This is a genomic window from Pseudomonas sp. X10 (assembly GCF_054889225.1).
In genome coordinates this window covers 4,937,638-4,995,308 of the sequence record NZ_CM142677.1, presented here as the reverse complement: position 1 = coordinate 4,995,308, position 57,671 = coordinate 4,937,638, and the positions used below count along the sequence as shown (strand labels likewise).

The following is a 57,671-nucleotide window of genomic DNA, read 5'->3' as shown; positions in this document are numbered from 1 at the left end:
TGCGCGGAAGATGTAACGGGGCTCAAACCATGCACCGAAGCTACGGGTATCACTTAGGTGATGCGGTAGAGGAGCGTTCTGTAAGCCTGTGAAGGTGAGTTGAGAAGCTTGCTGGAGGTATCAGAAGTGCGAATGCTGACATGAGTAACGACAATGGGTGTGAAAAACACCCACGCCGAAAGACCAAGGTTTCCTGCGCAACGTTAATCGACGCAGGGTTAGTCGGTCCCTAAGGCGAGGCTGAAAAGCGTAGTCGATGGAAAACAGGTTAATATTCCTGTACTTCCGGTTATTGCGATGGAGGGACGGAGAAGGCTAGGCCAGCTTGGCGTTGGTTGTCCAAGTTTAAGGTGGTAGGCCGAGATCTTAGGTAAATCCGGGATCTCAAGGCCGAGAGCTGATGACGAGTTGCCTTTAGGCGACGAAGTGGTTGATGCCATGCTTCCAAGAAAAGCTTCTAAGCTTCAGATAACCGGGAACCGTACCCCAAACCGACACAGGTGGTTGGGTAGAGAATACCAAGGCGCTTGAGAGAACTCGGGTGAAGGAACTAGGCAAAATGGCACCGTAACTTCGGGAGAAGGTGCGCCGGTGAGGGTGAAGGACTTGCTCCGTAAGCCCATGCCGGTCGAAGATACCAGGCCGCTGCGACTGTTTATTAAAAACACAGCACTCTGCAAACACGAAAGTGGACGTATAGGGTGTGACGCCTGCCCGGTGCCGGAAGGTTAATTGATGGGGTTAGCTAACGCGAAGCTCTTGATCGAAGCCCCGGTAAACGGCGGCCGTAACTATAACGGTCCTAAGGTAGCGAAATTCCTTGTCGGGTAAGTTCCGACCTGCACGAATGGCGTAACGATGGCGGCGCTGTCTCCACCCGAGACTCAGTGAAATTGAAATCGCTGTGAAGATGCAGTGTATCCGCGGCTAGACGGAAAGACCCCGTGAACCTTTACTATAGCTTTGCACTGGACTTTGAATTTGCTTGTGTAGGATAGGTGGGAGGCTTTGAAGCGTGGACGCCAGTTCGCGTGGAGCCATCCTTGAAATACCACCCTGGCAACTTTGAGGTTCTAACTCAGGTCCGTCATCCGGATCGAGGACAGTGTATGGTGGGTAGTTTGACTGGGGCGGTCTCCTCCCAAAGAGTAACGGAGGAGTACGAAGGTGCGCTCAGACCGGTCGGAAATCGGTCGCAGAGTATAAAGGCAAAAGCGCGCTTGACTGCGAGACAGACACGTCGAGCAGGTACGAAAGTAGGTCTTAGTGATCCGGTGGTTCTGTATGGAAGGGCCATCGCTCAACGGATAAAAGGTACTCCGGGGATAACAGGCTGATACCGCCCAAGAGTTCATATCGACGGCGGTGTTTGGCACCTCGATGTCGGCTCATCACATCCTGGGGCTGAAGCCGGTCCCAAGGGTATGGCTGTTCGCCATTTAAAGTGGTACGCGAGCTGGGTTTAGAACGTCGTGAGACAGTTCGGTCCCTATCTGCCGTGGACGTTTGAGATTTGAGAGGGGCTGCTCCTAGTACGAGAGGACCGGAGTGGACGAACCTCTGGTGTTCCGGTTGTCACGCCAGTGGCATTGCCGGGTAGCTATGTTCGGAAGAGATAACCGCTGAAAGCATCTAAGCGGGAAACTTGCCTCAAGATGAGATCTCACTGGAGCCTTGAGCTCCCTGAAGGGCCGTCGAAGACTACGACGTTGATAGGTCGGGTGTGTAAGCGCTGTGAGGCGTTGAGCTAACCGATACTAATTGCCCGTGAGGCTTGACCATATAACACCCAAGCAATTTGCTGACGCAGATGGCGGTGGTGAAGACGCAACAGCCGAAGATTCGCAAAACCACAAATGCACATATCCGAATTGACTGGAGTGTCCAACAGGACGTTCTGGTAACAGAATTTCTTGACGACCATAGAGCATTGGAACCACCTGATCCCATCCCGAACTCAGCAGTGAAACGATGCATCGCCGATGGTAGTGTGGGGTTTCCCCATGTGAGAGTAGGTCATCGTCAAGATTCATTTCGCAAAACCCCTATCTGCGCGAGCAGGTAGGGGTTTTGTCTTTTCCGGGGTTTGAAGGGCAGGGCTGCACCCATAGGTGCCGAGCTGGTCTGCCTCTGTGGGAGCGGCCTTGTGTCGCGATGGGCCGCGCAGCGGGCCCCCTAGCGGGACATAAAAAGCCTCAACCCCGAGCCTGCACATCCACGAAAACCCCGCCACCCCATGATATGGTTCCCTCCTGAACCACCCGCCTCGTTCCAAGGGACGCTCCATGCCGAATACCACCTCACTGCACCCTGGCTTCATGGTTGTCCACAGTAATAGGCTGGATGACTTGCGCAGCTTGGTGGTGAGCTGGATGCGTCGCTACCCGTTGGCACCGCTGGAAAACGAGATCGCTCTGGTGCAAAGCAACGGCATCGCCCAATGGCTCAAGCTGGCCCTGGCCGAAGATCCCTTGGAGGATGACCAGGGAGGCTGTGGTATCGCTGCGGCCATCGATGTTCAGCTACCGGGTAGTTTCATGTGGCAGTTGTACCGTCGCGTTCTGGGGCGCGACGAGATCCCTGAGGTCTCGCTGCTCGACAAGGCGCCACTGACCTGGCGCCTCATGCGCCTGTTGCCGGAGTTGATCGAGCGTCCACACTTCGAGCCCCTGCGGCGTTTCTTGACCGACGACAGTGACTTGCGCAAGCGCTACCAGCTCGCCGAGCGCCTGGCCGACCTCTTCGACCAGTACCAGGTCTATCGTGCCGACTGGCTCAAGGACTGGGCGGCCGGCGAGCATGTGCTTAACACCGCCCGAGGCGGGCGCAAGCCGCTGTCCGCCGGCAACTGCTGGCAGGCCGAATTGTGGCGGGCCTTGCTCCTCGATGTCGGCGAACAAGGCATGGCGCAGAGCCGGGCCGGAGTGCACCAACGCTTCATCGAGCGTATCAACAGTGTGGAGCAGCCACCACCTGGCCTACCTGCGCGGGTGATCGTGTTCGGCATCTCGTCGCTACCTGCCCAGGCATTGGAAGCCTTGGCCGGTCTGGCACGCTTCAGCCAGGTATTGCTGTGTGTGCATAACCCTTGCCGTCACCACTGGGCTGATATCGTCGCCGACAAGGACCTGCTGCGGCACCAGTACAAGCGCCAGCAGCGCAAGCAGGGCATGCCCCTGCAGTTGGATGACCAGTCCCTGCACCAACACGCCCATCCTTTGCTGGCCGCCTGGGGCAAGCAGGGCCGCGATTACATCAATCTGCTCGACAGCTACGACGACCCCAGCAGCTACCGTGGCGTGTTCAGCGAAGGGCGCATCGATCTGTTCAGCGATGGCGAGCCCACCAGCCTGCTCAAGCAACTCCAGGACGACATCCTCGAGCTACGCCCCTTGGCCGAGACCCGCAGTCTCTGGGCTCCGGTCGACCCGACCAAGGACCGTTCGGTGCGTTTCCAGGTGGCGCACAGCCCGCAGCGTGAAGTGGAGATCCTCCATGACCAACTGCTGGCCCGCTTCAGCGCCGACCCCGGCTTACGTCCGCGTGACGTGATCGTCATGCTGCCGGACATCAACACCTATGCCCCACATATCCGTGCCGTGTTCGGCCAACTGGATCGCAACGACCCGCGCTATATTCCCTTCACCCTGGCCGACCAGGGCCAGCGCGGCCGTGATCCCTTGCTGATCGCCCTGGAGCACCTGCTCAAGTTGCCGGACAGCCGCTTCGCCGTCAGCGAGGTGCTCGACCTCTTGGACGTGCCGGCGCTGCGCGCCCGTTTCGCCATTCGGGAAACTGATCTGCCGACACTGCACCGATGGATCGAAGGCGCCGGCATCCGTTGGGGGCTGAACGCCGACCAGCGTGCCTCGCTGGGATTGCCCGCAGGCCTGGAGCAGAACAGCTGGCGGTTCGGCTTGCGGCGCATGCTCCTCGGCTACGCAGTGGGCATTGGTGAAAGCTGCGACGGTATCGAGCCCTATGACGAGATCGGCGGCCTCGACGCTGCCCTGATCGGTCCGCTGGTCGCCTTGCTCGATGCGTTGGAAGTTGCTTGCCAGGTCCTGTCGCAGCCGGCGACGGCGGTGGAGTGGGGGGAGCGTCTGCATGCCTTGCTGCAGGTGTTCTTCCTCGCTGAAACCGAGCATGACGACTACCTGCTGGTGCAGTTGCAGACCCTGCGTGAAACCTGGTTGCAGACCTGTGAATCGGTTGGCCTGGAAGACCTGCTGCCGTTGACCGTGGTCCGCGAAGCCTGGCTGTCGGGCCTGGACCAGGGCAAGCTGTCCCAGCGCTTCCTTGCCGGTTCGGTGAACTTCTGCACCTTGATGCCCATGCGTGCCATTCCCTTCAGGGTGGTCTGCCTGCTCGGTATGAACGACGGCGACTATCCACGCGCGCAACCGCCTCTGGATTTCGACCTGATGGCCAGCGACTACCGTCCTGGCGACCGTTCCCGACGAGAGGACGACCGCTACCTGCTGCTCGAGGCACTGCTTTCCGCCCGCGACCAGCTCTATGTCAGTTGGGTCGGCCGCAGTATCCGTGACAACAACGAACGCCCGGCCTCGGTGCTGATCGGCCAACTGCGTGATCACCTGGCGGCTGGTTGGCGATTGGCCGGGGCCGAAGAGGGCGGCAAGCACGACCCTGGCGAGCAACTGCTGCATGCCTTGACCCAGGAGCATCCGCTGCAGCCGTTCAGCCAGCGCTACTTCCAGAAGGGCAGTCCCTTGTTCAGCTATGCCCAGGAGTGGCAAGCCTTGCACGAGTTTGCAAACGAGGCGAGCTCAAGCGGAGAAGACTTGCCGCCCTACAGCAGCGACGAACCCTTGAGCCTGACGTTGCTGCAGGACTTCCTGCGCCATCCCGTACGGCATTTCTTCAGTCAACGCCTGAAGGTCTTTTTCGAAGCGCTGGACGCGCCGGTGGCCGATGAAGAGCCCTTCGTTCTCGATGCTCTGCAACGCTACAGCCTCAGCGAGAGCCTGTTGGCCGCCGCGCTCGCCGATCCACAGGATAGCGAGCGCGCCTTGCAGGCCCAGGCCCGGCGGTTGCAGGCTTGCGGCCTGTTACCATTGGCTGGCTTCGGTGAGAGCCTGCAGGGCGAACTGATTCAGCCCTTGCCGGGGCTGTTGCAACGTCATCAGCAGTTGTTGCAACGCTGGCCGCAGAGGGTCGACAGCGCCTTGCCCATCCACTTCGAGCGAGGCCCACACCGTCTTGAAGGCTGGCTTGGCCAGGTTCATCAGGCGCACGACAGCAGCCTGCTGAGCATCACCACCGTGCCCAACACCATCAGCAGCGGGCGCAGCAATCTCAAATGGCATCGCCTGATTCCGACCTGGGTCCTGCACCTGGCCGCTTGCGCCGTGGGGCATCCCCTGCACAGCGCTTTGGTTGCCAGTGATGTGACCTTGTTGCTTGCGCCGCTACCCCAGGAGCGGGCCGCCGAACTGCTTGGCGATTTGCTCGTGGCGCGGCAGGCTGCCATGAATTCGCCGCTGCCGGTGGCGGCGAAGACCGCCTTTGCCTGGCTTGCCCAGAACGATCCAGACAAGGCCCGGCTCGCCGCCGTCCGTGCCTATGAAGGCGATGGCCAGAACAGCTTTGGCGAGCGTAGCGAAAGCGCTGCCTTGGCCCGGCAGTTCCGCGACTTCGCCGCGCTGAGCGCCGATGAAACCTTCGAGGGTTGGTGCGAGGCCTTGTACCGCCCGTTGTTTGAAGCGCCCTGGCAGACCCTGGGCAACCAGGAGAACGCCGCATGACCCAGGCCCGTCCTTTGGCGCTGAGTTTCCCCCTGCATGGCAGTCAACTGATCGAAGCTAGTGCGGGCACCGGCAAGACCTTCACCATCTCCGCCCTGTATCTGCGCTTGATCCTTGGCCACGGCGGCGAGCAGGGCTTCGCCCGCGAGTTGCTGCCACCCCAGATCCTCGTGGTGACCTTCACCGACGCCGCGACCAAAGAGTTGCGTGAGCGCATCCGCACCCGTCTGGCCGAAGCGGCGCGCTTCTTCCGTGAGGAGCTGCACGACGCGGACCCGCTGCTGCGGCAATTGCGCGACGAGTATCCCCAGGAACACTGGGCACGCTGCGCCAGTCGCCTGGAGATTGCCGTGCAATGGATGGACGAGGCGGCGGTCTCGACCATCCACGGCTGGTGCCAGCGCATGCTGCGCGAGCATGCTTTCGACAGCGGCAGCCTGTTCACCCAGAGCCTGGAAACCGATCACAGCGAGCTGCTTGGCCAGGTCATGCGCGACTACTGGCGGCGCTTCTGCTATGGCATGCAAGGCGACGCCCTGGCCTGGGTACGCAGCAATTGGGTCAGCCCTGACGCCTTGCTGCCCCGGGTGCGGCCGTTGTTCGGCCGCCAGCGTGTCGAGAACACCGAGGACGAACCCCAGGCGCTGATCGACGCTGTGCTGCAGCAGCGTGCCGCACAGTTGGCCCAGCTCAAGGCACCCTGGGCACAGTGGTCTGATGAACTGCTGCAGATCTGCCGCGATGCCCTGGCGGCCAAGCAGGTCGATGGCCGAAAGATGCAAGCCCGTTACTTCGAGCCCTGGTTCGACAAGCTCAAGACTTGGGCCGCAGATGAACAGGCCCTGGAGTTGGACCTGGGCACCGGTTTTACCCGCCTGACCCCAGCTGGCATGGCCGAGGCCTGGAAGGTTGGCGAGCCACCGAGCCACCCGGCATTGCAGGCAATGGAAAACCTGCGCCAGCAGTTGCAGGGCCTGCCGAGCCCGGATGCCTGTCTGCTGGAGCATGCTGCGGCCTGGGTGTCCGCGCGTTTCGAGTTGGAAAAGCGCCGTCGTGCCGAAATGGGCTTCGACGATATGCTCCTGCGCCTGGAGCAGGCGCTCAACAGCGAGGCTGGCGAACGCCTGGCCGAGTTGATCCGCGAGCAGTTTCCGGTGGCCCTGATCGACGAGTTCCAGGACACTGACCCCGTCCAGTACGGCATCTTCGAGCGCATCTACCGTATCAGCGAGAACCGCCCGGAAACCGGCCTGTTCATGATCGGCGACCCCAAGCAGGCGATCTATGCCTTTCGTGGCGCCGACATTTTCACCTACCTGAGCGCCCGTCGGGCCACGGCTGGCCGCTTGCACAGCCTGGACACCAACTACCGTTCCAGCCAGGCGATGGTCAGCGCCGTGAACCAGGTCTTCCTGCAGGCCGAGCAGCGCAGCGAAGGTCGAGGCGCCTTCCTGTTCCGCGAAAACGGGGACAACCCACTGCCTTTCGTCGAGGTCCGGGCCAAGGGGCGGGGCGAACAACTGCAGGTCGACGGTCAGGCCACGCCGGCATTGCACCTGTGGCGGCTGGAGAGCGATGAACCTGTCTCCAGCACTACCTACCGGCAGCAGCTGGCAGCCAGTTGCGCCAGCCATGTCGTCGCCTTGCTCAATGGCGGGCGGGAGGGCCGCACGGGGTTTCGCAGTGCTGACGGCACGTTGAAGCCTTGCCAGCCTTCGGATATCGCCATTCTTGTGCGCGACGGTCGTGAGGCCCAGTTGATCCGGGCTGAGCTGGCCGCCCGTGATGTGCGCAGCGTGTACCTTTCCGACAAAGACTCGGTGTTCGCCGCCCAGGAGGCCCATGACTTGTTGGCCTGGCTCAAGGCCTGCGCCGAGCCGGACTCCGAGCGCCTGCTCAAGGCTGCCCTGGCCAGTCTGACCCTCGACCTGCCCCTGAGCGATCTGGAGCAGTTGAATCAGGATGAGCGGGTCTGGGAGCGCTGGGTCATGACCTTCCGTGAATACCGCCAGACCTGGCAGCGCCAAGGCGTGCTGCCGATGCTCCGGCGCCTGCTGCATGACTTCGAGCTGCCGCACACCCTGATGGGCCGCAGCGATGGCGAGCGGGTGCTGACCAATCTGCTGCACTTGGCCGAGCTGCTACAGCAAGCCGCCAGCGAACTGGATGGCGAGCAGGCGCTGATCCGCCATTTGGCCGAGCACCTGGCCAACTCCGGGCAGGCCGGTGAAGAGCAGATCCTGCGTTTGGAGAGTGATGAGCAACTGGTCAAGGTCGTGACTATCCACAAGTCCAAAGGCCTGGAGTATCCGCTGGTCTACCTGCCATTCATTTGCACCAGCAAGCCGGTGGACGGCCAACGGCTGCCGCTGGCCTGGCACGACAGCGAAGGGTACGCGCACCTTACCCTCACGCCCGACGACGAACAGATCGCTCGTGCCGACGACGAGCGCCTGGCTGAAGACCTGCGCCTGCTCTATGTTGCCCTGACCCGTGCCCGGCATGCTTGCTGGCTAGGCGTGGCGGACCTCAAGCGCGGCAGCAACAAGGCCTCGCAACTGCACCGTTCGGCCCTTGGTTACCTGCTGGGAGGTGGTAAGCCCTTGCCGGCCTCCACCCAGTTGGGGGAGTGGCTTGCGACCTTGCAGTCGGCCTGCCCGGCCATCGCCTGTGGTGAGCTGCCCGCGGTCACGGAGGCCCGCTATATCAGCCCGTGCAGCGACAGCGAGTTGCTGCCTGCGCGCAAGCCCCGGCGGCGTGCGGCGGAGAACTGGTGGATCGCGTCCTACAGTGCCTTGCGTGTCGGTGACGAAGGCCTGACCTTGACGGCCGACAGCTCCCAGGCCCAGCACTTGCTCGATGACGAGCGTCCGGATGTCCAGCAACTGCGCGAAGTGGCTCCGGACGGTGGCGATATCCATCGCTTTCCCCGTGGGCCCAACCCGGGGACCTTTCTCCATGGACTGCTCGAATGGGCCGGGCGTGAAGGCTTCGCCGAGGTCAGCGGCAATCCCGCGCTGATCGAGCGCACCGTTGGCCAGCGCTGCAACCGCCGTGACTGGGCCGGCTGGATTCCCGCCCTGAGTCAATGGCTGCAGCAGTTGTTGGTACAGCCCATGCCTCTGCATGCGGGTGGGCCAGCCCTGCTGCTGAGCCAGCTGCAGCAGTACCAGATCGAGATGGAGTTCTGGTTCGCCAGCCATCAGGTCGATGCTGTACGCCTCGACCGCTTGGTGGCCGAGCATACGCACCGCGCTGCTCCGCGCCTGGCGGCGCAAGCGACCCAGCTCAACGGTATGTTCAAGGGATTCATCGACCTGGCATTCGAGTTGGATGGGCGCTACTACGTGGCCGACTACAAATCCAACTGGTTGGGCCCTGACGCCCTGGCCTACAGCGAGGCTGCCATGGAGCAGGCGATCCTCGACCATCGTTACGACCTGCAGTACGTGCTCTACCTACTGGCCTTGCACCGCCAACTGCACGCCCGTCTGCCTGACTACGATTATGACCGTGACGTCGGCGGCGCCCTGTTCATTTTCCTGCGCGGTGCGGCAGCTACCACCCATGGCCTGTATTTCGTCAAGCCACCCCGTGCCCTGATCGAACAGCTCGACGCGTTGTTCCGTGGCGTGCGGGAGCCCGAGCAGCATGATCTGTTTTCCGGAGTTGCCCCATGAGCCGAAGCCTCGCCGACCTGCTGCCGATCCCGTTGGAGGCAGCGCACCTGGCAGCCCTTGAGCCGTTGCGGGCGAGCGCCGACTTGCTGGCCTTGCTCGATCGCTGGGTCGAGCGCGGCTGGCTGCGTGCCCTTGACCGTGCTTTCGTCAGCTTTCTCGAAGAGCGCGAACCGGGCAGCGATCCTCTCGTGCTGTTGGCCTCAGCCCTGGCCAGTCATCAGTTGGGACATGGCCATGTCTGCCTGGACCTGGCACAGACCCTGGCCGAGCCGGACTTCGCCCTGTCCCTGCCGCCGGAGGGGGATGCGTTGGCCGGGCCCTTGCTGCTGCCCTCGCAACTGCTGGCCAGCCTGACCCTCGACACCTGGCTCGAGCGTGTAGCGGCCAGCGGCCTGGTGGCTGCCGGTGACACTCCGGCGCAGCGTTCGCGGCCTCTGGTGCTCAGCGGCCAGCGCCTGTACTTGCGTCGTTACTGGAGCTATGAGCGACGCATCGACGCAGCCCTGCGTGACCGGTTGGCCCAGGATGAAGCCATCCCTGGTGACTTGCCGGATCGACTGGGCCAACTGTTCGATGACGGCGCCGTGCCCGGACAGGTCGACTGGCAGAAGCTGGCCTGCGCCCTGGCCACTCGGGCGGCGTTCAGCATCATCACCGGCGGTCCCGGCACGGGCAAGACCACCACCGTGGTGCGTCTGCTGGCGTTGTTGCAGGCCCCCGCTGTGGAGCAGGGGCGGCCGCTGCGCATCCGCCTGGCCGCCCCGACCGGCAAGGCCGCCGCGCGCCTGACCGAGTCGATCGGCCAACAGGTCGAGCGCCTGACGGTCAGCGCGCAGGTGCGCGAGCAGATCCCGTCCGATGTCAGCACCGTGCACCGTCTGCTGGGCAGCCGCCCCGGTTCGCGGCACTTCCGCCACCATGCGGGTAATCCACTGCCATTGGATGTGCTTGTGGTCGACGAAGCATCGATGATCGATCTGGAAATGATGGCCAACCTGCTCGACGCCCTGCCTCCCAAGGCGCGGCTAGTGTTGCTGGGGGACAAGGACCAGTTGGCGTCGGTGGAAGCCGGCGCGGTGCTCGGTGACCTCTGCCGCGATGCCGAGGAGGGTTGCTACTCGCCCGCCACCCGCGCCTGGCTAGAGCAGGTCAGCGGTGAGTCGCTGGACGCCAGTGGCCTGCAGGCCGGTGATGCTGCCCGCCATCCACTGGCCCAGCAGGTGGTGATGCTGCGGTTCTCCCGGCGCTTCGGAGAGGGCAGCGGCATCGGCCAACTGGCACGCCTGGTCAACCGCCAGCAGGCACAGGAGGCGCGGACCTTGCTGAGCTTGGCGCCAGACGATGTGTTCAGCCTCGCCCTGCGCGGTGAGCAGGATCGTGCCCTGGACCGCTTGCTGCTCGATGGCCTGGGCCGGGGCCCCGAAGGTCCCCAGGGTTATCGCCGCTACCTGCAGACCATCGGCCGCCAGCGTCCGCCGCCTGGCACCCCGGCGGATGACCCATGCTGGGAAAGTTGGGCCGGCGAGGTCTTGCACAGCTTCGAGACCTTCCAACTGCTGTGCGCGGTGCGCAAAGGGCCCTGGGGTGTCGAGGGCCTGAACCAGCGCGTGGCGCGGGTACTGGACAATGCAGGCCTGATCGACAGCCAGCAACCCTGGTATGAAGGGCGACCAGTGCTCATGACCCGCAATGACTATGGCCTGGGCCTGATGAACGGCGATATCGGCATCGCCCTGCGTCTGCCGGATGAGCAGGGCGAGCCGGTGCTACGCGTGGCCTTTGCCCGCAACGATGGGCGAGGTGGCGTGCGTTTCGTGCTGCCCAGCCGGCTCAGCGAGGTGGAAACCGTGTTCGCCATGACGGTGCACAAGTCCCAGGGTTCGGAATTCAGCCATACTGCCCTGGTCCTACCGGATGCGCTCAATCCGGTACTGACCAAAGAGCTGGTCTACACCGGTATCACCCGGGCTAAGCACTGCTTCAGCCTGATCGAACCAAGACCGGGCGTTTTCGAAGAGGCCGTGCAGCGCAAGGTACGGCGGATCTCCGGACTGATGCTGGAGACAGTCTGATACTGGCCGCCTCGCTGGAGGAAGCGGCCTTATGCTATCGTTGCGGCATTATCTGGCGGGGTTTCGAGAGATTTCCTACATGAGAGTGGCTGTCTCGTCATGGGGTCGAGTGACAGGCGGGGTCCTTGTACTGTTGGCCACCTGCCTACTGTTCCTTGCCGCCCCGGCCCAGGCCGAGACGCCCAACGCGTTTCAGGCGGAGCAGCGGGCTAAGGCGGTGACCCAGGTGGTCCTGGGCATTCTCAGTTATGCACGCTGGCCGACGGAGCCCGCCCCTTTGCGCCTCTGCCTGATCGGCCCGACCGAGTACGCCGACGACTTGATCAAAGGCAAGGTCCAGGCCACCGGCCAACCCATGACGGTACGGCGCTTGCTGGCCGGCGACCGGCGCACGACTACGGAGTGCGATGCGATCTACATCGGCAAACTCGATGAAGGTGAGCGCGAGGACCTGTTCACGGCGGTCAATGGCTATCCCATCCTGAGCATCAGCGAGGCCGACGATCCTTGCACCGTCGGCAGCCTGTTCTGTCTGCGGGTCAGTGATCGTCAGGTGGCCTTCGAGGTCAATCTTGACTCGGTGGCGCGCAGTGGCGTGCGCATCCACCCCAGTGTGCTGCAGCTGTCCCGGCGGAGGGCGGCACAGCCATGAGGCGTTCAAGCAAACGCACTGTCCGTCCTACCTTGCGTTCCGTGTTGGGGCGTGGCCACCTCAGCGTCGCCTTGCTCGCCGTGGGGCTGGCAGGGGTTCTCCTGACCTTGCTAGGTGTCCTGGCGCTGCGCGTCTACGCCAACCACAACCTGCACCTCATCGCCCGCTCGATCAACTACACGGTCGAGGCTGCCGTGGTGTTCAACGACAGCGCTGCGGCCAACGAGGCATTGGCACTGATCGCCTCGACCGAGGAAGTGGCTGAGGCCAAGGTCTTCGATATCGACGGTGAGCTGCTGGCGCACTGGCAGCGCAAGGAGCAGGGCGTGTTGGCGCATCTGCAAGCCCAGGTGGCGAGTGCCCTGTTGGATGAGCCGATCAACCTGCCGGTAGTGCACCAGCGGCAAAGGATCGGGCATATCGAGCTGGTTGGGCAGGGCGGTAGCCTGATGCGCTTTTTACTCAGTGGCTTGGCCGGCATCCTGCTCTGCACAGCGCTCAGTGCGGTCAGTGCGATCTATCTGTCGCGGCGCTTGTTCGGCAACATTATTCGGCCTTTGCGCAACCTCGCCACCGTCGCCCACGCGGCGCGCAGAGAGCGCAGTTTCGACCGGCGTGTACCCGCGACGCAGATCGCTGAGCTCAACGAATTGGGCAACGACTTCAATGCCTTGCTCGATGAGTTGGAAGCCTGGCAGAGCCACTTGCGCAGCGAGAACGAGACCCTGGCGCACCAGGCCAGCCACGACAGCCTGACCGGCCTGCCCAACCGTGCCTATTTCGAAGGTCGCCTGAGCCGTACCCTGCGCAATGCCGCCAAGCACGATGAACACCTGGCCTTGCTGTTTCTCGACAGCGACCATTTCAAGCAGATCAACGACAGTCTCGGGCATGCCGTGGGCGACGAAGTGCTGATCAGTGTCGCCAGCCGGGTCCGCGCCCAACTGCGCGAGCATGACCTGGTGGCACGCCTGGGGGGCGACGAGTTCGCGGTACTGCTCACGCCGCTGCATTCGCGCGAGGACGCCGAAGACATCGCCGAGAAGATCGTCGACAGCATGAAACTGCCAATTCTCCTGGAGGATGGCCATAGCATCGCCACCTCCCTGAGTGTCGGTATCGCCTATTACCCGGACGATGGCCATGACCCGGCCAGTCTGCTCAATGCCGCCGATACGGCGATGTACCAGGCCAAGCGCATCCGGCGCGGCCAATGGCAAGTGGCGGAGACGGAACGCTCCACCACTGATGTTAAAAACAGGAGCTGAACCGTGATCCACCTTTTCCCGCGTTTGCGTTTTCCCCTGCTGGCCTTGCTGCTGGCGCTGCTTGTTCTAGGCGGCTGCCAGAGCGTCCCGCCAGCGGGGTTGAGCGCCGAACAGATCGCCGTGCTCAAGCAGGAAGGCTTCAGCCTCACCGATGAAGGTTGGGCGTTCGACCTGTCCGGCAAGGTGTTGTTTGGCAGCGACCTGGACAGCCTCAACAGCCAGAGCCGCGATATCGTCGAGCGTATCGGCAGGGCGCTGCTGTCCGTAGATATCCAGCGTGTACGCATCGACGGCCACGCCGATGCCTCTGGCAAGCCCGCCTACAACCAGCAGTTGTCCGAGCGTCGTGCCCAGAGCGTCGCCAGGGCGCTGGTCAATATCGGCATGCAGCCACAGAACATCGAGACCCGCGGCCTGGGCAGCAGCCAGCCGGTGGCGGACAACAGGACCCGCGCCGGCCGCACCGAGAACCGTCGTGTATCGATCGTGGTGGCCTCCAACTAATCAGCAAAGCGCATCTCCCGCGACTCCCCCATCAACAGTGGCGCGTTGTGCTCGGTGACATCGCGGATGTAGTCCCAGAGCAATGTAATCCGCTTGAGCTTGCGCAGGTCCTCCCGGCAGTACATCCAGAACTGCCGGGTGACCTCGACCTGCTCTGGCAGGATGGCGACCAGGCGCGGGTCCTGGGCGGCGAGGAAGCAGGGCAGGATGGCCAGCCCTCGGCCTTGCAGGGCGGCGGTGTACTGAGCGATGACGCTGGTGCTGCGCAGGTGCGCGTTGGCATTGGGGATCAGGTTGGCCAGGTACAGCAACTCGGAGCTGAAGGCCAGGTCGTCGACGTAGCTGATGAATGGATGGCGGACCAGGTCGCTGCTTTGGCGGATCGGTTCGTGGTTGTCCAGGTAATCTTGCGTGGCATACAGGCGCAGGCGGTAGTCGCATAGCTTGCAGCATACATAAGGCCCATGTTCCGGGCGCTCCAGAGCGATGACGATGTCTGCCTCGCGCTTGGACAGGCTGATGAAGTGCGGCAGCGGCAGGATGTCCACGGTGATGGCCGGGTAGGCATCGACGAAGCGGCTCAGTTGCGGGGTAACGAAGAAGCTGCCGAAGCCTTCGGTGCAGCCCATGCGCACATGCCCGGAGAGCGCTACACCAGAGCCAGACACCTGCTCGCAGGCCATGTGCAAGGTGCTCTCGATCGACTCGGCATAGCCCAGCAGGCGCTGGCCCTCGGCGGTCAGGATGAAGCCGTTGGTCCGGGACTTCTCGAACAGCAAGGTGCCCAGGGCCACCTCCAGTGAGCCGATGCGCCGCGATACCGTGGTGTAGTCGACGCTCAGGCGCTTGGCCGCGCTGCTGGCCTTGCGGGTACGCGCCACTTCCAGGAAGAACTTCAGATCGTCCCAGTTCAATGAACCCAGGGAGGTGAGGTTTTTTTGCATGATGATCCGGCTTTTATGTGCGTTCTTATTGGATGTTTGCACATCTATACTCGAAAAAAGCCCCAGACCCAAGCGCCCTCGCGTTTACCCCGGCGCTGGCGATCTCGTCCCAACAATAATTCCAGGAGAGCGCACATGAACGCACCCCATACCCCCGACCAAGCCAAGGTCGAGCAGGTCAAGCTGCTGATCGACGGCCAGTGGGTCGAGTCCAAGACCACCGAGTGGCGCGACATCGTCAATCCGGCCACCCAGCAGGTGCTGGCGCGGGTTCCGTTCGCCACTGTCGAGGAAGTCGATGCTGCCGTGACGGCCGCCCAACGTGCCTTCAAGACCTGGCGCGACACCCCGATCGGTGCCCGCATGCGCATCATGCTCAAGCTGCAGGCGCTGATCCGCGAGCACACCAAGCGCATCGCCCAGACCCTCAGCGCCGAGCAGGGCAAGACCCTGGCCGACGCTGAAGGCGATATCTTCCGCGGCCTGGAAGTGGTCGAGCATGCTGCCTCCATCGGCACCCTGCAGATGGGCGAGTTCGCCGAGAACGTCGCTGGTGGCGTGGACACCTACACCCTGCGCCAGCCCATCGGTGTGTGCGCCGGCATCACTCCCTTCAACTTCCCGGCGATGATCCCGCTGTGGATGTTCCCCATGGCCATCGTCTGCGGCAACACCTTCGTGCTCAAGCCGTCCGAGCAGGACCCGCTGTCGACCATGATGCTGGTCGAGCTGGCGCTGGAAGCCGGCGTGCCAGCCGGTGTGCTCAACGTGGTGCATGGTGGCAAGCAGGTGGTCGATGCCTTGTGCACGCACCAGGACATCAAGGCGATTTCGTTCGTCGGCTCCACCGAGGTCGGCACCCACGTCTACAACCTTGCCAGTCAGCATGGCAAGCGCGTGCAGTCGATGATGGGCGCCAAGAACCACGCCGTGGTGCTGCCTGATGCCAACCGCGAGCAGACGCTCAATGCCCTGGTCGGCGCAGGCTTCGGCGCTGCCGGCCAGCGCTGCATGGCCACCTCGGTCGCCGTGCTGGTGGGCAAGGCCCGCGAGTGGCTGCCAGAACTCAAGGCGCTGGCTGGCAAACTCAAGGTGAACGCTGGCAGTGAGCCGGGCACCGACGTTGGCCCGCTGGTTTCCAAGCGCGCCAAGGAGCGGGTGCTGGGCCTGATCGAAAGCGGTATCAAGGAGGGCGCCAAGCTCGAACTCGATGGCCGCGGCATCACGGTGCCAGGCTACGAGCAAGGCAACTTCGTCGGCCCGACCCTATTCTCCGGGGTGACTACCGACATGCAGATCTATACCCAGGAAATCTTCGGCCCAGTGTTGGTGGTGCTGGAGGTCGACACCCTCGACGAGGCCATCGCCCTGGTCAACCGCAATCCGTTCGGCAACGGCACTGGTCTGTTCACCCAGAGCGGCGCGGCGGCGCGCAAGTTCCAGAACGAGATCGACGTTGGCCAGGTCGGTATCAACATCCCGATCCCGGTGCCGGTGCCGTTCTTCAGCTTCACCGGTTCGCGTGGCTCCAAGCTCGGTGACCTGGGCCCGTACGGCAAGCAGGTGGTGCAGTTCTACACTCAGACCAAGACCGTCACTGCCCGCTGGTTCGATGACGACAGCGTCAACGACGGTGTGAACACCACCATCAGCCTGCGCTAAGGAGACGACCATGCGTATCGCATTCATCGGGCTGGGCAACATGGGCGCGCCCATGGCCCGCAACCTGATCAAGGCCGGGCACCAACTGAACCTGTTCGACCTGAACAAAACGGTGCTGGCCGAGCTTGCCGAACTGGGCGGGCAAATCAGCGCTTCGCCCAAAGACGCGGCGGCCAACAGCGAGCTGGTGATCACCATGCTTCCGGCTGCGGCTCATGTGCGCAGTGTCTACCTGAACGAAGATGGCGTGCTGGCTGGCGTGCGCGCCGGAACGCCAGTAGTGGATTGCAGCACCATCGACCCGCAGACCGCCCGTGAGGTGTCCAAGGCCGCGGCAGCGCAAGGCGTGGACATGGGCGATGCGCCAGTGTCCGGCGGTACCGGTGGCGCGGCTGCCGGCACCCTGACCTTCATGGTCGGCGCCACGGCCGAATTGTTCGCCACCCTCAAGCCGGTGCTGGAGCAGATGGGCCGCAACATCGTGCACTGCGGTGAAGTCGGCACCGGGCAGATCGCCAAGATCTGCAACAACCTGCTGCTGGGCATCTCGATGATCGGTGTGTCCGAGGCTATGGCTTTGGGCAATGCCTTGGGCATCGATACCCAGGTGCTGGCCGGCATCATCAACAGCTCCACTGGTCGCTGCTGGAGTTCCGACACCTACAACCCTTGGCCAGGCATCATCGAGACTGCCCCGGCGTCACGTGGTTACACCGGTGGTTTCGGCGCCGAACTGATGCTCAAGGACCTGGGGCTGGCCACCGAAGCGGCGCGCCAGGCTCACCAACCGGTGATCCTCGGCGCCGTCGCGCAGCAGCTGTACCAGGCCATGAGCTTGCGTGGCGAGGGCGGCAAGGATTTCTCGGCCATCGTGGAGAGTTACCGCAAAACCGAGTAACGAGCGAGGTGGGTTTTTATCGCGGGCCGGGCCTCTTCCCCATGTAACTGCGCACCTTGGGGAAGGGGCCTGATCCGCGATGTTTTTCGTCCGTCCTCGACGGTATATACCCTGCTAATGGAAAGCTCACAGGGACGGGGTTAAACCATCAGGCAAAGACGAAGTACTTGCGCACTGTCTCCACCACTTCCCAGGTTCCCTTCATTCCCGGTTCGATGACGAACACATCGCCGGCCTTCAAATGCTTCGGCTCTTCGCCTTCCGGGGTGACGATGCAGTAGCCATCGAGGAAATGGCAGTACTCCCACTTCTCGTAGTTCACCTCGAATTTGCCCGGGGTGCAGATCCAGGTGCCCATGATCTTGCTGCCATCGGCGGAGAGGTAGGCGTTCAGGTTGACGGTATGCGGATCGCCGCCGATGCGCTTCCACTTGGTCGCATCCAGTACCGGAGTCGGGCAGGTTTCGCGCAGGACAGTAATGAAATCGGACATGCTGGGCTCCAGGCAGTTGGTTAAATGACTTGTCACCATAGGGCCTGTATCCAGTGTGGAGTTGCCTGGGCTCGACGCTCATCTGCCTGGGCGCGCTATCCGCGGTCACGCCCACCAATACCGCACGAAGTGAAAGAACACCGGCGCCGCGAAGCACACCGAATCCATGCGGTCGAGCATGCCGCCGTGGCCTTCGATCATATGGCCCCAGTCCTTCACCCCACGATCGCGCTTGATCGCCGACATCACCAGCCCGCCGAAGAAGCCCATGGCGTTGACGGTCAGGGCCATCAGTGCGGCCTGCCAGAAGTTGAATGGGGTGATCCAGCACAGCAGGGCGCCGACCAAGGTGGCCAGGGCCACGCCGCCAGCCAGGCCTTCGATGGTCTTCGAGGGGGATAGGTTAGGGGCCACTTTGTGTTTGCCGAACAGCTTGCCGCACACGTACTGCAGCACGTCGGAGATCTGTACCACCAGGATCAGCCAGGCGATCAGCAGCAGGTTACGGCCCTCGTAGCCGGGGATGTCCAGGGTCATCAATGCCGGCACCGAGGACAGGCAGTACACTGCGATCATCAAGCCCCACTGCACTTTCGAGGCGCGTTCGAGGAAGCGCGTGGTGTCGCCACCGAAGCTGGCCAGGATCGGCAGCAGCAGGAACAGGTAGACGGGGATGAAGATGCTGAATAGGCCGTACCAGTCCATGGCGATCAGCAGGTACTGCACCGGTAGGGCGACATAGAACGCCGCCACCAGCGCCGGATAGTCGCTGCGCCGGGTCGGCGTCAGGGTCATGAACTCGCGCAGGGCGTAGAAGGATACGCAGTAGAACAGCAGGATCACGCCGTACTTGCCGAACACGAAGGCCAGGCCGATCACCAGGACCATGACCCACCAGGCATTGATGCGTGCGTTGAGGTTGTCGATCACCGCATGGGGACCGGGGCCGGCGCGCCATTTCAGCAGGCGACCGATGAGGCTGGCGAGCAGCAACAGGGCACCGATGCCCGCGAACAACGACAGGGTTTGATTATCCATTTTCAGATGTCCTTCGGTGCCAGGTTCAACAGGGCTTGGCTGGCCCGATCGAGAAAGGCCTGCTTGCTTTCGTCCGTCTGCAGACGCAGGGGCTCGCCGAAACTCAGGGTGCACAGCAAGGGCAGCGGTAGAGCACGGCCCTTGGGCATGACCCGGTTGAGGTTGGCGATCCACACCGGAACCAGTTCGATGTCGGGGTAGGCGTTGGCCAGGTGGAACAGGCCGCTCTTGAAGGGCAGCAGAGGATCATCACTGAGGTTGCGGGTGCCTTCCGGGAAGAAGATCAGCGAGTCGCCCTGGCCTAGGGCATCGAGGATCGGCTGCAGGGGATTGTCGTGGGCATCGGTGCGTTGCCGGTCGATCAGCACGCCATTGAACACCCGTCGGATCAGAAAGTCGCGGATGCCCGGTTTCTGCCAATAGTCGGCTCCGGCCACCGGCCGAGTGCGCTGGCGCAAGGGTTCTGGCAGCGAGGCCCAGAGCAGGACGAAATCGCCATGGCTGCTGTGGTTGGCATAGTACAGGCGTTGCACCGGCTGCGGTGTGCAGCCGAGCCACAGGGCGCGGGCACCGGTGATCAGGCGGGCGCCCGAGGTGATGAGGAAAGCGGTCAAGGCGGCGAACATGGCAGGGTCCTTATCCAGCGAGCGGGAGCCAGGGCAGGGTCAGCAGGGCGGCCAATGCCAGCAGCACCTGCAGCCCCAGTCCGAGCGCCTGGTTGCGCAGCAGGCGCAGTGCTGCCCGGCTGCGGGTGGGCCAATCTCGATTGTCGGCCCCGCTTGGCTTGAGGCCGAGCACGGACAGCGTTTGGTCCAGGGCCTGGGTCCGGGCAGGCAATGGCCCGCCATCGCTGGCCAGCGCGGCGAACAGCCCAGCATCCAGGGCGACGCGTACGGCCCAGTACTTCTGCGCTAGCCCGACGGCCAGCAGCAGGGCGCAGAGCACCGAGGCCAGCAGGTGCGGGGAGGCTCCGGCCAATGGAGCCAGGCCATAGGCCAGGGCCAGCAGGCTGATGCCGTCCGACAGGCGTTCCAACTGGCGTCCACGCTTGAGCAGGTTGGCGACCAGTTGCAGTTGGATGGCGGTGCTCATCGGCAGGCTCCGAGTTGTTCCAGCATGCGCCGGTGTGCTGGATGCAGAACGATACCTGGCCGAGCTTGGCGAATACGTGTTTCGGCCTGGGTGATGTCCTGGCAGCGGCCGCTGAGCACCAGCCAGGCAGCGATGGCGCTGGCACTGCGGGAATAGCCCAGGGCGCAACAGACCAGCAGCGGCCCTTCCACGCGCAAGGCTTCGATGGCGTCGGCGGCCTGTTGGCACAGCGCGCTGTCGGGCGCCACCAGGTCCAGGCTTGGCAGGCTGCGGTAGTGCTGCTTCGGCGCCACGACCATGGGCAGTTCCGCGCACAGGTCGACGATGGCCGAGAAGGCGCTGGCTTCACCTCGTGCCGGGATCCGGCCAAGGAACACGCCATCACAGATCTCGTTGGCCTGGGGATGGCCACGCGTCCACAGCCGTGAGTTGATCCAGGCAGCGCCCAGGTAAGGGGCGAGCAGCCAGTAGGCGGCGTTCGACAACTGGCCATCGGCGCCTTTCTGGAAACCGTTGGCGCCGAACAGCGCATAGTCGAGCGCGACCATTAGCAGTGCAACCGCAGGCCACAGCAGCCATAGCCAGGCATTGCCCAGGTAGAACGCCGGCAGGCAGAAAAGCAGCGCGCCCAGGCTGTAATACAGGGCCAGGCGCCAACGCTTGGGGTCGCTCGCCAAGCGGGCGTGGCGCAGCGGCGAATGGCCGTCGCGGGGCCACAGCCAGAGACAGAGAAACCCCACCAACGCCCCGGTGGGCAGATCGATGAAGTGGTGCTGCCAGGTGGTCAGCACCGACAGGCCGATCAGCGCCATCCAGCCATGCATCACGCCGCGCAGCAGCAGGCCACGTGTGTGGCGGGCAAACATCGCCCAGATGATCACCAGCAGCGCGATGTGCAGCGACGGCGCCTGGTTGAACGGTTTGTCGAAACCCATCAGCACATCGAACAGCCAGCCGAAGATCCCCGCTAGTTCGGGGCGTTCGAACGTGAAGCGCAACGGCCAGAGCAGGAAGCAACTGACACTGATGAGCTGGGCGCTGAGCAGCGCTAGGGCATGGCGGTCCATCTCCCGGCGGTTACGTGGCAGGAGGAAGGACAGGCCGTAGAGCAGGTCGATCGACCAGTACGGGAGGATGGTCCAGGGCCACAGCGGCATGTGGCTTTCCCACTCGAACACCAGGCTGCCGACCTCGTTGAGGCCGGCGGTGTAATGGTTGGCCATGCCGTAGCTGAGGAAGAAGAATGGGCCGAGTAACAGCAGCCACAGCACACCGCGCCTGATCAGCCCGGGTTCTCGCGGTTGGCCCATCAGTGCACCCGCTGCGCCAGGCTGACGCTGAAGATGCCCCATTCATCGATGCGCTGGCAGACCTTGCGAAAGCCGGCCGCTTCGACCAACTGGTCCATCTCCGCCTGGCTGCGCCGCCGCATGACCCAGGCCTGGCCACCACGATGGCTGGTCAGGGCGCGGGCGATCATCTCCAGTTGCGGGTGCCAGGGCTGGCCGGTGTAGATCAGGTAACCACCGTCTTCCACGGCATCGGCCAGGCCGGCCAGGGAGTCGCCGACCATCTGGTTGCTGGCGAAGAGTTCATAGAGCCCCGAGACCACTGCGAGGGTAGGGCGGGGATCGAGCGTGGCCAGGCTCTGGCGGTCGAAAGCATCGCCCTGGACGAAGCGGGCGATATCTGCCAGACCCTTCTCGGCGATCAGCGCACCGCCTTGCTGCACGTTGAGTTCGCTGTAGTCGCGCAGGAGGATGGAGTCCGGGTGCTGCTCCAGCCCTTGCAGGGCTTCGAGGATGTAGCGGCCATGGCCGGCGGCGATGTCGACGATATCGACTGGCTTACCCCGTTCCCGCAGACGCTGGATGGCCAGGCGCAGCAGTTCCTCTACATGCAGTTTGCGCTGGCGGATGCCGCGCCAGCCGATGGCGTTGAGGTAGTTCTGGTCGATCAGGTGGCCGACCTTGCCTTTGCCGGTCGGTTGGTTGCGGTAGATATAGTCGAGCGTGCTGCCGGAGTCGAAGCCGGTCTCGAACCCCAGCTTGATCCCTTCGGAGAAGCCCTGGCCCAGGCGCAGGCTGGCCCGGGTGGCGCGCCAGTAGAGGTCGGCGGGGGAGTACCGGGGCAGCGGCGCGGCGAGGGCCTCGGCTTCCGCACAACTGGGGCCGATGCGGTCGGCGTCGAGCAGTGACGGGCGCTGCGGTACCTGGTCGAAGCAGTGCTCGACGAAGCGCTTGATCCGCGCCAAGGCATGGCGGCGGTCACGTTCGCCCAGGGTGTCGTGGAAGAAGCCTGGGAGGATGTGCTTTTCCTTGCAGGTGCTGCCCAGGCGGTCGAAGAACTGCTCCTGCGGTTTGCGTTCGACCACGAAGTCGGCGCCGGAAATCAGCAGTTGAGTCGGCACCTGGATCGCCTGGGCGTCGGCCACCACGCGGTCGGCGGCATCGTACAGGCCGAGCAGCATGGTGACCGAGATCGGCCGGCTGATCAGCGGGTCGCTCACGTAGGAGGCGATGCGCAGTGGATCGTGAGTCAGCAGGCGTGGCTTGACGTAGCTGTTGACGAAGAAGTTGCCGCGCCAGGCGCGCAGCAGCCTCAGCCCCGGGCGGGCGAAGGGCACGTAGAGCTTGACCTTGAAGGCTGGCGATGCGAGCACCAGGCAACGAACCTTAGGCGCATAGTCGTGGGCCCAGGTAGCGACCAGGACGGCGCCGACGCTCTGTGCCAGCACCACCATGTCCTGCTCATCGATACCGTGCTCGGCGCTGATGTGCTCGATGAAGGTCTGCACATCGCGCACGCTGGTGGCAAAGCCCGGGCTGTCGCCGCGTTCGCCCGGCGACAGGCCATGGCCGCGAGCGTCCCAGGCGAAGAAGTCGTAGCCAGGCAGGTCGAGCTCATCGGCCAGGTGGGCCATGCGCCCGCCATGTTCGTGGCCACGGTGGAACATCACCACTGCCCGGCGTGGCTGGTCGTCATCGCGGTCGACGGGCCAGTGCCGGTAGTGCAGCTCGACATCGTCATGGGTGGTGAAACGCAAGGCGTGCACTTGGCGCATGGCAACGGGTCCTTATCTGTCGCTGGTCTTCAGCGGGTTTCGGCCAAACCTTGGCGCACCCGGTTGTAGAGGGTATAGAGCGAGAGCAGCAGGATGACCAGCAACAGGCCGTTGATCCACGCTGCGCCGAGCAGCCCAATGGCCACTCCGGCACCGAGCACACCAAAGGCGAAGGCCCGGTCGCTCTTGCCCATGGGGCCGTCATAGCGGCGCGAGGCACCGGTCAGCGGGCCCATGACACCTGCGTATTCGCTGATCACCGCGGCCAGCACCACTAGCACCACCAGCGTCGGCGACACTCCCGGCAGCAGGGCGAAGGGCAGGTACAAGGCGGCGTCGGCGATCAGGTCGCACAACTCGTTGAGGTACGCGCCGAGCTTCGACTGCTGGCCGAACTCACGGGCGAGCATGCCGTCCACTGCATTGAGCGCCATGCGCAACAGCATCCAGACAGGGATCAGGACGAACAGCCAAGTGACGTTTCCAGCCCAGGCCAGCAGCAGGCCGAGCAGCACGGAAACCACGGCAGCGCTGAGTGTGACCTGGTTGGCGGTGACGCCACGCTCGTGAAGGCGCTTGACCGACGGGCGCAGCAGGGCCTGGAAGCGGGGTTTGAGCTGGTAGATGGATGGCACGGATGAACTCCCTTTCCTGGTGCACTTGACGGATGAAGCCTGGTGGTGATTGTGGGGGGAGCGTTCCGCTGGGAGCAAGAGTGCTCTTTGCTGGGTGTGATCGAAAGCAAAGCACAGGTGTTTTGCTACAGATCCTGCGCCGACTCCTGCGTTGATCAAGTGGCGCATAACCTCTCGACCAGTATCGCGGCATACCCGGGTAGCGTGGAAAAGTCCCGCGCGCAGACCTGCAGTTGTCGCTTGGCCCAGTCGTCCAGCAACGCTGCTTTGTGCAGTGGCAGGATTCCTTCCCAACGTCGCACCGAAGCCAGGGGAACCACGCTCACCCCGGCACCGCCGGCCACCATGCGAATCACCCCATCGAACCCCTCGGCCCGCACCCGTACCTGCATTCGCAGGCCTTGACGCAGGGCCTGTTCTTCCAAGTGCAGGGCCAGCGCGCTGTTGGCGCCCAGCCCCACATGACCGTAACCCAGGGTCTCGGCAAAGCTTAGCGATGTCTGTTCGGCCAGCGGGTGGCCGGTGGGCATGATCAGCACCAGCGGATCGTCGCGGAAGGGGCGGGTCTGCAGGTGCTCGCTGGGGGCGGCGGTAGAGATGATGCCCAGGTCGGCGATGCTCTGGGTGATCGACTGCACGATGCGCAGGCTCGGTAGCTCCTGCACATCGATGCTGACGCCAGGTTGGTCGGCCAGGTAGGCGGCCAGCAGCTCCGGCAGGTACTCGGTCAGCGCGGCGGTATTGCACAGCAGGCGTACCTGGCCCTGCTGGCCTTGGGCGTACTGGGCAAGGTCGTACTGCAGGCGGTCGACCTGCTGGCTGACCAGGCGGGCATGCTGCAGTAGCGCTTGCCCAGCCGGGGTAGGTTGTACGCCGCGTCGATTGCGTTCGAGCAGGGGGATGCCAAGGGACGCTTCCATGGCGCGGATGCGCGCGCTGGCCGCGGGCAGCGACAAGTGGCTGCGACGGGCACCGGCGGTGATGTTGCCGCACTCAAGGGTGTGCTGGAACAGTTTGAGGTCGATCAGGTCGAAATGCATCAGCCTCTGTCCTGGAAAGAGTCTGGCTGAGTATATGGCAGATTTTCATCCTCGGACCGAGGCGGCAGGATGGCGCCATGGATACCTTTCTCGCGTTCTACCAGAACATTGGCCCGGCGCTATCGCTGCTGGTGGTCCTGACATTCTTCCTGGCTGGCGGGGTCAAGGGTGTGATCGGTCTCGGCCTGCCGACCATCGCCATGGGGCTGCTGGGCCTGGCTATGCCTCCCGCGCAGGCAGCTGCGCTGCTGATCGTGCCATCGACCCTGACCAACCTCTGGCAACTCGCCGCTGGCGGGCATCTGCTGGCGCTGTTGCGGCGCTTGGCCGGCATGTTGCTGATGATCTTCGTGGGCACTTTGCTGGGTAGCGCCTGGGTGGGCATCGACAGCGGCCCGTGGGCGGTGCATGGGCTGGGAGCGGCGCTTTTGGTCTATGCCATGTACGGCTTGATCGGGCCTGGCTTGCGAGTGGCGCCCGGACGGGAATGGTGGCTCGGGCCGCTGTGCGGGCTGGTCACTGGCGTGGTGACGGCCGCCACCGGTGTCTTCGTGATGCCGGCCGTGCCCTACCTGCAGAGCCTGGGCCTGAGCCGCGATGAGATGATCCAGGCCCTGGGGCTCTCGTTCACAGTGTCGACGGTAGCATTGGCCCTTGGCCTGGCCGGCCAGGACGCCCTTGGCGGCGAGGCGCTCGGCGCGTCATTGCTGATGCTGGCGCCGGCCTTGCTGGGCATGTTCGGTGGCCAGTGGCTGCGTCAGCGCATCAGCGCAGCGCTGTTCAAGCGCTGCTTCTTCATCGGCCTGGCGCTGCTTGGCACACACCTGTTGTTCAACGGTTAGCCGAGGACGGACTGAGCATCTCGATCAGTTGGATGTCGAAATCACGCTCCAGGTAATCCATGCGCTGCTCGAAGAACTGTTGCATGTGCGGCAGCGCCGAATGCACGTCCAGGTCGGCCTTGCTGGCCCAGACCTCGTAGAACACGAACAGGCTCGGGTCTTCCTTGTCGCGCAGCATGTGGTATTCGATGCAGCCAGGCTCCTGGCGGCTGGGTTCGACATAGCCGCGGAACAGGGCTTCGAAGGCTTCGGCTTTTTCCGGACGGGTCTTGGCTTTGAGGATGAAGGCGTACTGCTCGCTCATGGGATGGCCTCTGTGGATAAGGGGTGAGCAGATTCTACGGCAACAATTCCAGCGTGATTTGTGACTTCAGATCAAATGTATTTTGCCTGGGGACCGCTTTTTCCCATGCGAACGAATGCCTAATCTGCCGCCATCCAAATTGACTCGGTCGCCAGGCGCAACAAGTGCCCAGGATCGAAAACCAGATGAGGCACGGCATGAAAAAGATCCTTCTGCTCAACGGTGGCAAGCGCTTCGCCCATTCCGAGGGGCGCTTGAACGAAACCCTTCACGATACGGCGGTGGCCTGCCTGGACCGCGCCGGCTTCGATGTGCGCCAGACGTTCATCGACGGCGGCTACGATATCCAGGAAGAGGTCGAGAAATACCTCTGGGCCGACGTGGTGATCTACCAGATGCCCGGCTGGTGGATGGGCGCGCCCTGGACCGTCAAGCAGTACATCGACGAGGTCTTCACCGCAGGCCACGGCAGCCTCTACGCCAACGACGGCCGCACCCGCTCCGATGCTTCGCAGAAGTACGGCAGCGGTGGCCTGATCCACGGCAAGCAATACATGATCTCGGCTACTTGGAACGCGCCGCAGCAGGCGTTCGACGACCCGAGCGACTTTTTCGAAGGCAAGGGCGTGGATGCGGTCTACTTCCCCTTCCACAAGGCCAATCAGTTCCTCGGTATGACGGCCTTGCCGACCTTCCTGGCGGTGGACGTGATGAAGCGTCCGAATGTCGAGGCTACCGTCGCAGCCTACGAGGCGCACCTGGCCCAGGTCTTCGGCAAGGCGGAGTGAGCTGCGCTTGCGTCGGTGGCGGTGAGCGGCTATCTATCACGGCAAACTCCATGGGCAGGGCCATCGCGTGAAAACCCGTTCCGATGAATTGCAGGTGTTTGTCTCGGTGATCGATTGCGGCTCGATCTCCGCCGCTGCCGAGCAGGTCGGCCAGACGCCGTCGGCGGTCAGCCGCACCTTGTCGCGTCTGGAGGCCAAGCTTGGCACCACGCTGATCAACCGCACCACCCGGCGCATGGACCTGACCGAGGAAGGCCGTTTCTTCCTCGAACGGGCCAAGGCCATCCTCGAACAGATGGATGACCTCGAAGAGCGCTTGTCCCTGCACCGCCAGACCCCTTCAGGTCGCCTGCGTATCAACGCCGCGGCACCGTTCATGCTGCACGCCATCGTGCCGTGGATCGGCGAGTTCCGCCGTCAGTACCCGGACATCGAGCTGGAACTGAACACCGATGATCTGATCATCGACCTGCTAGAGCAGAGCACCGACGTAGCGATCCGCATCGGCGACCTGGCCGACTCCAGCCTGCATGCCCGGTCGTTGGGATGCAGTCCGTTGCAGGTTCTTGCCAGCCCGCACTATCTGGAGCGCCATGGCACGCCGCAGCGGGTCGAGGACCTGAACGACCATTGCCTGCTTGGCTTCAGTCAGCCGGAGATCCTCAATCACTGGCCGCTGCGCCATGCCGAAGGGGACCGCTGGAGCATCCGCCCGGACCTGATCGCTTCCAGCGGCGAAACCCTGCGCCACCTCGCCCTGGCCGGGGAGGGTATCGTCTGCCTGTCGCACTTCATGACCCATGAAGACGTGCGCGCCGGCCGCCTGCAGGTGGTCCTGGGCGATGCCAACAATGGCTATCGCCAGCCGATCCACGCGGTGTACTACCGCAATACCCAACTGGCCTTGCGTATCCAGTGTTTCCTCGATTTCATCCAGCACAAGCTGGCGGTCTACGCCTGCTGAATTGCTCGTTCGCGACAGATGCTGTCCGTTGACGGCGGAAATTTCCTACGGTGTTTGCTTAGTCGTAACGCATCAGCCTTAATGACTGATCAACAAAAACAACACCAAGGAAGTCCGCATGCGCATCGTCATCTTCTCTTCCCTGGCCCTGGGGGCCGCCATTCTGAGCAGTTCGACCGCCTTTGCCGTGACCTTGGAGGGCGGCGCGGTGGCCGCGCCCGATCAATATGGCGCACAGGTGGCCGCCGACATTCTGAAGAAGGGCGGCAACGCGGTGGATGCCGCGGTGGCCACGGCCTTCACTCTGGCGGTGACTTACCCGGAGGCCGGCAATATCGGCGGTGGTGGTTTCATGACCCTGTACATGGATGGCAAGCCTTACTTCCTCGATTACCGGGAAGTGGCGCCGAAGGCGGCGACCCGCGACATGTACCTGGACGAGAAGGGCGAGATCATCGAGAACATGAGCCTGGTCGGCGCACGCGCCGCCGGGGTGCCGGGGACGGTGATGGGCCTGTGGGAGGCGCATCAGAAGTTCGGCAAGTTGCCGTGGTCAGAGCTGCTGACGCCGGCCATCGGCTACGCGAAGAGCGGCTTCAAGATCGCCGCCAAGCAGTACCAGTACCGTGAGGATGTCCAGGAGCTGTTCAAGGACAGCACCAACTTCAACGACTACTTCGGCAACATGAAGGTTGGCGAGACCTTCACGCAACCCGAGTTGGCGCAGACCCTGGAGCGCATCGCCGACAAGGGTGTCAGCGAGTTCTACCAGGGCCACACCGCCGACCTGCTGGTGGCGCAGATGCAGGCCGACAAGGGCTTGATCACCAAGGACGACCTCAAGGACTACAAGGCGGTGTGGCGCGAGCCGATGGCCATCGACTGGCGCGGCAACGTGGTCTATACCGCGCCGGTGCCCAGCTCCGGTGGTGTCGCCCTGGCCCAATTGCTGGGGATCAAGGAGAACCGGGCGGCGGACTTCAAGGGGGTCGAGCTCAACTCAGCGCGCTACATCCACCTGCTCGCCGAGATCGAGAAGCGCGTGTTCGCCGACCGCGCCGACTACCTGGGCGATCCGGCCTTCACCGAGGTACCTGTGGACAAGTTGATCGCCAAGGACTACCTGGCCATGCGTGCCGAACAGGTCAATCCGGATGCCATCTCCGAAACCGACAAGGTGCGGCCGGGCCTTGAAGCGCACCAGACCACGCACTTCTCCATCGTCGACAAGCAGGGCAACGCGGTGAGCAACACCTACACCTTGAACTGGGACTACGGCAGCGGCGTGGTGGTCAAGGGCGCAGGCTTTCTGCTCAACGACGAGATGGATGACTTCAGCGCCAAGCCGGGCGTGGCCAATGCCTTTGGCGTGGTCGGCGGTGACGCCAACGCCATCGAACCGGGCAAGCGCATGCTCTCGTCCATGAGCCCGAGCCTGGTCACCCGTGACGGCCAGGTCACTCTGGTACTCGGTACTCCGGGCGGCTCGCGGATCTTCACCTCGATCTTCCAAGTGATGAACAACCTCTACGACTATGACTTGCCACTGGAGAAGGCCGTGGCCGCGCAGCGCGTACACCATCAACTGCTGCCCAAGGACACCCTCTACTTCGATGCCTACGCGCCGCTGACCGGACCGGTGGCAGAGGAGCTGAAAAAGATGGGCTACACCCTGGAGGACCAGGGTTGGGAGATGGGTGATATCCAGGCGATACGGGTCAATGGCACGGTGCTGGAGACTGCGTCCGATCCGCGTGGGCGTGGGGTAGGGATGATCGTCAAGTAAGGCCGGTGCGGGTAATGCCAGTGCGGGCCCCAATTGCTGTGCTCAACATGAAGCTTGTAGGAGCGGGCTTGCCCGCGATGCGTCGAGCACTAGGGTAAGGCGAGGACTTCGTTCTCGATTCGCGGGCAAGCCCGCTCCTACAGGTCCTGGGCCGGCTGCAGGGTTTCGGCCGGTACTGACATGGCAAGCCACTCTCAGATGAGGTGACTTGCCAGGCTACTGAGGTCAGACGCGGAAGTGGCTGACCAAGGTCTGCAACTGGTTGCCCAGGCGGGCCAGTTCGACGCTGGAGGCGGCGGTTTCGTCGCTCGCGGCAGCGGTCTGTTCCGACACGTCACGGACGTTGAGGATGCTGCGGCTGATTTCCTCGGCCACGGCGCTCTGCTGCTCGGCCGCAGCGGCGATCTGCTGGTTCATCGACTGGATGTTCGACACGGTGCGGGTGATGCTTTCCAGCGAGGCGCCAGCCTTGCGGGTCAGCTCCACGCTGCTGTCGGTCAGGCTGCGGCTGCCGAGCATGACGTTGGCCACCTCTTGGGTGCCGCTCTGCAGACTGGCCACCAGCTCTTCGATTTCTTCGGTGGACTTCTGGGTGCGCTGGGCCAGGCCGCGCACTTCATCGGCGACCACGGCAAAACCACGTCCGGCTTCGCCAGCACGGGCCGCTTCGATGGCTGCGTTGAGTGCCAGCAGGTTGGTTTGCTCAGCCACGGATTTGATCACATCCATGACGCTGCCGATCTTCTGGCTTTCCTGCTGCAGCAGGTCCATGGCTTCGGTGGAGCGGTGTACTTCTTCGGCCAGGCGTTCGATCTGGCTGATCGCTTCGCCCACCACGCGGTCACCGGAACGGGCCTCGCCATCGGCCTCGGTCGCTGCCTGGGACGCGTGCTCGGCGTTGCGTGCCACTTCCTGGACGGTCGCGGCCATCTCGTGCATGGCAGTGGCGACCTGGTCGGTCTCGACCTTCTGGCTGTTGACGCCGGCGCTGGTCTGCTCGGTGACGGCCGACAGTTCTTCGGCGGCGCTGGCGATCTGGGTGACGCCGTCGCGGATGCCGGAGATCAGATCGCGCAGGGTGGTGCCCATACGGGCAATGCCTTGTTGCAGTACGCCCAACTCGTCGCGGCGGGTGACGCGCAGGTTGTGGGTCAGGTCGCCGCTGGCGATCTTTTCTACGACTTCCAGGGTCTCGCGCAGCGGACGGGTGATCTGGCGGGTGATGAGCACTGCCGCCAGCACGCCGAACAGCAGGGCCAGCAAGGTGGCGGTGATCTGCAGGGTGCGCGCTTGGGCGCTTTCGCTGTCACGGCGATCAAGCTGGATCTGATACAGCTGGTCGCTGTACTTGACGATGTCGGCGCCTTGCACAGTCATTTCCTGACGGGCCACAGCGATCTCTGTGGTGGCATCGCGGAACTGGTGCACAGCGTCGCGGTAGGCCAGCACGGCACTTTCGAACTGCTGGATGCGCGCGCCTTCAGTGGGCAACTGGCGCTTGAGGCTGTCGATTTCCGCCAGGGCCGCGTCGAGCTGGCGCAGGGCGGCCTGTTCGGTGGCCGTGCTGTTGTCGGCGATATAGCTGCGCACGTCCAGGCGCACCTGCATCAGTTGTTGCTTGGCCTTGCTGATCAGCAGGTACTGCTCCAGGCGGCGCTCGTCGGCATCCGGCTGGGCCAGCAGGTCGCTGCTGATCGCCTCGATCAGTTCATGGGCCTTGTCTGCCACAACGCCCATGGCGTCGCGGGCAGCCAGGGTGGCCTTGTAGCCATTGCGCATCTTATCCAGCGACACCTGGTACTCACTGATGGTCTGGCCTTGCTCACGCAACAGCTTGAGGTTCTCCGGGCTCTTGAAGCTGTTGAGCAGCTTCTGCTGCTGGGCGCTGAAGGCATTGAGCTTGACCTGGACGTTGGCCGCCGAGGAGTCGTCGCCGTTGGTCAGCATGTATTGCAGGCGTGCCACGCGCAGGTTGGTCAGGTCACTGTTGAGCTGGGTGATATCGCTCATCCAGTTGCTGCGGTCGATCAGGCTGCCCAGGCTGGTCCAGCCGGTCAGGGCCAACAGGCCGGTCAACAGCAGGACCAGGGCGAAGCCCAGTCCGAGTTTCAAATTGACGCTGATGTTCGCAAACCAGCTGTTCATGCACGCTCTCCAGAATGATTTCGCTCTCTTGATCTCAATCGCTGGGCGTTGTTCTTCTTGGAGCCCGCTGATTCGTGCTGCTGTTATCGGCAGGTTTTGTTGAAGCTGAAACGCTTTTTCGACTTTTCCTACATCAGCGCTCAACAATTTGTTTGGGGCAGGCAAGCACCGCGGGGCAGGCCTGTTCGGCGCCCCGGCTTGCCCCGCGATGCGCGATTAGAGGTTACGTGCGTTGAAGGTGTCGCATTGGTTGATCTCGCCACTGGCAAAGCCGGTCTTGAACCAGCGCACCCGTTGTGCCGAGGTGCCATGGGTGAAGGAGTCCGGCACCACACGGCCCTGGCCCTGTTGCTGCAGGCGGTCGTCGCCGATGGCGTTGGCGGCATTGAGGGCTTCCTCGACGTCGCCGGGTTCCAGCCAGTTCAGGCGCTTCTGCGCCTGGTAGGCCCAGACGCCGGCCAGGCAGTCGGCCTGCAGTTCCTGGCGGACCAGCAAGCCATTGTCGCCCTCCATGCGTTGCCCGCGTTGGCGAGCGGCCTGGACCTGGGCCGAGACACCGAGCAGGGTCTGCACGTGATGGCCGACTTCGTGGGCGATCACATAGGCCTGGGCGAAGTCGCCAGCGGCGGCGAAGCGCTGTTCCATCTCTCGGAAGAAGGCCATGTCCAGGTAGACCTTCTGGTCGGCCGGGCAGTAGAAGGGGCCGACAGCCGAAGAGGCGAAGCCGCAGGCGGAATTGACCTGGCCGCTGAACAGCACCAGGGTCGGGTCGCGGTACTGGCGTCCGGCCTGGGCGAACAGCGCCTTCCAGGTATCTTCGGTGTCGCCGAGGATGGAGGCGACGAATTCGGCCTGCTCGTCGTTGGCCGGCGGCGCCTTGCTGCCGGTGCTGGTGGGGGCGGCCTGTTGTTCCATCTGCCCGGCGAGCTGGCCGAGGATCTGTAGCGGGTCCTGGCCGGTCAACCAACCGATACCGACAATCAGCAGGATGGCGCCGATGCCCAGGCCCTTGCCGCCGCCGAAGCGCATGCCGCCGCCACCCCCGCCCCGGGCATCGACCACATTGTCGCTACGCCTGCCTTTTCGCCATTGCATGAGTGCTCTCCGAGCCTGGAAACATGGAGACAAAGATTAGTCCAGGGCGCCCTGGCCTGTCAGTCGATCTCTCAATCCATAACCAAATGGTTATGTTGCGTGCTTGTGTTTTCAATGTTCATGGGGTGACGCATGCCTGAAACTGCAAGCTCGCCTGCCACGCCCAGGCGCACCCATAATTCCAAGAGAGGAGAACGGCATGCCCGCCCAGGACACCAGCCGCTTCGTGATCCGTGATCGCAACTGGCACCCCAAGGCCTTCACCCCTGACTACAAGACTTCCGTGGCCCGCTCGCCCCGCCAAGCCCTGGTGAGTATCCCGCAGTCGATCAGCGAGAGCACCGGCCCTGACTTTTCCCACTTGGGTTTCGGTCCCCACGACAACGACCTGCTGCTCAATTTCAACAATGGGGGCCTGCCGATCGGGGAGCGCATCATCGTTGCCGGACGGGTGTGCGACCAATATGGCCAGCCGGTGCCCAACACCCTGGTGGAAATGTGGCAGGCCAACGCCGGTGGTCGCTACCGGCACAAGAACGACCGCTACCTGGCCCCGCTGGACCCGAACTTCGGCGGCGTCGGCCGTTGCCTGACCGATAGCCAGGGCTATTACAGCTTTCGCACCATCAAACCGGGGCCTTACCCCTGGCGCAATGGGCCGAACGACTGGCGCCCGGCGCATATCCACGTTTCGGTCAGCGGTCCGTCGATCGCTACGCGCCTGATCACACAGCTGTATTTCGAAGGCGACCCGCTGATCCCGCTGTGCCCCATCGTCAAGTCGATCGCCAATCCGGACGCGGTGCAGCGTCTGATCGCCAAGCTGGACATGAGCAACGCCAACCCGATGGACTGCCTGGCCTATCGCTTCGACATCGTCCTGCGCGGCCAGCGCAAAACCCATTTCGAAAACTGCTGAGGAGGCTTGCCATGCCTATCGAACTGCTGCCGGAAACCCCTTCGCAGACCGCTGGCCCATACGTGCACATCGGCCTGGCCCTCGAAGCGGCCGGCAACCCGACACGCGACCAGGAGATCTGGAACCGTATGGCGCGCGACGGCGCACCAGGTGAGCACATCCTGTTGCTTGGCCATGTCTATGACGGCAATGGACACCTGGTACGCGACTCTTTCCTGGAGTTCTGGCAAGCCGATTCGGCTGGCCAGTACCACGACGACTTCAACCTGGAGAAGCCGTTCAACAGCTTCGGCCGTACGGCGACGACCTTCGATGCCGGCGAGTGGACCTTGCACACGGTCAAGCCGGGCGCGGTGTGCAATGCAGCCGGTGTGCCGATGGCACCGCACATCAACGTCAGCCTGTTCGCCCGTGGTATCAACATCCATTTGCATACCCGCCTGTACTTCGATGACGAGGCCGAGGCGAACGCCAAGTGCCCAGTGCTCAACCTGATCGAGCAGCCGCCGCGCCGCGAAACCCTGGTAGCCAAACGCTGCGAGGTGGATGGCAAGACCGCCTACCGCTTCGACATCCGTATCCAGGGCGAAGGCGAGACGGTGTTCTTCGACTTCTGACGCTATTGCGCGGCGAGTCATCAAGCTGTGCTAAACCTTGTGGTTCTGTCACTGAACGTGGAGCCACCACATGGCAACGCCGCACAATGGCTTGCAAGGGCTGGGCAGGCACTGGCCAGGGCTGGCCAACCTGACCCAGTCGATTTTCTCGGCGCTGGGTGGGCAAGGCTTTCGCAACAGCTTCCAGTTCGACCGCGCCCAGGCCACCTGTCTGTTGTTGATCGATGGATTGGGCTGGACGCTGCTGCAGGAGCATGCCCGCCATGCGCCTTTCCTGGCTTCGCTGCTGCAACCCCAAGGGCGGTTCCAGGTCGGCTTCCCGGCCACCACCGCCAGTAGCCTGGCTTCGATCAGTTCCGGGCTGGGGTGCGGTGCCCACGGTATCGTCGGGTGCAGCTTCGCCGTGGACAGTGCGACCTTGCTCTCACCACTGACCTGGACCACCACACCGCTGCAGACTGGCGCACTTCCGGCCCCGGCCCCCGAACCCGAGCGCTTCATCGTGCCCCGGGACGCCTGGAGCGAGGCCGTGGAGCAGGGGATCGGGGTGAGCACGGTGATGCTGGCGCGCTATGCCGACTCGGCTTTCACCCGTGCTATCTACAAGGCCGGCGCCATCCTGCCGGCGCCTGACTATGACGCTTATCCGGCCCTTGTACGCCAAGCTCTGGCGCAACCACGGGCGGCCTTCTGCTTTGCCTATTTCGCTGACCTGGACTTTGCCGGCCATCTGTTCGGTCCTGGTTCCGAAGCCTGGCTGGCGCAATTGTCCGAGGCGGACAAACTGGCCCGTGCCATTGCCGACGGTCTGCCCGAAGAGGCGACGCTACTGATCACCGCCGACCACGGCATGCTGGCCCTGGACAGCGCACAGGTGTGCGACTTCGATCTCGACCCGGTGCTCCAGGACGGGGTGCGCGCCATGGCCGGTGAGGTCCGCGCGCGCTACCTCTATGTGGACGGCGCGCTGGACCGGGTCCATGCGCGTTGGCAGAACCATCTGGGTGATGGCTACCGAGTGCTGAGCAAGGGGCAGGCGATTGCCGCTGGCCTGTTCGGCGATGTGATGTTGAGCCAGGCGGAGGCTTGTATCGGTGATTTGATCGTGATGCCAGTGGGGGCGGGCGGGATCATCCGCAGCCAGGTGGAGAAGCACGCCAGCCAGTGGCGCGGGCACCACGGGGCGTTGAGCGATGATGAGCAGTGGGTGCCGTTGTTGAGGTGTGGTGCAGGAGGGTAGGAGCAAGGCAGGAGCCAGCGTTAGCTGGCGATGCTTCGCCTGATAGGCCCATCGCCAGCTGACGCGGCTCTTGCCCCCTTGTGCGATGTCTTGGCGGGAGGATCAACGCCGAACCAGCAGCACCCCGCTTTCCATGTGATGGGTGTAGGGGAACTGGTCGAACAGCGCGCACCGTTCGATGCGGTGGGTATCCTGTAGTTGCGCGATGTTGGCCGCCAGGGTTTCCGGGTTGCAGGAAATGTACAGGATGCGCTCGAAGCGCCGGGTCAGCTCGCAGGTGTCCGGGTCCATGCCGGCACGCGGTGGGTCGACGAAGACGCTGCCGAAGTCGTAGCTCTTCAGGTCGATCCCCTCCAGGCGGCGGAACGGACGCACTTCGTTGAGCGCTTCGGTCAGCTCCTCGGCCGACAGGCGCACCAAGCGCACGTTGTCCACGCCGTTTTCATCCAGGTTGTGCAGGGCGGCATTGACCGAGGTCTTGCTGATCTCGGTGGCCAGCACCTTGCGTACCCGGGTGGCCAGGGGCAGGGTGAAATTGCCGTTGCCGCAGTACAGCTCGAGCAGGTCGTCTTCACGTTGGCCAAGGGCGTCATAGGCCCAGCCGAGCATTTTCTGGTTGACCGTGCCATTGGGCTGGGTGAACGCGCCTTCGGGCTGGCGGTAGCGGAAGGTACGCCCAGCTACCTCCAGTTCCTCGACGGCATAGTCGCGGCCGATCACCAGGCGTTTGCCTTTCGACCGGCCGATGATGCTCACGCCCAGCTCGGCGGCCAATTGCTGGGCGGCGGCTTCCCAGGCCTCGTCCAGAGGACGGTGGTAGCACAGGGTGATCATGGCGTCACCGGCCAGGGTGGTGAGGAACTCCACCTGGAACAGCTTGAAACTCAGCGCCTGGCTGGCCTGCCAGGCGGCCTTGAGGCGTGGCATCAGGTCGTTGATCTGACGGCTGGCAATGGGGAAGTCGTCGATCAGGATCGGCGTGTATTTCTCGCCCGGTGCGAACATCGCATAGTGGCGCTCTTCGTTTTCCCGCCACAGGCGGAACTCGGCGCGCAGCCGGTAGTGCTCACGCGGCGAGTCGAAGACGGCGGGCTCCGGAGCGGCGAAAGGCGCCAGCAGTTCGCGCAGGCGGGCGACCTTGGCGGCCAATTGCTCGGAGTAACTCGAAGGGTCGTAGGCAGCACTCATGCGTTGAACCAGCCCAGCTTGATGACGAACAGGATGGAGAGGACCACTAACGCCGAATTGAGGTCGCGATAGCGGCCGGAGATCAGCTTGATGGCGGTCCAGGTGATGAAGCCGAAGGCGATGCCGTTGGCGATCGAGTAAGTCAGTGGCATGGCCAGGGTGGTGACTACCACTGGCGCGGCTTCGGTGACATCGTCCCAGTTTATTTCCGCCAGGCCCGAGGCCATCAGCACTGCGACGAACAGCAGCGCCGGAGCAGTGGCGAAGGCGGGCACGCTGCCGGCGAGCGGGGCGAAGAACAACGCCAGGAGGAACAATACGGCGACCACGATGGCGGTCAGGCCGGTACGCCCGCCGGCGCTCACGCCTGCTGCCGATTCAATGTAGCTGGTGGTGGTCGAGGTGCCGAGCAAGGAGCCGGCCATGGCGGCGGTACTGTCAGCGATCAGGGCGCGGCCCATCTTCGGCATGTGGCCGTCCTTGCGCATCAGGCCGGCGCGCTTGGCGACGGCGATCAGGGTGCCGGAGTTGTCGAACAGGTCGACGAACAGGAAGGCGAAGATCACGCTGACCAGGCCGACATCCAGGGCGCCCTTGATGTCCAGTTGCAGGAAGGTCGGTGCCAGTGACGGTGGCATCGACACCACGCCGCCAAACGGCGTGACGCCCAGCAGGATCGACACCAGGGTCACGGCGAGGATGCCGATCAGCACTGCCCCGCGCACTTTCAGCGACTCCAGGGCAACGATGAGAAAGAAACCGAGGGTGGCGAGGATGGGCGCTGGATGCTTGAGGTCGCCCAGGCCTACCAGGGTGGCCGGGTTGTCGACGACGATGCCGGCGTTGTTCAGGGCGATCAGCGCCAGGAACAGGCCGATGCCGGCGGCGATGGCCGAGCGCAGCGGCAGAGGGATGCTGTTGACGATCCACTCGCGGATGCGAAAGATCGACAGCAGGAAGAACAGCACCGCCGAGATGAACACTGCACCTAGCGCTACTTGCCAGGTGTGGCCCATGTGCAGGACCACGGTGTAGGTAAAGAAGGCGTTCAGGCCCATGCCCGGTGCCAGGGCGATCGGGTAGTTGGCGATCAGGCCCATGGTCGCCGAGCCGATGGCGGCGGCCAGGCAGGTGGCGACGAAGATCGCGCCTTTGTCCATGCCGGTTTCGCCGAGGATGCTCGGGTTGACGAACAGAATGTAGGCCATGGCCAGGAAGGTGGTGACGCCCGCGAGAATCTCGGTACGCACATTGGTGTTGTGTGCTTTCAGTTGAAACAGCCTTTCCAGCATGCCTGCTCCCTGTGGCGCTCCCGGCGCCGTGAATGTATCGACCCCATCAGCAAAGCACAGACCGTACCGGGTGCCGTGATTTTGCATGGGGTAGAAAAAAGCCGCGCATCATACCAGCATGATTGGCGGGGGCCTATCGCAGGGCGTCTGGTCGGCGCAGTACCTGTGGCAGCCCGCGGTTTCAGCGCTGGTGCATATGGTCCCGCTGCGCCAAGGTCGGGAACAGCCTTATCCACACCCCGGTCACCACCAGCGTGCCCACACCCCCGAGCACTACCGCCGGGACTGTGCCAAACCAGTGCGCGGTCACGCCCGACTCGAACTCGCCGAGCTGGTTCGAGGCGCCGATGAACAGCCCGTTGACCGCGCTCACCCGTCCGCGCATCTCATCCGGTGTCTCTAACTGCACGAAGGCGCTGCGGATGACCATGCTGATCATATCCGCCGCGCCGAGCACCACCAGCACCGCCAGGGAGAACCAGAACGAGGTGGAAATGCCGAAAGCGATGGTGGCCACGCCGAACACACCGACGGCGGTGAACATCACCCGTCCGACCTTGCGTTCCACCGGGAAGCGCGCCAGCCACAGCGACATCAGCAGGGCGCCGACCGCCGGTGCCGAACGCAGCAGGCCCAGGCCCCAGGGGCCGGTAAGCAGAATGTCCTTGGCGAACACTGGCAGCAGGGCTGTGGCGCCACCGAGCAGGACGGCGAACAGGTCCAGGGAAATCGCACCGAGGATGTCTGGGCGGCTGCGGATGAAGCGGATGCCGGCCAGCAGTGACTCCAGGCTGGCGCGGCCGCGCTGGACCACCTGTTGGCGGGCATCCAGGCTCAGGGTCAGGACGCAGGCGATGACGTACAGGACTACGGTAGGGCCATACACCCAGAGGCTACCGAAGGCATAGAGAAAGCCGCCCACCGCCGGCGCGACGATGGTTGCCGACTGTGTCGCCGAGGCCGACGCCGCCACTGCGCGCGGGAACAAACCTGGCGGCACGATGTTGGGCAGCAGGGCCTGGGTTGCCGGCATCTCGAAGGAGCGGGTGGCGCCGAGCAGGAAGGCAAGAATGAAGATCATCTCGCGGCTGACATTGTCGCTGGCGCTGCCCACTGCCAGCGCCAGCGCGATCAGCGCCTGCAGGCTCTGGCACAGGGCGGCCACGCGGCGGCGGTCATAACGGTCGGCGACGTGGCCTGTGTGGAGCATGAACAGCACCCGCGGGGCGAACTCGACCAGGCCGACCAGGCCCAAGTCCAGCACATTGCCGGTCAACTGGTAGAGGTGCCAGCCGATGGCCACGGTGAGCATTTGGAAACCGCTGGCGGTGAAGACGCGGGCCAGCCAGAACGCAAGGAAGGGACGGTGCTTGCGCAACAACTGAGGGGCGGGATCGGACATCGGTGAGCAGGGCCTCGGCGGGGGAGAGGCGCTGCAGATTATCATCACTTTGTAACATTAGGTTGCAAGAAACGCGGCCCGTGGGCGATCAGCGCACTTTTTCATATTTACGTAAAGAGGGGTGAGTCAACCGGTCACGCGGCAATCAACCACACAACTGGGTGGGCTATTCAGGACTATGCTTTCCAGCAATCGTTGACCTGGATCAATAGTTCCAGTTGCAACGGTTGGCCCTTGGGCCGGATTCCCTGCGATTCAACAGAACAATTCCAAGTCGCCGTACTCGATAACCGTGGGGGCAGTGGGCGCCGAGGCCTGATGCCTGGTGCTGGATCACCTGACAGAGGAAGCACTATGTTCGGATTAGAGGCTCTTGATCTCGCCCGAATTCAGTTCGCATTTACCGTGTCCTTTCACATCCTGTTCCCGGCCATCACCATCGGCCTGGCGAGCTACCTGGCGGTCCTCGAAGGCTTATGGCTGAAGACCGGCAACAACGTCTACCGTGACCTCTACCACTTCTGGTCGAAGATCTTCGCCGTCAACTTCGGCATGGGGGTTGTCTCGGGTCTGGTCATGGCCTACCAGTTCGGCACCAACTGGAGTCGCTTCTCCGATTTTGCCGGGGCCGTCACCGGGCCCTTGCTGACCTACGAGGTGTTGACCGCCTTCTTCCTCGAGGCCGGTTTCCTCGGCGTCATGCTGTTTGGCTGGAACCGCGTCGGTCGTGGCCTGCACTTTTTCTCGACGCTCATGGTGGCGCTCGGGACCCTGGTCTCGACCTTCTGGATCCTCGCTTCCAATAGCTGGATGCAGACCCCGCAAGGCTACGAGATCGTCGATGGTCGGGTGATTCCGGTCGACTGGCTGGCGGTGATCTTCAACCCGTCCTTCCCCTATCGCCTGATGCACATGGCCACTGCCGCCTTCGTCGCCACCGCGTTCTTCGTCGGCGCCTCGGCGGCCTGGCACCTGCTGCGTGGGCGCGACAATCCGGCGATCCGCAAGATGCTGTCCATGGCCATGTGGATGGCCCTGATCGTCGCCCCGATCCAGGCGGTGATCGGCGACTTTCATGGCCTGAATACCCTCAAACACCAGCCGGTGAAGATCGCCGCGATCGAAGGGCACTGGGAGAACCTGCCCGGTGAGCCGACCCCGCTGATCCTTTTCGGTATTCCCGACATGAAGGCCGAGACCACGCGCTTCAAGGTCGAGATCCCGGCCCTGGGTAGCCTGATCCTGACCCACAGCCTGGACAAGCAAGTGCCGGCGATGAAGGAGTTCGCGCCTGAAGACCGGCCCAACTCGACCATCGTGTTCTGGTCGTTCCGGGTCATGGTCGGCCTCGGCCTGCTGATGATCTTCGTTGGTCTGTGGAGCTTGTTGCTGCGCAAGGGCGATCGGTTGTACAGCTCGCGCCCCTTCCTCTATCTGACGCTGTGGATGGGGCCGTCCGGTCTGATCGCCATCCTCGCCGGTTGGTTCACCACCGAGATCGGTCGCCAGCCGTGGGTGGTCTACGGCCTGATGCGCACCGCCGATGGTGTTTCCAACCACAGCTACACGCAGCTTGGCCTGACCCTGGTGATCTTCGTGGTGGTCTACTTCGCGCTGTTCGGCACTGGCCTGGGCTACATGCTGCGCCTGGTGCGCAAGGGGCCGAAAACCGGCGAGGGCGACGAGCACAATCCGGGTGGCCCTGGCCAGAAACGCACGCCGGCGCGGCCATTGTCTGCCGCCGACGATGATGGCCACGAAGGCGAGCCTGCCAGCCTGAGCAAGGGGAACTGAGTCATGGGTATCGATCTTTCACTGATCTGGGCCGTGATCATCATCTTCGGGGTGATGATGTACGTGGTCATGGATGGTTTTGACCTGGGCATCGGCATGCTCTTCCCTTTCGTCAAGGGCAAGCAGGACCGTGATGTGATGATGAACACCGTCGCACCGGTCTGGGACGGCAACGAGACCTGGCTGGTGCTTGGCGGAGCGGCGCTTTTCGGCGCCTTCCCGCTGGCTTATGCGGTGGTGCTGTCGGCCCTGTACCTGCCGTTGATCCTGATGCTGGTTGGCCTGATCTTCCGTGGCGTGGCTTTCGAGTTCCGCTTCAAGGCCACCGCTGACAAGCGCCACATCTGGGACAAGGCCTTCATCGGCGGCTCGCTGGTCGCCACCTTCTTCCAAGGCGTGGCCTTGGGCGCCTTCATCGAGGGTTTCAAGGTGGTCGATCGCAACTACGCTGGCGGCTCCCTGGATTGGCTAACGCCGTTCAGCCTGTTCTCGGGGCTCGGCCTGATCGTCGCCTACACCCTGCTCGGTTGTACCTGGCTGATCATGAAGACAGAAGGCAGGTTGCAGCAGCAGATGCATGACCTGGCGCGTCCTCTGGCTTTGGTTCTGCTGGCGGTGATCGGCATCGTCAGCGTGTGGACGCCGCTGGCCTATCCGAACATCGCCGAGCGCTGGTTCAGCCTGCCGAACCTGATCTGGTTCATGCCGGTGCCCATCCTGGTGTTGGTCACCTTCTACGGCTTGCTGCGTGCGGTGGCCCGCAACGCCCATTACACCCCCTTCCTGCTGACCTTGGTGCTGATCTTCCTTGGCTACAGCGGCCTGGGCATCAGCCTTTGGCCGAACATCATCCCTCCCTCGATCTCGATCTGGGACGCTGCGGCCCCGCCGCAAAGCCAGGGTTTCATGCTGGTGGGCACGCTATTCATCATTCCATTCATCCTGGGATACACCTTCTGGAGCTACTACGTGTTCCGCGGCAAGGTGACCCACGAGGACGGCTACCACTAGGAGGGCCGGATCATGACTGGCAAAGACGGCATCGAGCAGGATAAGAAGCCGCTGTGGCAGCGCCTGGGCTGGCTGGTGCTGATCTGGGGCGCCAGCGTCGCGGCCCTAGCGGTCGTGGCTTGGCTGATGCGTTTGTTCATGAGCGCGGCGGGTTTGACCACGCACTGAGCAGGGGGATCGGCCTGGGCGCTCGTTGAGCGCCCTATTTATTGGCAAGCCAGGCCGCCGCTGCGCGCCATAGGCTACTTGCGCGCCTTGAGCACCACGAACTTCGGCGTGGCCGCCACTTGTTCGACGCCCCGGAACAGCCGGGCCAGTTTGCTGTGGTAGCCCAGGTGGCGGTTGCCGACGATATACAGCGCGCCACCGACCACCAAGGCTTCACGGGCCTGCTGGAACATGCGCCAGGCAAGGAAGTCGCCGACCACCTGCTGTTGGTGGAACGGCGGATTGCACAGCACGACATCCAGCGATTGCTTGTCCTGGCTGGCGAGTCCATCGGCCGCTTCGATACAGGCTTCACGTTCGCCCAGCGCGGCCTGCCAGTTCTCCTTCGCCGACTGCACCGCCATGTACGACTCGTCGACCAGGGTGTAGTGCGCCTCGGGGTTGGCCAGGGCGTTGGCGATGGCCAGGATGCCGTTGCCGCAACCCAGGTCGGCGACACGGGCTCGCCCCAGGTCGCGCGGTAGGTGCGGCAGGAAGGCGCGGGTGCCGATATCCAGGCCTTCGCGGCAGAACACGTTGGCGTGGTTCAGCAGCTCCAGCGGCGGAGCATCCAAGCGGTAGCGGCTAGGGTAGGGCGAGTGGGCTTGGGGGCGTCCAGCGAAGGTCGCGGTCAGCAGGCGGGCCTTTTTCTGGGCCAGGGACGCCTGGACCGGGCCGATGTACTTCTCCAGCAGGTCGCCAGCGGCGCGTGGCAGGTGTTTGATCATCGCCCCGGCAATCACTTGGGCGCCTGGCGCCAGGTGGGCTTGCAGACGGATCAGTTGCTCCTCGAGCAGTGCCAGGGTCTTCGGCACGCGCACCAGCACTCGCTCGAACGTTCCCTGCCAAGCCTGGTTGGCAGGGACGAAGGGAACGCTGTCATAGGGCCGGCCGTTGCGTATCAGGTTTTTTTCCAGGGCCAGGCGTGCCAGGTGCGAGTCGCCGCTGCTGATAACTTCCAGATGACCGGCCAGGCTGATGGCCAGGGCACCGAAGCTGTCGTTGAGCACCAGTACCTTGCAGTCGGCAGCCGGCGCCTGTGCGACCAGGTGTTCCAGTAGGTACTGGTCGGCGGCGTCGAATGCTTGCAGGGGGTCATTGGCCTGCTCCGGCTGGCGGATAAGGTCGAGGTCGGCGAAGGGACTGGTCAGCAGGGGCATGGTGTCGGCTCAGGTGCAGAAACGCCCACCACAGGAAACGGCGGACTGAAAGGCGCAATTCTACAGGGCTTTGTGCGGGGCGCGAGATTTCGAAGGTCAGAGCAGGCCGTGCATGGCGGCAATGGCGATGGCACCGGCCTTGTTGGCGGCATTGGTCTTGTTGATCAGGTTGCGGATATGGAAGTTCACGGTGCTGGTCGACAGCGACAGGATGCAGGCGATATCCGAAGCGGTCTTGCCGGCCGCGGACCATTTCAGTACTTCCATCTCTCGGTCGCTGAAATGCGGGGTGGGATTGAGCTGCGTCAGATGATGCTCACAGATCACGGTATGCAGCGTATTGCAGAGCCAGAGGGTTTGCGCGGATTTTTCATAGAACTCGCCTATGCCCACTTCCCCGGCAGGGCGGGCGACACTCAACTGGCTCTCGTTATGACGCAGGTCGTGGACCGATTGTGTCCAGCCGTGGCGAAGTCCGTAGCCAACGGCCTCCTCTCGAAAGTGAGGTACCTCGCGGAACAGCTCGTCGTGCCACAACACGGCTTGTGTGGAGCGGTGGCAAACGGCATTGAGCGGGTCGATCTTGATAAAGTTCTGGCTGTTGTAGCGGTCGTTCCAGGCAGTTGGGTAGTTGTTGTAGAGAATTACCCGTGGCCCATGCGCTGCGACCTGGATATGCAAGGAAAGACCGAGGTACTCCATGTCCAACTGTTGGGCCAGGGAGACTGCGCAGTTGAACAGACGCTCCGGATGGCGCTCGGCCATCAGGCACTGCAATTGCTCAGTCTTCCAGTGTGGCATTGCTGTCACTCCCTGATTAATGGATCCAACTTTGACTTTGACGCAAGCAAGTGTAGGAAATGACCTAAAAGCTCGTTGGGTCTTTTTGCTATAGATGCCAACCGATCTATTAGGTTTTCCTGTTGTCCAATAGTCCCTGTGCCACCTGGCCCTACAATCCAGCGGTGTTTATTACTGGGGCTTTGCGCGACACTTGGCTATCTGATCGATGGAGTATCCCATGACCGCCAGCGCCGACAAGTTCACCCGCCAGACCCTGCTCAATGTGCAACCGTTGACGCCGAGCCTGTTCAGCCTGCGCACAACCCGGGACACGGGGTTCCGTTTTCGTGCCGGGCAGTTTGCCCGCCTGGGGGTGAACAAAGCCGACGGCAGCGTGGTATGGCGTGCCTATTCGATGGTCTCCGCGCCCCATGATGAGTACCTGGACTTCTTTTCCATCGTGGTGCCGGGTGGCGAGTTCACCAGTGAGCTGAGCCGCCTGGGCGAGGGCGACAGCCTGTTGATTGACCGCCAGGCATTCGGCTATCTCACCCTTGACCGTTTTGTCGGGGGCCGCGACCTCTGGCTGCTGGCGACCGGCACGGGCATTGCGCCTTTCATGTCGATCCTCCAGGACTTCGAGGCCTGGGAGCGTTTCGAGAAGATCAAGTTGGTGTATTCGGTGCGCGAAGCGAAGGAGCTGGCCTACCTGGACGTGATCGCCGGGCTGGAACAGCGCGACTACCTGGCCGAATACGCGGGCAAGCTGCAGTTCATTCCCGTGGTCACCCGTGAGGCGCATCCGGGAGCACTGAACGCGCGGATCACCACGTTGATCGAGAATGGCGAGCTGGAAAGGGCTGCGGGCCTTGAGCTGACACCAGAGCATTCGCGAGTGATGCTCTGCGGCAACCCGCAGATGATCGATGAGACGCGCAAGGCCCTCAAGCAACGAGACCTGCAATTGAGCCTGAGCCGGCGGCCCGGGCAGGTGGCGGTGGAAAACTACTGGTAAGGCATGAACGGCGCCCTGGAGGCGCCGTGTTGTCACGCGGGGTCAGGGCTGGCGCTGCTGGTTCTGGTCCTTGAGCAGGTCGCGGATCTCGGTCAGCAGGGTTTCTTCCGGGGTCGGCACCGGTGGCTCGCTCGGCTCGGCGGCTTCCTCGCGCTTGAGGCGGTTGATCACCTTGATGCCCATGAAGATGGCGAAAGCGATGATCAAGAAGTCGATAACGGTCTGGATGAACTTGCCGTAGGCCAGGACCACGGCGGGTATGTCTCCTTCGGCTGCCTTGAGGGTGATGGCCAGGTCGCTGAAATCCACCCCCCCGATCAGCAGACCCAGTGGCGGCATGACCACGTCTCCGACGAAGGATGAAACGATCTTGCCGAAGGCCGCGCCGATAATGATACCGACGGCCATGTCCACGACATTTCCCTTGACCGCGAAGGCCTTGAACTCACTGAGCACGCTCATGGTTTATTCCTTGTAACAAATGAGGATGGTTTGGTGCAGTGTAAATCAGCTAAGCGCTTCATGCGCTGCGCTGCTGCTACAGACTGCAGTTATATCGAATAGTTTTGTCGTCTCTGACAACGTTCGAGGCACGTTGCAGTCGGCTATCATGGCGGTTTTTTCCAGGAGACTGCCCCATGGCCAAGGCCAAGCGCTTGTATGGCTGCACCGAGTGCGGCGCGACCTTTCCCAAATGGGCCGGGCAATGCGGCGAATGCGGCGCCTGGAACACACTGGTGGAAACCCTGCTTGAAAGCGGTGCGGCGGCGGCCCCCAGCGGGCGTACCGGCTGGGCAGGGCAGCAGGCCCAGATCAAGACCCTGGCCGAGGTCAGTGTCGAGGAGATCCCGCGCTTCAGCACCGGCAGTGCGGAGCTGGACCGGGTGCTGGGCGGCGGCCTGGTCGATGGCTCGGTGGTGCTGATCGGTGGCGACCCGGGGATCGGCAAGTCGACCATCCTTCTGCAGACCCTGTGCAATATCGCCGGGCGCATGCCGGCGTTGTACGTCACCGGTGAGGAGTCCCAGCAACAGGTGGCCATGCGTTCGCGGCGCCTGGGCTTGCCCCAGGAGCAACTGCGAGTCATGACCGAGACCTGCATCGAGGCGATCATCGCCACGGCGCGCCTTGAAAAGCCCCGGGTCATGGTGATCGACTCGATCCAGACCATCTTCACCGAGCAACTGCAATCGGCCCCCGGCGGGGTGGCGCAGGTGCGCGAGAGCGCAGCCTTGCTGGTGCGCTATGCCAAGCAAAGTGGCACGGCGATCTTCCTGGTCGGCCATGTCACCAAGGAGGGCGCCCTGGCCGGCCCGCGCGTGCTGGAGCACATGGTCGACACCGTGTTGTATTTCGAAGGTGAGTCCGATGGTCGCCTGCGCCTGCTGCGGGCTGTGAAGAACCGCTTCGGCGCGGTCAACGAGCTGGGTGTGTTCGGCATGACGGACCGTGGTCTCAAGGAGGTCTCCAACCCTTCGGCGATCTTCCTCAACCGCGCCCAGGAGGAAGTCCCGGGCAGCGTGGTCATGGCCACCTGGGAAGGCACCCGGCCAATGCTGGTAGAGGTGCAGGCGCTGGTCGATGACAGCCACCTGTCCAACCCCCGGCGGGTCACCCTCGGCCTGGACCAGAACCGCCTGGCCATGCTGCTGGCGGTACTGCACCGGCATGGTGGCATTCCCACCCATGACCAGGATGTGTTCCTCAATGTGGTCGGCGGGGTCAAGGTACTGGAGACCGCCTCGGACCTGGCGCTGATGGCGGCGGTGATGTCCAGCCTGCGCAACCGGCCGTTGGCCCATGGCCTGCTGGTGTTCGGCGAGATCGGCTTGTCGGGCGAGGTGCGCCCGGTGCCCAGTGGCCAGGAGCGCCTGAAGGAGGCGGCCAAGCATGGCTTCAAGCGTGCCATCGTGCCCAAGGGCAATGCGCCGAAGGAGGCCCCGGCGGGCTTGCAGGTGATCGCGGTGACCCGGCTGGAGCAGGCACTGGACGCCCTGTTCGAATAGTCCCGCAAGCAAAAGGGCCGATGCATGTGCATCGGCCCTGGCCAGTCAAGGCGGGATGGGTCAGTGTTCGGCAGCTATGGGTTGCTGCTTGGCCGGCGGATTGTGTCCGGATTCATCGAGTATCGGGATTTCCTTGCCCTCGGCATCGAACAGCTTGCCATCCTTGAAGTAGTCGCCATCACGCAGGGCGGAGAGGTCCGAGTAGTTGATGGTGCGCTCGTAGCCTGCGGCGAACACCGACTGCTGGTCCGAGTTGCCTGCCTTGAAGTGGTTGAACGCCAGGTTCAGGACGATGGCCATGATCGCTGCCGAGCTGATGCCGGAGTGGAAAATGGTCTCGAACCAGTCCGGGAAGTGATGGTAGAAGTTCGGTGCGGCGATCGGGATCATGCCGAAGCCCAGGGAGGCGGCGACGATGATCAGGTTCATGTTGTTCTTGTATTCCACCTTCGACAGGGTACGGATGCCACTGGCGGCCACGGTGCCGAACAGCACGATGCCTGCGCCACCGAGCACCGATGGCGGTACGGCGGCAATCACCCGGCCCATGATCGGCAGCAGGCCGAGCACTACCAGAATCACCCCGCCAGTGGCCACCACATAGCGGCTCTTGACCCCGGTCACGGCCACCAGGCCGACGTTCTGGGCGAAGGCGCTCTGGGTGAAGGAGCCGAAGATCGGTGCCAGGACGCTCGAGGCCATGTCGGCGCGCAGGCCATTGCCCAGACGCTTGGAGTCGACCTTGGTGTCGATGATCTCACCCACGGCGAGGATGTCGGCTGAGGTTTCCACCAAGGTCACCATGATCACGATGCACATGGACAGGATCGCGGCGATGTGGAAGGTCGGCATGCCGAAGTGGAACGGGGTTGGGAAGGCCAGCAGAGGGCCCTCGGTGACCTTGCTGAAGTCGGTCATCCCCAGGGACCAGGCGATCAAGGTACCGATGATCATGGCCAGGAGGATCGACAGGCGCGAGATGCTGGCGCTGCCCAGCTTGCTCAGCAGCAGGACGATGCCGAAGGTCATGGCGGCCAGGCCGATGTTGGCCATGCTGCCGAAGTCCGCTGCCTGGCTGTTGCCGCCCATGACCCAGCGCGCGGCGACAGGCATGAGGGTCAGGCCGATGGTGGTGATGACGATACCGGTCACCAGTGGCGGGAAGAACTTGGTGATGCGTGAGAACACCGGCGTGATCAGGAAGCCGATCAGCGATGCCGCCATGACCGCCCCCAGCACGCTAGGCAAGCCGCCGCCGCCCTCGCTGCTGATGATCGCGCCCATGGTCGCCACCCCGGCAAAAGAAACGCCCTGCACCAACGGTAATTGGCAGCCGAAGAACGGCAGACCGAGCGTTTGCAGCAGCGTGGCCAGGCCGCCGGCGAACAGCGAGGCGGCGATCAGCAGGCCAATGTCGGCCGAGCTCAGGCCGGCGGCCTGGCCCAAGATCAGGGGGACGGCGACGATCCCTCCGTACATTGTCAGAACATGCTGCAGGCCATAAGCCAGGTTGGCGCCAAGGCCCAGGTTCTCGTCTTCGGGACGCTGGACTGAAGGCGTGCTAGGGGACGTAGTCATGGAGCAGGCTCTCTGTTTATTGTTGTGGCACTACTGTAGACAAATCAGACAAAGAATTGCCATAAGAATTGTATACAATATTTTGATTTGAGCGCGAACAGGTGTGCCTCCAAGTCGCGTTCTTCCTGGATGCAGGTTACGTTCCAACTCTTAAGAGGCTGCGCTAGAGGGGTGTGTACAAATTCACTGACAGCCGTTTGAAAGCTGTCTGGGTAGACAAGAAACACATTGTGGTCAGGTTGTTAGCTGCCTAAGAGATTTCAAACTTCGATGAGTTCGCGCAGCTCGCGCATCATTTCGGTGCTGTCGGCCAGGTTCAATTCCACAAGACGGTGCAAATGGCTCATCGAGTCGAGGTCGATATGCAGGCAACTGAAGCCGAGCTTGCCGGGTTCTTCATGGCGCAGCTCCACCTGCATCTGCAGCCTGGCCTGGGGGCTGAGGTGGATGATGGCCTCGAAATCCTGGGTCAGGTCGGCGTCCCAGGGCTCTGGGCGCTCGATCAGCATGCCCTTGAGCGACAGGTCGAGCAGCTTGACCGGCCAGCGCCGGTCACCCTGGCGCAACTCGGTGGGCGCATCGAAGGCAATGCGCTGGAAGCGGCGACGTTCATCATGTTCGCTCATGGATAAACCCTCTGGAGTACATGCTGACTATAGTTCAACAAGTGTGTACATCCGGCGCGGACAAAAAGGGCTGTGGAGGCTCTAGACCAAAGCAAGTATGGCAATGCGCAGAGACTCGCCCTAGACTCGATGGGCGGTCTTTCCAATCCACTAGCTGGAAGTAAACCATGAACAACAATAATAGCCTGCTGCGCCACATTCCGTGGCTCGCGCTGGCAATCATAGGGGCCTGTGCGCTGGGTGTGGTCGCCCTGCGTCGCGGCGAGGCGATCAATGCCTTGTGGATCGTAGTCGCAGCAGTGGCCATCTACCTGGTTGCCTACCGTTACTACAGCCTGTTCATCGCCACCAAGGTGATGCAACTCGACCCCCGTCGGGCCACGCCGGCGGTGCTCAACAACGATGGTCTGGACTACGTGCCGACCAACAAGCACATCCTCTTCGGTCACCACTTCGCCGCCATCGCTGGCGCTGGCCCGCTGGTCGGTCCCGTGCTCGCCGCGCAGATGGGCTACCTGCCGGGCACGCTCTGGCTGATCGCCGGCGTGGTGCTGGCCGGTGCGGTGCAGGACTTCATGGTCCTGTTCCTGTCCACCCGGCGCAACGGCCGCTCCCTGGGCGACATGGTGCGCGAGGAAATGGGCCGGATTCCGGGCACTATCGCCTTGTTCGGCTGCTTCCTGATCATGATCATCATCCTGGCGGTGCTGGCGCTGATCGTGGTCAAGGCCCTGGCCGAGAGTCCGTGGGGCATGTTCACCGTGATCGCGACCATTCCGATCGCGATGTTCATGGGCATCTACATGCGCTACATCCGCCCTGGGCGCATCGGCGAGATCTCGCTGATCGGCGTGGTCCTGCTGTTGCTGTCGATCTGGCTGGGGGGCCAGGTGGCAGCCGATCCGGTCTGGGGCCAGGCGTTCACCTTCACCGGCGTGCAGATCACCTGGATGCTGGTGGGCTACGGTTTCGTCGCCGCCGTGCTGCCGGTATGGCTGGTGCTGGCGCCGCGTGACTACCTCTCGACCTTCCTGAAGATCGGCACCATCGTCGGCCTGGCCATCGGTATCCTGATCATCGCGCCCGAGCTGAAAATGCCGGCGCTGACCCAGTTCACCGACGGCACCGGCCCCGTGTGGAAGGGCACCCTGTTCCCGTTCCTGTTCATCACCATCGCCTGCGGCGCAGTGTCCGGCTTCCATGCGCTGATCTCTTCGGGGACCACGCCCAAGCTGCTGGACAACGAAGTCAACGCCCGCTACATCGGTTATGGCGGCATGCTGATGGAGTCGTTCGTCGCCATCATGGCCATGGTTGCCGCGTCGGTGATCGAGCCAGGCGTGTACTTCGCCATGAACAGCCCGGCCGCGGTCGTCGGCTCCGACGTGGTGTCGGTGGCGCAGACCGTCAGTAGCTGGGGCTTCCTGATCACCCCTGAGCAACTGGAGGCGGTCGCCCGCGATATTGGCGAGCATACCGTGCTGGCCCGCGCCGGCGGGGCGCCGACCCTGGCGGTCGGTATCGCGCAGATCCTTCACCAGGTGTTGCCGGGTGAAAACACCATGGCCTTCTGGTACCACTTCGCGATCCTGTTCGAGGCGCTGTTCATCCTCACCGCCGTGGATGCCGGCACCCGTGCCGGGCGTTTCATGCTGCAGGACCTGCTGGGCAGCTTCGTGCCAGCCCTCAAGCGTACCGAGTCGTGGGGTGCCAACCTGCTCGCCACCGCCGGCTGCGTGGCCCTCTGGGGTTACCTGCTGTACCAAGGCGTGATCGATCCGTTGGGCGGTATCAACACCCTCTGGCCGCTGTTCGGTATCTCCAACCAGATGCTGGCGGGTATCGCCCTGATGCTCGGCACCGTGGTGCTGATCAAGATGAAGCGTCAGCGCTACGTCTGGGTCACCCTGTTGCCGGCGGTATGGCTGCTGATTTGCACCACTGCCGCAGGCCTGATCAAGCTGTTCGATCCGAACCCGGCGGTGGGCTTCCTGGCCCTGGCCAACAAGTACAGCGAGGCCCTGGACGCTGGCCAGGTCCTGGCCCCGGCCAAGGACATCGCTCAGATGCAGCATGTGATCTTCAACGCCTATACCAACGCGGGCCTGACCATCCTGTTCCTGGTGGTGGTCTTCAGTATCCTGTTCTTCGCCCTCAAGGTCGGCATTGCCGCACTCGGCCGCAAGGAGCGCAGCGACAAGGAAACCCCGTTCCAGGCGCTGCCTGATGCGTAACCCAAGAGGAATGCAGTGATGTTCAACGATCTCGGTCGACTGGGTAAGTACCTGGGGCAGGCAGCCCGCCTGATGGTCGGCATGCCCGACTATGACAACTACGTCGAGCACATGCAGACCAAGCACCCGGACAAGCCGGTGATGAGCTACGAGGCGTTCTTCCGTGAGCGCCAGGAAGCCCGTTACGGTGGCGGCAAGGGGACCACCCGCTGTTGCTGAGTCCGTTGTAGTACCCACGCGCCACGCCTTGCCGTGGCGCGTTTCATTTCGGGAGTCTCGATGTCCATCTCCAATCCCATTCCGGTCACCGTGCTCAGTGGTTTTCTCGGTGCCGGCAAGACCACGCTGTTGCGCCACCTGCTCAAGGCCGAGCACGGCTTGAAGATCGCCGTGATCGAAAACGAGTTCAGCGACGCGGGTATCGATAGCCAGCTGCTTGGCGACGAACCGGTGCAGGTGATGACCCTGGCCAATGGCTGCGTGTGCTGCAGCATCCACACCGACCTGACCAAGGCCCTGTACCTGCTGCTCGAGCGCCTGGATGCCGGCGAGATCGCCTTTGACCGCCTGGTGATCGAATGTACCGGCCTTGCCGATCCTGCACCCGTGGCGCAGACCTTTTTCATCGATGAAGAACTGCGTGAGCGCTACATCCTCGACGGCATCATCACCCTGGTCGATGCTGCCCATGCCGACCAGCACCTGACCCAGGCCATTGCCCAGGCCCAGGTCGGTTTTGCCGACCGCCTGCTGCTGAGCAAGACCGACCTGGTCGAGCCACAGGCTGTCGAAGCCCTGCGTGACCGCCTGACCCGTATCAACCGCCGCGCGGCGATCCGTGTGGTCGACCACGGCCGCATCGACCTGGCCGAACTGCTCGACGTGCGTGGTTTCAACCTCAATGCCGACCTGGGTGGCAGCCTCAGCTTGCGTCCCCTGGCCAAGGCCACCACCCCTGATCGCATTTCCAGCCTGGTCCTGCGCACCCACACCGCGCTCGACATCGACCGCCTGAGCGACTTCATGAACGACCTGCTCGAAGTGCACGGCAAACAACTGCTGCGCTACAAGGGCGTGCTGAACATCGCCGGCGAACCCCGTCGCCTGGTGTTCCAGGGCGTGCTCAAGCTCTATGGGTTCGACTGGGACAGCGAATGGGCGGACGGCGAGGAGCGAGAGAGCGTGATGGTGTTCATCGCAGACGATCTTCCGGAGGAGAAGATTCGGGCGGGGTTCGAAGCGCTGTCCCATCCTTGACGGGAAAATATTGCCCGGGGCTCTGGGCGGTCTGACTGCATATCGCCGTATTTTCGGCAGTTTTCAGGCTTTAAGCCCGGCAGTATCTCCGCTCGGCTGCCTGGAGTCGAAGGCGCAACGTCCGCACAGGCATGGGCGCGGTATGAGTGAGGGACCTTGTACTGCGATGGGTTGTGCAGTTGGTCCTGGACACCCTCTTAACCGTTCCAGCTTCTTCTCGATACAGGTATTCGCGCTATCTGTAGGCGGTGGGCATGCCTACGATGTGACTTGGCGCAACTGGTATTTCTGCCAGTTTACGGCTGAGGCATGTGACGAATACCTTCACTCAACAAGGGGGCAGTATGTATGACGCCCCCCGGTTGGACAGACAAGCGTGAGGTCTGTTTTCGAGTGAGCGGCGGGGTGAACTTCATGAAATTGATTTCTGTGCCAATCATGCTGATTGGCGTTGCACTGGCGACGAGTTGCACTACGCAAAACAACACCACGTTGTCGACGGGGGAGCGTACCGCTGAAGCTTTGCAGCGTCGCTACGACTCCAGTGTGCAGTCGTGTGGCAAGGACAGTCCCGCTTACGATTGCTCCGGTATCATCCTGCGTTCTACGGGGTTCACTGAGGGCTGGCACGCATGGGACCCGAGTGACAGTTCCATCGAAAGCGGTGGGGTTTCGTTCACCTACCTGAGACAGGACGCCACGTTCACAGACTACGTCATTGGCCACAGTGGCCTGGTTTTCCATGCATCGGGTGAGGTGCCGGATGGCAAGAAGTCTATCGATGTTCTTTGTTCGTATCCGGTCAATGCGGATACCAACTGGAGGACCCAGAATGGCTGTGGCGGGCGAAGGGGGGAAGAAGAGATCGGAAGGCCCTGTGGGGAGCAAGGTGTCATCAAGGCTAGCCAGTGGATGACGCACTTTATCGAAGTGGCACGCCGACAGGCTCGTAATCAGTGCGGGTTCTCGCTCGGGCCAGATAAGGTGACGAGAGCCGAGGCCATTTACAACTTTTCGCAGAGCATGGAGGCGCGCTTGCTGTTTAAACAGCAAGGTTTGATCAACAACGAGTTGCGTCTGGCGCTCTGGCCCCGTGGCATTCCAGATCAGCTTCCCCTGCAGGCAATTTTTTACGGTTGGGCGGGGGCGGCCAGCAAGGCATTAGAAGATGCAATGAATATCCAGCGGGATTTCTATGTCCAGAGCGGCGGCATCAAGCTGCCGGTCATTCGCATTGAACACAACGTTGATGGACGCATGTTGTTTATGTATCGAGAGCAGGACCAGTCCATCGTCAACTGACTTTTCATCGGCCATGAAAAGCCCGGCACTCGGCCGTAATGCTGTTCACTTAAGACATCTGTCGTATGGTTTGGGGCCGCTGCGCGCCCCATCGCGACACAAGGCCGCTCCCACAGAGGGCTTGCAAGCCATACATTTACGTATCGGCAAGCCTCTTGTGGGAGCGGCCTTGTGTCGCGATGGGCTGCGTAGCAGCCCCACCTGAAGGCACTCCAGCTTAAGTGAACAGCATTACGGCACTTGGCCGGGCTCTTTCACATCAGGCTGACGTCAATCAGTTGCCGTATACCGGCAGCTTCTTGCAGATAGCCTTGACCTTCTCGCGAACGGCGTCGATCACCGCTTCGTTGGTCAGGTCGTCGAGGATGTCGCAGATCCAGCCGGCCAGCTCGCGGCATTCGGTTTCCTTGAAGCCACGGGTGGTGACGGCTGGGGTACCGAAACGCAGGCCGGAGGTGACGAACGGCGAACGTGGGTCGTTCGGCACCGAGTTCTTGTTCACGGTGATGTAGGCGCGGCCCAAGGCAGCGTCTGCATCCTTGCCGGAAATGTCCTGCTTGATCAGCGACAGCAGGAACAGGTGGTTCTGGGTGCCGCCGGAGACGACGTCGAAACCACGCTGGATGAACACGTCGGCCATGGCCTGGGCGTTCTTCACTACCTGCTGCTGATATTCCTTGAACTCAGGCTGCAGGGCTTCTTTGAAGCAGATCGCCTTGGCGGCGATGACGTGCTCCAGCGGGCCGCCCTGGGCGCCCGGGAAGACGGCGGAGTTGAGCTTTTTCTCGATGTCGGCGTTGGCACGGGCCAGGATCAGACCGCCACGCGGACCACGCAGGGTCTTGTGGGTGGTGGTGGTGACCACGTCGGCGAACGGAACAGGGTTCGGGTAGACGCCAGCGGCGACCAGGCCAGCCACGTGGGCCATGTCGACGAACAGGTAGGCACCGACCTTGTCGGCGATTTCGCGGAAGCGGGCGAAATCCAGAACCTGGGAGTAGGCGGAGAAGCCTGCAACGACCATCTTCGGCTTATGCTCGAGGGCCAGACGCTCGACTTCGTCGTAGTCGATCAGGCCGTTGGCGTCGATGCCGTACTGGATGGCGTTGTACAGCTTGCCCGAGGAACTGACGGCAGCGCCGTGGGTCAGGTGGCCGCCGTGGGCCAGGCTCATGCCCAGGATGGTGTCGCCGGCCGACAGCAGGGCCAGGTAGACCGCGGCGTTGGCCTGGGAGCCAGCGTGCGGCTGGACGTTGGCGTAGTCGGCGCCGAACAGTTGCTTGGCGCGGTCGATGGCCAGTTGCTCGACCACGTCGACGTACTCGCAACCACCGTAGTAACGCTTGCCCGGGTAGCCTTCGGCGTACTTGTTGGTCAGAACCGAACCTTGGGCTTCCATGACCGCCGGGCTGGTGTAGTTTTCCGAAGCGATCAGCTCGATGTGCTCTTCCTGGCGCTGAGCTTCTTGCTCCATGGCGGCAAAGAGATCGGCGTCGTACTTGGCAATGGTCAAATCACGGCTGAACATGGCGGTCCTCAAGGATCGGGCTGAAAAGGGGGGCATTCTACCCCATCAGCTTCGGCCTGGCATATGAAACGGCGTCAAGTCGCAGACCAATGGAATTCAAGGTCGAGGTAAGGACCTGTAGGAGCGGGCTTGCCCGCGATTGCGCCAGCAGGAACACCGTGGAGGCGCCTGTTCTGGCGCAATCGCCGGCAGACAGGGTCTTGGCGCGTTTACTCGAACATGAACAGCGTTTCGTTGCTGAACTGTGCCTCGAACTGGTTGGCCGGCATCGGTCGACCGAACAGGTAGCCTTGTACTTCGTCACAGCTGTGCTCGCGAAGGAACTCCAGCTGTTCATGGGTTTCCACGCCTTCGGCAATCACCGCCAGGTTGAGGCTGTGGGCCATGGCGATGATCGCCCGGGCGATCTGGGCGTCCTGTTCGCCTTCGGGCAGGCCATCGACGAAGGTGCGGTCGATCTTCAGCACATCGATGGGGAATTGCTTGAGGTAGTTGAGTGACGAATAGCCAGTGCCGAAGTCGTCGACCGCAATGCTCAGGCCCAGGTTCTTCAGGTTGTCGAGAATCTGCATGGCTTCGTTGACCTCGCGCATCAGGATGCTTTCGGTCAGTTCCAACTCCAGGCAGGCCGGCGGCAGGCCGGTCTCGTCGAGGACGGTGGCTATTCGCCTGCCCAACTGGCCGTCGGAAAACTGCCGGGCGGAGATGTTCACCGAGACCTTGGGCACGCGAACCTTGGCCCTGTGCCAGGTCTTGAGCTGGCGGCAGGCTTCGCGCAGGACCCAGTCGCCCACGTCCACCACCAGGCCAAGCTCCTCGATCACCGGGATGAAGTCACCTGGTGGAACCAGGCCACGGCGCGGGTGGCGCCAGCGCAGCAGAGCCTCGGCACCAGTCAGGCGCTTGCCGTCGCCACTGAGCTGGGGCTGGTAATAAAGGATGAACTCGTTCTGCTCCAGTGCGTGGCGCAGGTCGCTTTCCAGCTCCAGGCGCTCCAGGGCGCTGGCGTTCATATCGGCCTGGTAGAACTGGAAGTTGTTCTTGCCGCGTTCCTTGGCATGGTACATGGCGGTGTCGGCGTTCTTCATCAGTTGGCTCAACTCGTTGCCATCCTGCGGGCTCAAGGCGATGCCGATACTGGCGGTGACGAAGAATTCGCGGTTTTCCAGGACGAACGGCCGCACCAGCCTGGCGAGGATGCTCTCTGCCACATGAATGGCACGGTTCAGCGCCATTTCCCGGCTGGCACGCGGCTGCAGCAACAAAGTGAACTCGTCGCCGCCCATGCGTGCCACTGTGTCGTCTTCATCGACGCAATCGAGCAAGCGCTGGGCCATGTCCTTGAGCATACGGTCGCCTGCGGCGTGGCCAAGGGAGTCATTGATCGGCTTGAAGCGGTCCAAGTCGAGGAACATCAGCACCACCCAGGACTTGTGCCGCTCGGCTTGCTGCAAGGCCGTGTACAGGCGGTCTTGGAAGAGCGTGCGGTTGGGCAGGTGGGTCAGGGCGTCGTAGTAGGCCAGGCGGTGGATGCGCTGCTCGCTGGCCTTGCGTTCGCTTATGTCGGAGAAGAAGCACACATAGCTGGCCAAGTCGCCTTCGTCGTCGAGCACTGCGGTGATCCCGACCCAGGCGGGGTAGTGCTCGCCGCTGCGGCGCTTGAGCCAGACTTCGCCTTCCCAGGTACCACGCTGATGCAACTGCTTGAGCACATACTGCAGGTGCGCCTGCTGCTGTTCGTCGACGGTGAGCATGCTCGGCAACTGGTCGAGTACGTC

General features: G+C 63.0%; 46 protein-coding genes, 2 rRNA genes and 1 pseudogene (2 of these 49 only partly in view). 26 read left to right on the top strand and 23 right to left on the bottom strand.

Annotated elements, in window-relative coordinates:
- The 8 genes from ACYU03_RS22750 to ACYU03_RS22715 form a co-directional block, all read left to right on the top strand.
- A 23S ribosomal RNA gene (locus tag ACYU03_RS22750) occupies positions 1-1,782 on the top strand; it begins 1,108 nt to the left of the window's first position.
- Positions 1,783-1,912: 130 nt separating this feature from the next.
- Positions 1,913-2,028: ribosomal RNA gene (gene rrf, locus ACYU03_RS22745) — 5S ribosomal RNA — on the top strand.
- Positions 2,029-2,285: 257 nt separating this feature from the next.
- Positions 2,286-5,768, top strand: a complete 3,483-nt coding sequence (gene recC, locus ACYU03_RS22740) for an exodeoxyribonuclease V subunit gamma (protein ID WP_461886862.1) — start codon at positions 2,286-2,288, stop codon at positions 5,766-5,768.
- Positions 5,765-9,448, top strand: coding sequence for an exodeoxyribonuclease V subunit beta (recB, locus tag ACYU03_RS22735; RefSeq protein ID WP_461886861.1), 3,684 nt, complete (start codon positions 5,765-5,767; stop codon positions 9,446-9,448). The genes recC and recB overlap by 4 nt, the downstream gene beginning before the upstream one ends.
- Entirely contained in the window at positions 9,445-11,520 is a 2,076-nt protein-coding gene (gene recD, locus ACYU03_RS22730; protein WP_461886860.1) for an exodeoxyribonuclease V subunit alpha, read from the top strand. Before recB ends, recD begins: the two co-directional genes overlap by 4 nt.
- Before the next feature lie 79 nt (positions 11,521-11,599).
- Positions 11,600-12,172, top strand: a complete 573-nt coding sequence (locus ACYU03_RS22725; RefSeq protein WP_461886859.1) for a YfiR family protein — start codon at positions 11,600-11,602, stop codon at positions 12,170-12,172.
- The gene (locus ACYU03_RS22720) at positions 12,169-13,440 is read left to right on the top strand and encodes a diguanylate cyclase domain-containing protein (protein WP_461886858.1); all 1,272 of its coding nucleotides are present in this window, start codon (positions 12,169-12,171) and stop codon (positions 13,438-13,440) included. Before ACYU03_RS22725 ends, ACYU03_RS22720 begins: the two co-directional genes overlap by 4 nt.
- A gap of 3 nt (positions 13,441-13,443) precedes the next feature.
- A complete protein-coding gene (locus tag ACYU03_RS22715; RefSeq protein ID WP_461886857.1) occupies positions 13,444-13,944 on the top strand; it encodes an OmpA family protein in 501 nt (166 codons plus the stop codon).
- Here the strand turns inward: ACYU03_RS22715 and ACYU03_RS22710 are convergent.
- A complete protein-coding gene (locus ACYU03_RS22710) occupies positions 13,941-14,888 on the bottom strand; it encodes a LysR family transcriptional regulator (protein ID WP_461886856.1) in 948 nt (315 codons plus the stop codon). The genes ACYU03_RS22715 and ACYU03_RS22710 overlap by 4 nt on opposite strands.
- Before the next feature lie 135 nt (positions 14,889-15,023).
- Between ACYU03_RS22710 and ACYU03_RS22705 the strand changes: the two genes are divergently transcribed.
- Both ACYU03_RS22705 and mmsB read left to right on the top strand, forming a co-directional pair.
- Positions 15,024-16,550 (top strand): CoA-acylating methylmalonate-semialdehyde dehydrogenase, encoded by a 1,527-nt coding sequence (locus ACYU03_RS22705; protein ID WP_461886855.1) that lies wholly within the window; start codon positions 15,024-15,026, stop codon positions 16,548-16,550.
- A 10-nt stretch (positions 16,551-16,560) separates the two neighbouring features.
- Positions 16,561-17,448, top strand: coding sequence for a 3-hydroxyisobutyrate dehydrogenase (mmsB, locus tag ACYU03_RS22700; protein ID WP_461886854.1), 888 nt, complete (start codon positions 16,561-16,563; stop codon positions 17,446-17,448).
- 148 nt (positions 17,449-17,596) lie between these two features.
- Here mmsB and ACYU03_RS22695 read toward each other — a convergent pair whose 3' ends face one another.
- The 8 genes from ACYU03_RS22695 to ACYU03_RS22660 form a co-directional block, all read right to left on the bottom strand.
- Entirely contained in the window at positions 17,597-17,941 is a 345-nt protein-coding gene (locus tag ACYU03_RS22695; protein WP_461886853.1) for a cupin domain-containing protein, read from the bottom strand.
- A 105-nt stretch (positions 17,942-18,046) separates the two neighbouring features.
- Positions 18,047-18,979 (bottom strand): phosphatidate cytidylyltransferase, encoded by a 933-nt coding sequence (locus ACYU03_RS22690; protein ID WP_461886852.1) that lies wholly within the window; start codon positions 18,977-18,979, stop codon positions 18,047-18,049.
- 2 nt (positions 18,980-18,981) lie between these two features.
- A complete protein-coding gene (locus tag ACYU03_RS22685; RefSeq protein WP_461886851.1) occupies positions 18,982-19,605 on the bottom strand; it encodes a lysophospholipid acyltransferase family protein in 624 nt (207 codons plus the stop codon).
- A gap of 10 nt (positions 19,606-19,615) precedes the next feature.
- On the bottom strand, positions 19,616-20,059 hold the full coding sequence (locus ACYU03_RS22680; protein WP_461891531.1) for a hypothetical protein: 444 nt from the start codon (positions 20,057-20,059) through the stop codon (positions 19,616-19,618).
- Between the two features lie 8 nt (positions 20,060-20,067).
- Positions 20,068-21,381 (bottom strand): phosphatase PAP2/dual specificity phosphatase family protein, encoded by a 1,314-nt coding sequence (locus ACYU03_RS22675; protein WP_461886850.1) that lies wholly within the window; start codon positions 21,379-21,381, stop codon positions 20,068-20,070.
- Entirely contained in the window at positions 21,381-23,135 is a 1,755-nt protein-coding gene (locus ACYU03_RS22670) for a bifunctional alpha/beta hydrolase/class I SAM-dependent methyltransferase (RefSeq protein ID WP_461886849.1), read from the bottom strand. The genes ACYU03_RS22675 and ACYU03_RS22670 overlap by 1 nt, the downstream gene beginning before the upstream one ends.
- 29 nt (positions 23,136-23,164) lie before the next feature.
- Positions 23,165-23,770 carry a CDP-alcohol phosphatidyltransferase family protein gene (locus tag ACYU03_RS22665; RefSeq protein ID WP_461886848.1) on the bottom strand — a complete coding sequence of 202 codons (606 nt, stop codon included), beginning with the start codon at positions 23,768-23,770 and terminating at the stop codon, positions 23,165-23,167.
- A gap of 155 nt (positions 23,771-23,925) precedes the next feature.
- A complete protein-coding gene (locus ACYU03_RS22660; protein WP_461886847.1) occupies positions 23,926-24,810 on the bottom strand; it encodes a LysR family transcriptional regulator in 885 nt (294 codons plus the stop codon).
- 77 nt (positions 24,811-24,887) lie between these two features.
- On the opposite strand from ACYU03_RS22660, the gene ACYU03_RS22655 reads away from it, so the two are divergent.
- Complete coding sequence (locus ACYU03_RS22655) at positions 24,888-25,652, top strand: sulfite exporter TauE/SafE family protein (protein ID WP_461886846.1); 765 nt, start codon at positions 24,888-24,890, stop codon at positions 25,650-25,652.
- Here the strand turns inward: ACYU03_RS22655 and ACYU03_RS22650 are convergent.
- Complete coding sequence (locus tag ACYU03_RS22650) at positions 25,642-25,956, bottom strand: putative quinol monooxygenase (protein ID WP_461886845.1); 315 nt, start codon at positions 25,954-25,956, stop codon at positions 25,642-25,644. The two genes, ACYU03_RS22655 and ACYU03_RS22650, sit on opposite strands and share 11 nt — an antisense overlap.
- 197 nt (positions 25,957-26,153) lie before the next feature.
- Between ACYU03_RS22650 and ACYU03_RS22645 the strand changes: the two genes are divergently transcribed.
- The 3 genes from ACYU03_RS22645 (at position 26,154) to ggt (ending at position 29,494) form a co-directional block, all read left to right on the top strand.
- Entirely contained in the window at positions 26,154-26,744 is a 591-nt protein-coding gene (locus tag ACYU03_RS22645) for an NAD(P)H-dependent oxidoreductase (RefSeq protein ID WP_461886844.1), read from the top strand.
- Positions 26,745-26,811: 67 nt separating this feature from the next.
- Positions 26,812-27,708 carry a LysR substrate-binding domain-containing protein gene (locus tag ACYU03_RS22640; protein WP_461886843.1) on the top strand — a complete coding sequence of 299 codons (897 nt, stop codon included), beginning with the start codon at positions 26,812-26,814 and terminating at the stop codon, positions 27,706-27,708.
- A gap of 118 nt (positions 27,709-27,826) precedes the next feature.
- Complete coding sequence (ggt, locus tag ACYU03_RS22635; RefSeq protein WP_461886842.1) at positions 27,827-29,494, top strand: gamma-glutamyltransferase; 1,668 nt, start codon at positions 27,827-27,829, stop codon at positions 29,492-29,494.
- 225 nt (positions 29,495-29,719) lie between these two features.
- Here the strand turns inward: ggt and ACYU03_RS22630 are convergent, their stop codons facing one another.
- The 3 genes and pseudogenes from ACYU03_RS22630 to ypfJ all read right to left on the bottom strand — a co-directional run bounded on the left by ACYU03_RS22630 (position 29,720) and on the right by ypfJ (position 32,734).
- Positions 29,720-30,424: a methyl-accepting chemotaxis protein gene (locus ACYU03_RS22630; RefSeq protein ID WP_461891530.1), complete on the bottom strand. Its 705-nt coding sequence runs from the start codon at positions 30,422-30,424 to the stop codon at positions 29,720-29,722.
- A gap of 198 nt (positions 30,425-30,622) precedes the next feature.
- A pseudogene (locus ACYU03_RS22625) lies at positions 30,623-31,504 on the bottom strand (methyl-accepting chemotaxis protein); the annotation flags it as partial.
- A gap of 351 nt (positions 31,505-31,855) precedes the next feature.
- Positions 31,856-32,734: a KPN_02809 family neutral zinc metallopeptidase gene (gene ypfJ, locus ACYU03_RS22620; RefSeq protein ID WP_461886841.1), complete on the bottom strand. Its 879-nt coding sequence runs from the start codon at positions 32,732-32,734 to the stop codon at positions 31,856-31,858.
- A gap of 199 nt (positions 32,735-32,933) precedes the next feature.
- Here ypfJ and pcaH point away from each other — a divergent pair, with 199 nt between their 5' ends.
- From pcaH to ACYU03_RS22605, 3 genes are all read left to right on the top strand, one after another.
- Positions 32,934-33,653: a protocatechuate 3,4-dioxygenase subunit beta gene (pcaH, locus tag ACYU03_RS22615; protein ID WP_461886840.1), complete on the top strand. Its 720-nt coding sequence runs from the start codon at positions 32,934-32,936 to the stop codon at positions 33,651-33,653.
- Between the two features lie 11 nt (positions 33,654-33,664).
- Entirely contained in the window at positions 33,665-34,270 is a 606-nt protein-coding gene (gene pcaG / locus ACYU03_RS22610; RefSeq protein ID WP_461886839.1) for a protocatechuate 3,4-dioxygenase subunit alpha, read from the top strand.
- A gap of 70 nt (positions 34,271-34,340) precedes the next feature.
- On the top strand, positions 34,341-35,510 hold the full coding sequence (locus ACYU03_RS22605) for an alkaline phosphatase family protein (protein ID WP_461886838.1): 1,170 nt from the start codon (positions 34,341-34,343) through the stop codon (positions 35,508-35,510).
- Positions 35,511-35,612: 102 nt separating this feature from the next.
- Here ACYU03_RS22605 and trmA read toward each other — a convergent pair whose 3' ends face one another.
- The 3 genes from trmA to ACYU03_RS22590 form a co-directional block, all read right to left on the bottom strand.
- On the bottom strand, positions 35,613-36,698 hold the full coding sequence (gene trmA, locus ACYU03_RS22600; RefSeq protein WP_461886837.1) for a tRNA (uridine(54)-C5)-methyltransferase TrmA: 1,086 nt from the start codon (positions 36,696-36,698) through the stop codon (positions 35,613-35,615).
- Complete coding sequence (locus ACYU03_RS22595) at positions 36,695-37,990, bottom strand: NCS2 family permease (RefSeq protein WP_461886836.1); 1,296 nt, start codon at positions 37,988-37,990, stop codon at positions 36,695-36,697. The genes trmA and ACYU03_RS22595 overlap by 4 nt, the downstream gene beginning before the upstream one ends.
- Before the next feature lie 181 nt (positions 37,991-38,171).
- The gene (locus ACYU03_RS22590; RefSeq protein WP_461886835.1) at positions 38,172-39,392 is read right to left on the bottom strand and encodes an MFS transporter; all 1,221 of its coding nucleotides are present in this window, start codon (positions 39,390-39,392) and stop codon (positions 38,172-38,174) included.
- 354 nt (positions 39,393-39,746) lie between these two features.
- On the opposite strand from ACYU03_RS22590, the gene ACYU03_RS22585 reads away from it, so the two are divergent.
- From ACYU03_RS22585 to ACYU03_RS22575, 3 genes are read left to right on the top strand one after another with little or no spacing between them, the layout of a single operon-like run.
- Positions 39,747-41,186, top strand: coding sequence for a cytochrome ubiquinol oxidase subunit I (locus ACYU03_RS22585; protein WP_461886834.1), 1,440 nt, complete (start codon positions 39,747-39,749; stop codon positions 41,184-41,186).
- Between the two features lie 3 nt (positions 41,187-41,189).
- On the top strand, positions 41,190-42,197 hold the full coding sequence (gene cydB / locus ACYU03_RS22580) for a cytochrome d ubiquinol oxidase subunit II (RefSeq protein ID WP_461886833.1): 1,008 nt from the start codon (positions 41,190-41,192) through the stop codon (positions 42,195-42,197).
- Between the two features lie 9 nt (positions 42,198-42,206).
- The gene (locus tag ACYU03_RS22575; protein WP_461891529.1) at positions 42,207-42,365 is read left to right on the top strand and encodes a DUF2474 domain-containing protein; all 159 of its coding nucleotides are present in this window, start codon (positions 42,207-42,209) and stop codon (positions 42,363-42,365) included.
- Between the two features lie 74 nt (positions 42,366-42,439).
- On the opposite strand, the gene ACYU03_RS22570 is transcribed toward ACYU03_RS22575, so the two are convergent.
- Both ACYU03_RS22570 and ACYU03_RS22565 read right to left on the bottom strand, forming a co-directional pair.
- Positions 42,440-43,564 (bottom strand): methyltransferase, encoded by a 1,125-nt coding sequence (locus ACYU03_RS22570; RefSeq protein ID WP_461886832.1) that lies wholly within the window; start codon positions 43,562-43,564, stop codon positions 42,440-42,442.
- 96 nt (positions 43,565-43,660) lie between these two features.
- Positions 43,661-44,365, bottom strand: a complete 705-nt coding sequence (locus ACYU03_RS22565; RefSeq protein WP_461886831.1) for an autoinducer binding domain-containing protein — start codon at positions 44,363-44,365, stop codon at positions 43,661-43,663.
- 220 nt (positions 44,366-44,585) lie between these two features.
- On the opposite strand from ACYU03_RS22565, the gene ACYU03_RS22560 reads away from it, so the two are divergent.
- A complete protein-coding gene (locus tag ACYU03_RS22560) occupies positions 44,586-45,362 on the top strand; it encodes a ferredoxin--NADP reductase (protein ID WP_461886830.1) in 777 nt (258 codons plus the stop codon).
- Between the two features lie 42 nt (positions 45,363-45,404).
- On the opposite strand, the gene mscL is transcribed toward ACYU03_RS22560, so the two are convergent.
- Entirely contained in the window at positions 45,405-45,824 is a 420-nt protein-coding gene (gene mscL / locus ACYU03_RS22555; protein WP_461886829.1) for a large-conductance mechanosensitive channel protein MscL, read from the bottom strand.
- Positions 45,825-46,000: 176 nt separating this feature from the next.
- Here mscL and radA point away from each other — a divergent pair, with 176 nt between their 5' ends.
- Entirely contained in the window at positions 46,001-47,368 is a 1,368-nt protein-coding gene (gene radA, locus ACYU03_RS22550; protein WP_461886828.1) for a DNA repair protein RadA, read from the top strand.
- Between the two features lie 60 nt (positions 47,369-47,428).
- Here radA and ACYU03_RS22545 read toward each other — a convergent pair whose 3' ends face one another.
- On the bottom strand, positions 47,429-48,946 hold the full coding sequence (locus ACYU03_RS22545) for a nucleobase:cation symporter-2 family protein (RefSeq protein WP_461886827.1): 1,518 nt from the start codon (positions 48,944-48,946) through the stop codon (positions 47,429-47,431).
- A gap of 260 nt (positions 48,947-49,206) precedes the next feature.
- The gene (locus ACYU03_RS22540; RefSeq protein WP_461886826.1) at positions 49,207-49,572 is read right to left on the bottom strand and encodes a PilZ domain-containing protein; all 366 of its coding nucleotides are present in this window, start codon (positions 49,570-49,572) and stop codon (positions 49,207-49,209) included.
- A gap of 167 nt (positions 49,573-49,739) precedes the next feature.
- On the opposite strand from ACYU03_RS22540, the gene ACYU03_RS22535 reads away from it, so the two are divergent.
- The 4 genes from ACYU03_RS22535 to ACYU03_RS22520 all read left to right on the top strand — a co-directional run bounded on the left by ACYU03_RS22535 (position 49,740) and on the right by ACYU03_RS22520 (position 54,365).
- Entirely contained in the window at positions 49,740-51,806 is a 2,067-nt protein-coding gene (locus ACYU03_RS22535) for a carbon starvation CstA family protein (RefSeq protein WP_461886825.1), read from the top strand.
- Between the two features lie 18 nt (positions 51,807-51,824).
- The gene (locus tag ACYU03_RS22530; protein ID WP_461886824.1) at positions 51,825-52,025 is read left to right on the top strand and encodes a YbdD/YjiX family protein; all 201 of its coding nucleotides are present in this window, start codon (positions 51,825-51,827) and stop codon (positions 52,023-52,025) included.
- Between the two features lie 60 nt (positions 52,026-52,085).
- Positions 52,086-53,063, top strand: coding sequence for a GTPase (gene yjiA / locus ACYU03_RS22525; RefSeq protein ID WP_461886822.1), 978 nt, complete (start codon positions 52,086-52,088; stop codon positions 53,061-53,063).
- A 414-nt stretch (positions 53,064-53,477) separates the two neighbouring features.
- Positions 53,478-54,365, top strand: a complete 888-nt coding sequence (locus tag ACYU03_RS22520) for a hypothetical protein (RefSeq protein WP_461886821.1) — start codon at positions 53,478-53,480, stop codon at positions 54,363-54,365.
- A gap of 274 nt (positions 54,366-54,639) precedes the next feature.
- On the opposite strand, the gene glyA is transcribed toward ACYU03_RS22520, so the two are convergent.
- Both glyA and ACYU03_RS22510 read right to left on the bottom strand, forming a co-directional pair.
- On the bottom strand, positions 54,640-55,893 hold the full coding sequence (glyA, locus tag ACYU03_RS22515; RefSeq protein ID WP_461886820.1) for a serine hydroxymethyltransferase: 1,254 nt from the start codon (positions 55,891-55,893) through the stop codon (positions 54,640-54,642).
- Between the two features lie 209 nt (positions 55,894-56,102).
- Positions 56,103-57,671: the end of a sensor domain-containing protein gene (locus ACYU03_RS22510; RefSeq protein WP_461886818.1), read on the bottom strand. 2,262 nt of this gene lie beyond the right edge of the window; only the last 1,569 of its 3,831 coding nucleotides appear in the window; the start codon falls outside the window, past its right edge — the gene reads right to left on this strand; it ends in the stop codon at positions 56,103-56,105.

Excerpts from the sequence above, each read along its gene's own strand:
- recC (WP_461886862.1), top strand. The coding sequence starts at position 2,286 with ATGCCGAATACCACCTCACTGCACCCTGGCTTCATGGTTGTCCACAGT.
- recB (WP_461886861.1), top strand. The coding sequence starts at position 5,765 with ATGACCCAGGCCCGTCCTTTGGCGCTGAGTTTCCCCCTGCATGGCAGT.
- recD (WP_461886860.1), top strand. The coding sequence starts at position 9,445 with ATGAGCCGAAGCCTCGCCGACCTGCTGCCGATCCCGTTGGAGGCAGCG.
- ACYU03_RS22725 (WP_461886859.1), top strand. The coding sequence starts at position 11,600 with ATGAGAGTGGCTGTCTCGTCATGGGGTCGAGTGACAGGCGGGGTCCTT.
- ACYU03_RS22720 (WP_461886858.1), top strand. The coding sequence starts at position 12,169 with ATGAGGCGTTCAAGCAAACGCACTGTCCGTCCTACCTTGCGTTCCGTG.
- ACYU03_RS22710 (WP_461886856.1), bottom strand. The coding sequence starts at position 14,888 with ATGCAAAAAAACCTCACCTCCCTGGGTTCATTGAACTGGGACGATCTG.
- ACYU03_RS22705 (WP_461886855.1), top strand. The coding sequence starts at position 15,024 with ATGAACGCACCCCATACCCCCGACCAAGCCAAGGTCGAGCAGGTCAAG.
- mmsB (WP_461886854.1), top strand. The coding sequence starts at position 16,561 with ATGCGTATCGCATTCATCGGGCTGGGCAACATGGGCGCGCCCATGGCC.
- ACYU03_RS22695 (WP_461886853.1), bottom strand. The coding sequence starts at position 17,941 with ATGTCCGATTTCATTACTGTCCTGCGCGAAACCTGCCCGACTCCGGTA.
- ACYU03_RS22690 (WP_461886852.1), bottom strand. The coding sequence starts at position 18,979 with ATGGATAATCAAACCCTGTCGTTGTTCGCGGGCATCGGTGCCCTGTTG.
- ACYU03_RS22685 (WP_461886851.1), bottom strand. The coding sequence starts at position 19,605 with ATGTTCGCCGCCTTGACCGCTTTCCTCATCACCTCGGGCGCCCGCCTG.
- ACYU03_RS22675 (WP_461886850.1), bottom strand. The coding sequence starts at position 21,381 with ATGGGCCAACCGCGAGAACCCGGGCTGATCAGGCGCGGTGTGCTGTGG.
- ACYU03_RS22670 (WP_461886849.1), bottom strand. The coding sequence starts at position 23,135 with ATGCGCCAAGTGCACGCCTTGCGTTTCACCACCCATGACGATGTCGAG.
- ACYU03_RS22660 (WP_461886847.1), bottom strand. The coding sequence starts at position 24,810 with ATGCATTTCGACCTGATCGACCTCAAACTGTTCCAGCACACCCTTGAG.
- ACYU03_RS22655 (WP_461886846.1), top strand. The coding sequence starts at position 24,888 with ATGGATACCTTTCTCGCGTTCTACCAGAACATTGGCCCGGCGCTATCG.
- ACYU03_RS22650 (WP_461886845.1), bottom strand. The coding sequence starts at position 25,956 with ATGAGCGAGCAGTACGCCTTCATCCTCAAAGCCAAGACCCGTCCGGAA.
- ACYU03_RS22645 (WP_461886844.1), top strand. The coding sequence starts at position 26,154 with ATGAAAAAGATCCTTCTGCTCAACGGTGGCAAGCGCTTCGCCCATTCC.
- ggt (WP_461886842.1), top strand. The coding sequence starts at position 27,827 with ATGCGCATCGTCATCTTCTCTTCCCTGGCCCTGGGGGCCGCCATTCTG.
- ACYU03_RS22630 (WP_461891530.1), bottom strand. The coding sequence starts at position 30,424 with ATGGCCGCGACCGTCCAGGAAGTGGCACGCAACGCCGAGCACGCGTCC.
- ypfJ (WP_461886841.1), bottom strand. The coding sequence starts at position 32,734 with ATGCAATGGCGAAAAGGCAGGCGTAGCGACAATGTGGTCGATGCCCGG.
- pcaH (WP_461886840.1), top strand. The coding sequence starts at position 32,934 with ATGCCCGCCCAGGACACCAGCCGCTTCGTGATCCGTGATCGCAACTGG.
- pcaG (WP_461886839.1), top strand. The coding sequence starts at position 33,665 with ATGCCTATCGAACTGCTGCCGGAAACCCCTTCGCAGACCGCTGGCCCA.
- ACYU03_RS22605 (WP_461886838.1), top strand. The coding sequence starts at position 34,341 with ATGGCAACGCCGCACAATGGCTTGCAAGGGCTGGGCAGGCACTGGCCA.
- trmA (WP_461886837.1), bottom strand. The coding sequence starts at position 36,698 with ATGAGTGCTGCCTACGACCCTTCGAGTTACTCCGAGCAATTGGCCGCC.
- ACYU03_RS22595 (WP_461886836.1), bottom strand. The coding sequence starts at position 37,990 with ATGCTGGAAAGGCTGTTTCAACTGAAAGCACACAACACCAATGTGCGT.
- ACYU03_RS22590 (WP_461886835.1), bottom strand. The coding sequence starts at position 39,392 with ATGTCCGATCCCGCCCCTCAGTTGTTGCGCAAGCACCGTCCCTTCCTT.
- ACYU03_RS22585 (WP_461886834.1), top strand. The coding sequence starts at position 39,747 with ATGTTCGGATTAGAGGCTCTTGATCTCGCCCGAATTCAGTTCGCATTT.
- cydB (WP_461886833.1), top strand. The coding sequence starts at position 41,190 with ATGGGTATCGATCTTTCACTGATCTGGGCCGTGATCATCATCTTCGGG.
- ACYU03_RS22570 (WP_461886832.1), bottom strand. The coding sequence starts at position 43,564 with ATGCCCCTGCTGACCAGTCCCTTCGCCGACCTCGACCTTATCCGCCAG.
- ACYU03_RS22565 (WP_461886831.1), bottom strand. The coding sequence starts at position 44,365 with ATGCCACACTGGAAGACTGAGCAATTGCAGTGCCTGATGGCCGAGCGC.
- ACYU03_RS22560 (WP_461886830.1), top strand. The coding sequence starts at position 44,586 with ATGACCGCCAGCGCCGACAAGTTCACCCGCCAGACCCTGCTCAATGTG.
- mscL (WP_461886829.1), bottom strand. The coding sequence starts at position 45,824 with ATGAGCGTGCTCAGTGAGTTCAAGGCCTTCGCGGTCAAGGGAAATGTC.
- radA (WP_461886828.1), top strand. The coding sequence starts at position 46,001 with ATGGCCAAGGCCAAGCGCTTGTATGGCTGCACCGAGTGCGGCGCGACC.
- ACYU03_RS22545 (WP_461886827.1), bottom strand. The coding sequence starts at position 48,946 with ATGACTACGTCCCCTAGCACGCCTTCAGTCCAGCGTCCCGAAGACGAG.
- ACYU03_RS22540 (WP_461886826.1), bottom strand. The coding sequence starts at position 49,572 with ATGAGCGAACATGATGAACGTCGCCGCTTCCAGCGCATTGCCTTCGAT.
- ACYU03_RS22535 (WP_461886825.1), top strand. The coding sequence starts at position 49,740 with ATGAACAACAATAATAGCCTGCTGCGCCACATTCCGTGGCTCGCGCTG.
- ACYU03_RS22530 (WP_461886824.1), top strand. The coding sequence starts at position 51,825 with ATGTTCAACGATCTCGGTCGACTGGGTAAGTACCTGGGGCAGGCAGCC.
- yjiA (WP_461886822.1), top strand. The coding sequence starts at position 52,086 with ATGTCCATCTCCAATCCCATTCCGGTCACCGTGCTCAGTGGTTTTCTC.
- ACYU03_RS22520 (WP_461886821.1), top strand. The coding sequence starts at position 53,478 with ATGAAATTGATTTCTGTGCCAATCATGCTGATTGGCGTTGCACTGGCG.
- glyA (WP_461886820.1), bottom strand. The coding sequence starts at position 55,893 with ATGTTCAGCCGTGATTTGACCATTGCCAAGTACGACGCCGATCTCTTT.